Origin of the sequence: Pseudomonas sp. PDM17 (assembly GCF_014851985.1) — a bacterium.
Classification (GTDB): domain Bacteria; phylum Pseudomonadota; class Gammaproteobacteria; order Pseudomonadales; family Pseudomonadaceae; genus Pseudomonas.
The window spans coordinates 1-46,153 of sequence record NZ_JACVAT010000013.1; the positions used below are offsets into that span (position 1 = coordinate 1).

General features: G+C 65.8%; 47 protein-coding genes and 1 riboswitch. Of the genes, 25 read left to right on the forward strand and 22 right to left on the reverse strand.

Annotated features, from left to right (window positions below):
- The coding region (locus IB256_RS30735) for a hypothetical protein (protein ID WP_225602034.1) at positions 1 to 131 on the forward strand (131 nt) is incomplete at its 5' end.
- Between the two features lie 39 nt (positions 132 to 170).
- Here the strand turns inward: IB256_RS30735 and IB256_RS30005 are convergent.
- Genes IB256_RS30005 through IB256_RS30020 form a run of 4 tightly spaced genes read right to left on the reverse strand, consistent with a single transcriptional unit; the run spans position 171 to position 2,783 of the window.
- The gene (locus IB256_RS30005; protein WP_192296346.1) at positions 171 to 1,490 is read right to left on the reverse strand and encodes a sensor histidine kinase; all 1,320 of its coding nucleotides are present in this window, start codon (positions 1,488 to 1,490) and stop codon (positions 171 to 173) included.
- Positions 1,487 to 2,161, reverse strand: coding sequence for a response regulator transcription factor (locus IB256_RS30010; protein ID WP_081520498.1), 675 nt, complete (start codon positions 2,159 to 2,161; stop codon positions 1,487 to 1,489). The genes IB256_RS30005 and IB256_RS30010 overlap by 4 nt, the downstream gene beginning before the upstream one ends.
- On the reverse strand, positions 2,161 to 2,475 hold the full coding sequence (locus IB256_RS30015) for a PepSY domain-containing protein (RefSeq protein WP_192296345.1): 315 nt from the start codon (positions 2,473 to 2,475) through the stop codon (positions 2,161 to 2,163). Before IB256_RS30015 ends, IB256_RS30010 begins: the two co-directional genes overlap by 1 nt.
- Positions 2,475 to 2,783, reverse strand: coding sequence for a PepSY domain-containing protein (locus IB256_RS30020; RefSeq protein WP_138214296.1), 309 nt, complete (start codon positions 2,781 to 2,783; stop codon positions 2,475 to 2,477). The genes IB256_RS30015 and IB256_RS30020 overlap by 1 nt, the downstream gene beginning before the upstream one ends.
- A 147-nt stretch (positions 2,784 to 2,930) precedes the next feature.
- Here IB256_RS30020 and IB256_RS30025 point away from each other — a divergent pair, with 147 nt between their 5' ends.
- Together IB256_RS30025 and IB256_RS30030 are read left to right on the forward strand one after the other, a co-directional pair.
- A complete protein-coding gene (locus IB256_RS30025) occupies positions 2,931 to 4,013 on the forward strand; it encodes a patatin-like phospholipase family protein (RefSeq protein WP_192296344.1) in 1,083 nt (360 codons plus the stop codon).
- A gap of 33 nt (positions 4,014 to 4,046) precedes the next feature.
- Complete coding sequence (locus IB256_RS30030; protein WP_192404964.1) at positions 4,047 to 4,427, forward strand: DUF5329 domain-containing protein; 381 nt, start codon at positions 4,047 to 4,049, stop codon at positions 4,425 to 4,427.
- A gap of 129 nt (positions 4,428 to 4,556) precedes the next feature.
- Here IB256_RS30030 and IB256_RS30035 read toward each other — a convergent pair whose 3' ends face one another.
- The 3 genes from IB256_RS30035 to hmpA are packed head-to-tail and all read right to left on the reverse strand — an operon-like array spanning position 4,557 to position 7,223.
- Positions 4,557 to 5,747, reverse strand: coding sequence for an NnrS family protein (locus IB256_RS30035; protein WP_192404965.1), 1,191 nt, complete (start codon positions 5,745 to 5,747; stop codon positions 4,557 to 4,559).
- Positions 5,734 to 5,991, reverse strand: coding sequence for a transmembrane sensor/regulator PpyR (locus tag IB256_RS30040; RefSeq protein ID WP_081520504.1), 258 nt, complete (start codon positions 5,989 to 5,991; stop codon positions 5,734 to 5,736). The genes IB256_RS30035 and IB256_RS30040 overlap by 14 nt, the downstream gene beginning before the upstream one ends.
- 50 nt (positions 5,992 to 6,041) lie before the next feature.
- Positions 6,042 to 7,223: an NO-inducible flavohemoprotein gene (gene hmpA, locus IB256_RS30045; protein WP_192296341.1), complete on the reverse strand. Its 1,182-nt coding sequence runs from the start codon at positions 7,221 to 7,223 to the stop codon at positions 6,042 to 6,044.
- Positions 7,224 to 7,396: 173 nt separating this feature from the next.
- Between hmpA and norR the strand changes: the two genes are divergently transcribed.
- Both norR and queD read left to right on the forward strand, forming a co-directional pair.
- Positions 7,397 to 8,956 carry a nitric oxide reductase transcriptional regulator NorR gene (norR, locus tag IB256_RS30050; RefSeq protein WP_192296340.1) on the forward strand — a complete coding sequence of 520 codons (1,560 nt, stop codon included), beginning with the start codon at positions 7,397 to 7,399 and terminating at the stop codon, positions 8,954 to 8,956.
- 107 nt (positions 8,957 to 9,063) lie between these two features.
- Entirely contained in the window at positions 9,064 to 9,420 is a 357-nt protein-coding gene (gene queD, locus IB256_RS30055) for a 6-carboxytetrahydropterin synthase QueD (RefSeq protein ID WP_017516521.1), read from the forward strand.
- A 64-nt stretch (positions 9,421 to 9,484) separates the two neighbouring features.
- On the opposite strand, the gene IB256_RS30060 is transcribed toward queD, so the two are convergent.
- The gene (locus IB256_RS30060; protein WP_192404966.1) at positions 9,485 to 11,845 is read right to left on the reverse strand and encodes a DNA polymerase II; all 2,361 of its coding nucleotides are present in this window, start codon (positions 11,843 to 11,845) and stop codon (positions 9,485 to 9,487) included.
- A gap of 151 nt (positions 11,846 to 11,996) precedes the next feature.
- On the opposite strand from IB256_RS30060, the gene IB256_RS30065 reads away from it, so the two are divergent.
- Together IB256_RS30065 and IB256_RS30070 are read left to right on the forward strand one after the other, a co-directional pair.
- On the forward strand, positions 11,997 to 13,148 hold the full coding sequence (locus IB256_RS30065) for a murein transglycosylase A (protein WP_192404967.1): 1,152 nt from the start codon (positions 11,997 to 11,999) through the stop codon (positions 13,146 to 13,148).
- Positions 13,149 to 13,292: 144 nt separating this feature from the next.
- The gene (locus IB256_RS30070) at positions 13,293 to 13,532 is read left to right on the forward strand and encodes a hypothetical protein (protein ID WP_192404968.1); all 240 of its coding nucleotides are present in this window, start codon (positions 13,293 to 13,295) and stop codon (positions 13,530 to 13,532) included.
- A 5-nt stretch (positions 13,533 to 13,537) separates the two neighbouring features.
- Here IB256_RS30070 and IB256_RS30075 read toward each other — a convergent pair whose 3' ends face one another.
- Positions 13,538 to 14,494: an AraC family transcriptional regulator gene (locus tag IB256_RS30075; RefSeq protein ID WP_192296336.1), complete on the reverse strand. Its 957-nt coding sequence runs from the start codon at positions 14,492 to 14,494 to the stop codon at positions 13,538 to 13,540.
- A gap of 190 nt (positions 14,495 to 14,684) precedes the next feature.
- Here IB256_RS30075 and IB256_RS30080 point away from each other — a divergent pair, with 190 nt between their 5' ends.
- The 15 genes from IB256_RS30080 to IB256_RS30150 all read left to right on the forward strand — a co-directional run bounded on the left by IB256_RS30080 (position 14,685) and on the right by IB256_RS30150 (position 28,405).
- Positions 14,685 to 15,596: a bile acid:sodium symporter family protein gene (locus IB256_RS30080; protein ID WP_081520511.1), complete on the forward strand. Its 912-nt coding sequence runs from the start codon at positions 14,685 to 14,687 to the stop codon at positions 15,594 to 15,596.
- Positions 15,593 to 16,336 (forward strand): sulfite exporter TauE/SafE family protein, encoded by a 744-nt coding sequence (locus tag IB256_RS30085; protein ID WP_081520512.1) that lies wholly within the window; start codon positions 15,593 to 15,595, stop codon positions 16,334 to 16,336. The genes IB256_RS30080 and IB256_RS30085 overlap by 4 nt, the downstream gene beginning before the upstream one ends.
- Positions 16,333 to 18,126: an N-acyl-D-amino-acid deacylase family protein gene (locus IB256_RS30090; protein ID WP_192296335.1), complete on the forward strand. Its 1,794-nt coding sequence runs from the start codon at positions 16,333 to 16,335 to the stop codon at positions 18,124 to 18,126. The genes IB256_RS30085 and IB256_RS30090 overlap by 4 nt, the downstream gene beginning before the upstream one ends.
- Positions 18,127 to 18,284: 158 nt before the next feature.
- On the forward strand, positions 18,285 to 18,425 hold the full coding sequence (locus IB256_RS30095) for a hypothetical protein (protein WP_192296334.1): 141 nt from the start codon (positions 18,285 to 18,287) through the stop codon (positions 18,423 to 18,425).
- Between the two features lie 123 nt (positions 18,426 to 18,548).
- On the forward strand, positions 18,549 to 19,718 hold the full coding sequence (locus IB256_RS30100; protein WP_138214309.1) for an MFS transporter: 1,170 nt from the start codon (positions 18,549 to 18,551) through the stop codon (positions 19,716 to 19,718).
- 224 nt (positions 19,719 to 19,942) lie between these two features.
- Positions 19,943 to 20,047: riboswitch (guanidine-I (ykkC/yxkD leader) on the forward strand.
- Between the two features lie 44 nt (positions 20,048 to 20,091).
- The gene (locus tag IB256_RS30105) at positions 20,092 to 21,099 is read left to right on the forward strand and encodes an ABC transporter substrate-binding protein (protein WP_225602031.1); all 1,008 of its coding nucleotides are present in this window, start codon (positions 20,092 to 20,094) and stop codon (positions 21,097 to 21,099) included.
- A gap of 54 nt (positions 21,100 to 21,153) precedes the next feature.
- On the forward strand, positions 21,154 to 22,176 hold the full coding sequence (locus tag IB256_RS30110; protein WP_192296333.1) for a fatty acid desaturase family protein: 1,023 nt from the start codon (positions 21,154 to 21,156) through the stop codon (positions 22,174 to 22,176).
- Between the two features lie 2 nt (positions 22,177 to 22,178).
- Positions 22,179 to 22,952 (forward strand): SDR family NAD(P)-dependent oxidoreductase, encoded by a 774-nt coding sequence (locus IB256_RS30115; RefSeq protein WP_192404969.1) that lies wholly within the window; start codon positions 22,179 to 22,181, stop codon positions 22,950 to 22,952.
- Positions 22,952 to 23,701 carry an SDR family NAD(P)-dependent oxidoreductase gene (locus tag IB256_RS30120; RefSeq protein WP_192296331.1) on the forward strand — a complete coding sequence of 250 codons (750 nt, stop codon included), beginning with the start codon at positions 22,952 to 22,954 and terminating at the stop codon, positions 23,699 to 23,701. The genes IB256_RS30115 and IB256_RS30120 overlap by 1 nt, the downstream gene beginning before the upstream one ends.
- Positions 23,701 to 24,576, forward strand: a complete 876-nt coding sequence (locus IB256_RS30125) for a DMT family transporter (RefSeq protein ID WP_192404970.1) — start codon at positions 23,701 to 23,703, stop codon at positions 24,574 to 24,576. The genes IB256_RS30120 and IB256_RS30125 overlap by 1 nt, the downstream gene beginning before the upstream one ends.
- The gene (locus tag IB256_RS30130; protein ID WP_192296329.1) at positions 24,573 to 25,337 is read left to right on the forward strand and encodes a creatininase; all 765 of its coding nucleotides are present in this window, start codon (positions 24,573 to 24,575) and stop codon (positions 25,335 to 25,337) included. The genes IB256_RS30125 and IB256_RS30130 overlap by 4 nt, the downstream gene beginning before the upstream one ends.
- The gene (locus IB256_RS30135; RefSeq protein WP_285888810.1) at positions 25,334 to 25,972 is read left to right on the forward strand and encodes a cysteine hydrolase family protein; all 639 of its coding nucleotides are present in this window, start codon (positions 25,334 to 25,336) and stop codon (positions 25,970 to 25,972) included. Before IB256_RS30130 ends, IB256_RS30135 begins: the two co-directional genes overlap by 4 nt.
- Entirely contained in the window at positions 25,960 to 26,727 is a 768-nt protein-coding gene (locus IB256_RS30140) for a hypothetical protein (RefSeq protein ID WP_192404971.1), read from the forward strand. Before IB256_RS30135 ends, IB256_RS30140 begins: the two co-directional genes overlap by 13 nt.
- Positions 26,724 to 27,554 carry an ABC transporter permease gene (locus IB256_RS30145; RefSeq protein WP_192404972.1) on the forward strand — a complete coding sequence of 277 codons (831 nt, stop codon included), beginning with the start codon at positions 26,724 to 26,726 and terminating at the stop codon, positions 27,552 to 27,554. Before IB256_RS30140 ends, IB256_RS30145 begins: the two co-directional genes overlap by 4 nt.
- Positions 27,555 to 27,559: 5 nt before the next feature.
- The gene (locus IB256_RS30150; RefSeq protein ID WP_192296326.1) at positions 27,560 to 28,405 is read left to right on the forward strand and encodes an ABC transporter ATP-binding protein; all 846 of its coding nucleotides are present in this window, start codon (positions 27,560 to 27,562) and stop codon (positions 28,403 to 28,405) included.
- Positions 28,406 to 28,606: 201 nt separating this feature from the next.
- On the opposite strand, the gene putA is transcribed toward IB256_RS30150, so the two are convergent.
- Together putA and IB256_RS30160 are read right to left on the reverse strand one after the other, a co-directional pair.
- Positions 28,607 to 32,545 (reverse strand): trifunctional transcriptional regulator/proline dehydrogenase/L-glutamate gamma-semialdehyde dehydrogenase, encoded by a 3,939-nt coding sequence (putA, locus tag IB256_RS30155; protein WP_192404973.1) that lies wholly within the window; start codon positions 32,543 to 32,545, stop codon positions 28,607 to 28,609.
- A 399-nt stretch (positions 32,546 to 32,944) separates the two neighbouring features.
- Positions 32,945 to 33,268 carry a winged helix-turn-helix transcriptional regulator gene (locus IB256_RS30160; RefSeq protein ID WP_081520525.1) on the reverse strand — a complete coding sequence of 108 codons (324 nt, stop codon included), beginning with the start codon at positions 33,266 to 33,268 and terminating at the stop codon, positions 32,945 to 32,947.
- A gap of 109 nt (positions 33,269 to 33,377) precedes the next feature.
- On the opposite strand from IB256_RS30160, the gene gstA reads away from it, so the two are divergent.
- Both gstA and IB256_RS30170 read left to right on the forward strand, forming a co-directional pair.
- Entirely contained in the window at positions 33,378 to 33,986 is a 609-nt protein-coding gene (gstA, locus tag IB256_RS30165) for a glutathione transferase GstA (protein WP_192404974.1), read from the forward strand.
- Between the two features lie 251 nt (positions 33,987 to 34,237).
- On the forward strand, positions 34,238 to 34,642 hold the full coding sequence (locus tag IB256_RS30170; protein ID WP_192296322.1) for a hypothetical protein: 405 nt from the start codon (positions 34,238 to 34,240) through the stop codon (positions 34,640 to 34,642).
- 67 nt (positions 34,643 to 34,709) lie between these two features.
- Here IB256_RS30170 and IB256_RS30175 read toward each other — a convergent pair whose 3' ends face one another.
- From IB256_RS30175 to IB256_RS30185, 3 genes are all read right to left on the reverse strand, one after another.
- On the reverse strand, positions 34,710 to 35,126 hold the full coding sequence (locus IB256_RS30175; RefSeq protein WP_192296321.1) for an SRPBCC family protein: 417 nt from the start codon (positions 35,124 to 35,126) through the stop codon (positions 34,710 to 34,712).
- A gap of 81 nt (positions 35,127 to 35,207) precedes the next feature.
- Positions 35,208 to 36,218: an aldo/keto reductase gene (locus IB256_RS30180; protein WP_192404975.1), complete on the reverse strand. Its 1,011-nt coding sequence runs from the start codon at positions 36,216 to 36,218 to the stop codon at positions 35,208 to 35,210.
- A gap of 139 nt (positions 36,219 to 36,357) precedes the next feature.
- On the reverse strand, positions 36,358 to 37,254 hold the full coding sequence (locus IB256_RS30185) for a LysR family transcriptional regulator (RefSeq protein WP_192404976.1): 897 nt from the start codon (positions 37,252 to 37,254) through the stop codon (positions 36,358 to 36,360).
- Positions 37,255 to 37,379: 125 nt separating this feature from the next.
- Between IB256_RS30185 and IB256_RS30190 the strand changes: the two genes are divergently transcribed.
- The gene (locus tag IB256_RS30190) at positions 37,380 to 38,171 is read left to right on the forward strand and encodes an SDR family NAD(P)-dependent oxidoreductase (protein WP_192404977.1); all 792 of its coding nucleotides are present in this window, start codon (positions 37,380 to 37,382) and stop codon (positions 38,169 to 38,171) included.
- Positions 38,172 to 38,261: 90 nt separating this feature from the next.
- Here IB256_RS30190 and IB256_RS30740 read toward each other — a convergent pair whose 3' ends face one another.
- The 8 genes from IB256_RS30740 to IB256_RS30230 all read right to left on the reverse strand — a co-directional run.
- Positions 38,262 to 39,221, reverse strand: coding sequence for a hypothetical protein (locus IB256_RS30740; RefSeq protein ID WP_225602032.1), 960 nt, complete (start codon positions 39,219 to 39,221; stop codon positions 38,262 to 38,264).
- Entirely contained in the window at positions 39,212 to 39,619 is a 408-nt protein-coding gene (locus IB256_RS30200) for a hypothetical protein (protein ID WP_192296317.1), read from the reverse strand. The genes IB256_RS30740 and IB256_RS30200 overlap by 10 nt, the downstream gene beginning before the upstream one ends.
- Positions 39,620 to 39,621: 2 nt before the next feature.
- On the reverse strand, positions 39,622 to 40,572 hold the full coding sequence (locus IB256_RS30205; RefSeq protein WP_192404978.1) for a hypothetical protein: 951 nt from the start codon (positions 40,570 to 40,572) through the stop codon (positions 39,622 to 39,624).
- Positions 40,563 to 40,970: a hypothetical protein gene (locus tag IB256_RS30210; protein WP_192404979.1), complete on the reverse strand. Its 408-nt coding sequence runs from the start codon at positions 40,968 to 40,970 to the stop codon at positions 40,563 to 40,565. The genes IB256_RS30205 and IB256_RS30210 overlap by 10 nt, the downstream gene beginning before the upstream one ends.
- Positions 40,971 to 40,972: 2 nt before the next feature.
- The gene (locus IB256_RS30215; protein ID WP_225602033.1) at positions 40,973 to 41,668 is read right to left on the reverse strand and encodes a hypothetical protein; all 696 of its coding nucleotides are present in this window, start codon (positions 41,666 to 41,668) and stop codon (positions 40,973 to 40,975) included.
- Positions 41,661 to 42,947, reverse strand: a complete 1,287-nt coding sequence (locus tag IB256_RS30220) for a sel1 repeat family protein (protein ID WP_192296316.1) — start codon at positions 42,945 to 42,947, stop codon at positions 41,661 to 41,663. The genes IB256_RS30215 and IB256_RS30220 overlap by 8 nt, the downstream gene beginning before the upstream one ends.
- A complete protein-coding gene (locus IB256_RS30225) occupies positions 42,947 to 44,806 on the reverse strand; it encodes a phospholipase D-like domain-containing protein (protein ID WP_192404980.1) in 1,860 nt (619 codons plus the stop codon). Before IB256_RS30225 ends, IB256_RS30220 begins: the two co-directional genes overlap by 1 nt.
- A partial coding sequence (locus IB256_RS30230) for a DUF2345 domain-containing protein (RefSeq protein WP_192404981.1) occupies positions 44,803 to 46,153 on the reverse strand: 1,351 nt, incomplete at its 5' end. The genes IB256_RS30230 and IB256_RS30225, both read right to left, overlap by 4 nt.

The window sequence follows — 46,153 nt, forward strand, 5'->3', positions numbered from 1 at the left end:
GCAATGTGGCCGGCATCCGCGACGTCACCGAATCGCTGTCCAGCCAGGCGCAGGAATCGGCGCAGGTCAGCCAGTCACTGAACAAGCTGGCGAACCACCAGCAGGGGTTGATGGATCAGTTCCGCGTCTGAGCCGCAGCAGGATCGGTCGCCGGCAAGGCCGGCGCCAGATCAGGCCGTGCGGCGCGGCAGCTCCACCACCACCCGCAACCCGCCCAGCTCGCTGCTTTCCAGCGACAGGCCACCGCCACAGGCCGCCGCGATATCCCGTGCGATGCCCAGGCCCAGGCCGTGCCCAGCCACCTGCTCATCCAGCCGCGTGCCACGCTCCAGCACGCTGTCACGCTGGTCCTCGGCAATGCCGGGGCCATCGTCATCCACGCTCAACCGGTAGGCATCGGCGCCCTTCTCAACCGTCAGGCGCACCTGGGCATCGGCCCATTTGCAGGCGTTATCCAACAGGTTGCCGAGCATCTCCAGCAGGTCCTCCCGGTCGTACGGCAGGCGCGTCGCGGGCGGCGCCTGCCAGTCGATGGCGAGGTGGTCGCCATGGATGAGCTTGAGCATGTCGCACAGGCTCGGCAGCTCCGCATCGCAGTCGAAGTGGGCGCCGGGCAATGCTTCACCCACCAGCCGCGCACGTCCAAGCTCGCGGGCCAGACGCTGCTCGATCTGCTCCAGCTGTTCCTGCAGCACGCGCCGTAGCTCGGGGTGCTCGCGCAGCTCCTCGCGGTCGGCCAGGCTGATCAGTACGGCCAGCGGCGTCTTCAGCGCATGACCGAGATTGCCCAGCGCATTGCGCGAGCGGCGCAAGGTGTCCTCGGTGTGCTGCAACAGATGGTTGGTCTGCTCCACCAGCGGCTCCAGCTCGCGCGGCACCTGGCGGTCCAGCTGGCTGCGCTGACCCTCCTGCAACTGCGCGATCTGCTGGCGCACGCGCTCCAGCGGGCGCAGCGCGCGGCGCACCGCGAAGTTCTGGAACACCAGGATCAGCAGCAGCGCCAGCGCGCCGGCCCCCAGGCCGATATTGCGCAGGCGGTTGAAGCTCTTGAGGACGGGTGTGTAATCCTGCGCGACGACAATGTTGAGCTTCTTGCCGTAACGCTTGTAGTCACCGCGGAAGACCAGCAGGCGCTGACCCTCCGGGCCTTTTTCCAGCTTGCTGGCCAGGCCCTTGTGCGACGGCAGCTTCAGCTCGTTGTCCCACAACGAGCGTGAACGCCAGGTCTGGTCATCGAAGCGGATCACGAAATAGCGCCCGGAGAACAGCCGCTCATAGGTGGCGTCGACCCGCTGGCCGTCCAGCTGCAGCCCGGCCGGGCCACGGGTGATGCCCACCAGCAGGCTTTCCGCCTCGTCCTGCAGGCCGTTCACCAGGTAACGGCGCAAGCCCTGGTCGAACAGCCAGAGCCCCGCCTGGGCCAACGCCAGGCCGACCACCACCAGTACCACGCCAAGCCCGAGTCCGAGCCGGCGCTGGATCGACATCAACGGCCGACTCCGTTGCCGGTGAAGCGGTAGCCCTGGCCACGGCGGGTTTCGATGATCTCGCGGCCGAGCTTGCGGCGCAGGTGGTTGATATGCACCTCGATGACGTTGGAATCGCGCTCGGTCTCGCCGTCGTACAGGTGCTCGGCCAGGTGCGATTTCGACAGCAGCTGGCCGGGGTGCAGCATGAAATAGCGCAACAGACGGAACTCGGCGGACGTCAGGTCGACCTCCTTGCCACCCTGCTGCACGCACTGGCGCGACTCGTCGAGGCTCAGGCCGGCGACTTCCAGCTGGCTCTGGTTGGCCAACCCACGGGCACGGCGCAACAGCGCCTGGATACGCAGCAGCAGCTCCTCGGGATGGAACGGCTTGGTCAGGTAGTCGTCCGCACCGGCCTTCAGGCCATCGATGCGCTCAGCCCAGGAGCCGCGTGCGGTGAGGATCAGCACCGGTATCGAAAGCCCCATGCCGCGCCATTCCTGCAGCACTTCCAAGCCGGGACGGCCCGGCAGGCCGAGGTCGAGGATCACCAAGTCGTACGGTTCGCTGGCTCCCTGTACGGCGGCGTCGCGGCCGTCGGCCAGCCAGTCCACCGCGTAGCCCTGGCGGGTCAGGGTCGCCAGCAGCTCATCGGCCAGGGGTACGTGGTCTTCCACCAGCAGCAGGCGCATCAGTCGTCTTCCTTATCCTTGAGGATGCGGCCGTCGCGGGCATCCAGTTCCAGTTCGCGCACCACGCCTTCGGTGGTCAGCAGTTCCACCTCGTAGATGTAGGTGTCGTGCTCCTTCTCCAGCTCGGCTTCGAGCAAGCGCGAGCCGGGGTAGCGGCTCAGCGCGGCGGGGAGGATTGCCTCGAAGGGGCGGATCACCCCTTCCTTGCTCAGGCGCAGGGCTTCGTCCTGGCTCAGGTCATGGGCCTGCGCGACGCCAGCAATGGCGGCAAGCGCCAGGCCAAGCAGCGCCACGCGCGGCAGAACGGTCTTCATCAGTCATCCTGGTGATCGGTGAGGACTTCGCCGGTAACCGCATCCAGCTCGACATCCCACTTCACGCCCTGGGCGTCCTTGAGGTCGACCTTGTAGAGATAGCGGCCATGTTCCAGCTCGAGCTCGCTATCGTACACCGAACCGCCGGCATGCTTGGCCAGCGCGGTGCGGTTGAGCTCCTCGAAGTTGCGGATGGTGCCGGCATCGCGCAGGCGCAGTGCCTCGTCCGGGCCGATGTCGTGTGCCGTGGCAACGCCTGCGCCCAGCAGCAGGGCGGAGAGCGCGGTCAGGATCAGCAGCCATTTCATGAGCGTACCTCGTCAGAATCTTCTTACTTCCAGACTAAGGCGAAGGACTTAACTCAAGCTGAATCGGCAAGGAACATTCACCTGGTGAAGTATCCTTGCTCCGTGCGTACAGGCTCTATAATCGCGGCCTGCCAAAGCGAGGCCCGCATGACCGCCATCCAGATCAAGACCCCCGCCCTCACCCTCAAGGCCGGAAGCCGCGCGCTCCAGCGCATCCGCGAACAGGGGCTGGCCCCCGCCGATGTAGGCATCCTCCCCGGCGCCGCCGGTGGCCCGAAGGCGCTGGGCATTCAGGGCCTGGACCTCGCCCTGTTCGGTGAATGGCTGCCGCGCGCGCCGCGCGAGCGCTCGCTGATCGGCGCCTCCATCGGTTCCTGGCGCTTCGCCAGCGCCTGCCTGCCCGACCCGGCCGCGGGCATCCGCCGCCTCGGCGAGCTCTACACCCAGCAACGTTTCGCCCGCAACGCGAGCGTCAGCGACGTCTCGAAAAGCTGCGCGAAGATGCTCGACGATCTGCTCGATGGCCACGACGCCAGCGTGCTGGACAACCCCTGGTACCGTCTCAACGTGGTAGTGGTGAAGAGCCACGGTCGCCTCGCGCAGGACGGCAAGGCCAACCTCGGCCTGGGCCTGGGCGCGGTGATCCGCGACAACCTCGTCGGGCGCCGCCACCTGCACCGGCACTTCGAGCGTCTGATCATCCACGACGCCCGCCGCGCACCGCCGCTGGAGGCGCTGTCGGACTTCCCCTCGCGCTACCTGCACCTGGACCTGGCCAACCTGCGCCATGCCCTGCTCGCCTCCGGCTCCATTCCCATGGTCATGGAAGGCGTGCGCGACATCCCCGGCGCCGGCCCCGGCACCTACCGCGACGGCGGGCTGCTGGACTACCACCTGGACCTGCCCTACCAGCCCGAGGGCGTGGTGCTCTACCCGCACTTCACCGACAAGGTCATCCCAGGCTGGTTCGACAAGGGCCTGCCCTGGCGCCGTGGCGACGCCGGCCGCCTGCAGGACGTGCTGCTGCTGGCGCCGTCGAAGGAATACCTGGCACTCCTGCCGCACAACAAGCTGCCGGACCGCAAGGACTTCCACCGCTACCTGGGCGACGACGCGGGCCGCGAGCGCTACTGGCGCAAGGCAATGGATGAAAGCCGGCGGATGGGTGACGAGTTCCTTGAACTGGTAGACAGCGGGCGCCTCGGCGAACGGCTGCAGCCGCTGACATAATCAGCGGCTTCACGCCTACAGCAAGGAATCGCCATGCCGCACTCTCGAAAGCTTCGCTCGCTTCTGGGCGCTCTCCTGCTCATCAGCATGGGCGCGCAGGCCGCAGCCGATGCCAAGGCGCAGCAGGAAATCACCCAATTGCTGGACTTCGTCGAGCACAGCGGCTGCCAGTTCATCCGTAACGGCAGCGAGTACCCGGCCGCCGAGGCGCGCGCGCACCTGCAGAAGAAGTTGGACTACCTGGAAAACAAGGGCATGGTGAGCAACGCGGAAGACTTCATCGAGCGCGCCGCGACCAAGAGCAGCATGAGCGGCCAGCGCTATCAGGCGGATTGCCCGGCGGGCAAGCAGGACTCCAGCGCCTGGCTGAATGACGAGCTCAAGCGGCTGCGTCAGGCACCGCAAGGAAACTGAGCTCATCCGCGATGGTGCGGCGCACCGACAAGGTCGCGGGCATTGCCCGCTCCTACAGGTGGGCGATTCTGTAGGAGCGGGCCAAGCCCGCGAACCGCCGCCTAAGACGGCGTTACCACAACACTCCGATCAGCCCGGCTGCCCATCCAGCCGCGGCTTCCAGAACATCGGACCGTAGTGCCAGGCGAACATCAGGAACGCCACCACCCAGCACGCTGCCGCGATGCTCAGGCCCTCCAGCGGCCACCACATCACCAGCAGCACCCGCGCGACGACACCCAGGTTGAGCAGCGCGAAGGCCCAGGACATCACCTTCGGCGGTTGCAGCGGGCGACCGGTGTGGCCAAGGCTCACCCGCGCGACCATCGCCAGGATCAGCCCGCCAACGCCACCCACGGTGAGCGCGTGAATTGCCAGGCTCACGTTGAAGCTCGGCGAGAAGTTCCACAGCGCCATACCTGCCGGGGCCAGCAGCATCCACAGATAGGCCAGGTGCAGAGACCAGAGCAGCGGCACGCCCCAGTAGCCCTTGTCGTACCAGCGCCACAGGCGAACCAGGTGCCCCACCGCCAACGCGGCGAACAGCAGGCCTACCAGCGGGTGCGGCGTCAGGCCGATACCGACTGCGCTCAGCACCGCCACCAGCAGGGTGCCGCCCAGCAGCGAATTGTCCAGCCAGCTCCAGGCCGGCACCTGGGCGGTGCGGCCCAGCCCGCGCTGGGTGAAGAAGGGAATCACGCGGCCGCCGATCAGGCCCATCAGCGCCGCCACCAGCCATAGCGCACCCAGTGCGCCACCGCGCTGCCAGGCATCGTTGCCGGTCCAGACGCCGGCCATCACCAGCGCGTCGGCGAGTGTCAGCAGGCTCAGCACCGCGATGATCGGGTAGTTACGCTTCTGCCGGACCTGCCACAGGCTGCGGCCAATGAAGAAGGCCAGCGCCGGCATGAACGCCAGCTCGAGCACGGTGACCAGCCACAGCGGCGCACCCACGAGCCAGCCCACCCGCGCCGCGAGCCAGACCAGCGACAACACCATCAGCGGTTTGCCACTGACGCCGGGGCGGCCGGTCCAGGTCTGCACCGCGGTCAGCAGGAAGCCGGCGATGATCGCCGCCGCGAAGCCGAAGAGCATTTCATGACGGTGCCAGGCCAGCCAGCCGCCCAGCGGTTGCCAGGTCGGCAGCACACCGAGCAGCACCGCCGCCCAGGCCGCGATGGCGATCAGCGCGAACACCGCGCCACCGAGGAAGAACGGGCGGAAACCCAGGCGCCACAGGGGCGGTATGGTCAACAGCGTTTTTCGATCAACCAGTAACACAGCAAGCCTCCCAGCCTTCCTTGCGCATCTGATGTTGGGCTACCAGCCGCAGCACATAGCCCAGCTTCAATAGTGTCGGGCCGAGGATGGTGAAGGCATGCGCTGCGACAATGCTTTGCAGGTTCAGATGGCCATCGACGAAATAGGCTCCCACGATTCCCAACAGCAGTAATACGAGCCCGCCGGTCAGCAGTGACCAGGACATCGACAGATTGCGTTGCGGGCAGGCGAACAGACTTTCCATCACACACCTCCTCGGGATGCGCCGGCCCGCCATCGGGCCGGCGCTCAGGTTCAGGCCTCCAGCGCGCTGGCCGGGCCGAAGAACTCGTAGTGGGACTGTTGCTCGGGCACGCCGATATCACGCAGGTGACGCTTCACCTGAGCCATGAACGGCTTGGGACCGAGGAAGTAGGCGTCCAGGTTGCGGTCTTCCGGCAGCCAGTCCGCCAGCAGCTCGCGGCTGAGGAAGCCTTCGACGTGGGACGCATCCTGCGCGCGCGGCTCGCTGTAGCAGAAGTAATGCTTGAGCTGCGGATGCGCGTCGGATTGCGCCTCGACCCATTCGCGGAACGCATGCACGCCACCGTGGCGGGCGCAGTGGATGAAGTGCACTTCACGACCGGATTCCAGCGCCGGCTTGAGCATCGCCAGCGCCGGGGTGATGCCCACGCCGGCGGTGATCAGGGCCAGCGGCTTGTCTCCACCGCGCAGGACGAAATCGCCCGCCGGCGGGAACAGGTCCAGCTCGTCGCCCACGTTCAGGCGATCGTGCAGGTAGTTGGACGCCTTGCCTTCGGGTTCACGCTTCACGCTGATGCGGTACTCACGGCCGTTGGGCGCGTCGGACAGCGAGTAGGTGCGACGCACTTCCTCGCCATCGATCTCCAGGGAAAGGCCGATGTACTGGCCGGGCTGGAAGTCCAGCAGCGGCTCGCCATCCAGCGCCTGGAAGTAGAAGGAGGTGATTTCCTCGCTCTCGGCTTCCTTGCGGGCAATGCGGAAGCGCCGCGCGCCACGCCAGCCGCCATGTTGCTCGGCGTTCTGCTGGTACACCGACTCTTCGGCGCCGATCAGGATGTCGGCCAGCTGGCCGTAGGCGGCGGCCCAGGCGTCGATCACTGCCTGGGTGGCGATCTCCTCGCCCAGTACTTCGCGGATCGCCCGCAGCAGGCAGCTGCCAACGATCGGGTAATGTTCCGGCTGGATCTGCAGGGCAACGTGCTTGTTGACGATCTTCGCCACCAGCGGGCCGAGCTGCTCCAGCTCATCGATGTGGCGGGCGTACATCAGCACGCCGTTTGCCAGCGCACGGGGCTGGTCGCCGGAAGCCTGGTGCGCCTGGTTGAACAGCGGACGAACTTCCGGGTACTCGCTGAGCATCATCTTGTAGAAGTGCTGGGTCAGGGTCTCTCCGCCGGTCTCCAGCAGCGGGACGGTGGCCTTGACCAGGGTACGGTGTTCGTTGGACAGCATGTGGATCTCCTCGGGTTGGCCAGGCAATGAGTGGGGGGGCGCCTGAGCTTTCTGCCTGAGGTATTTCAGGAAGCGTGCCAATCCCGCAGGCCTCTGTTTCCGGGACTTTCGCCTGGAAATGAGTCATAATGACCACGCAAATACCAGGTCAAAACGACTCCAAAGAGGTCAATATGACTCGCAACCCTCTTCTGGCCACCCTCCTTCCGCTGGTAGCCGACCTGTCCCGCGAGCTGCCGGAAAGCGAACGCTATCGCCGCCTGCTGGAAGCCCTGCGCGGTCTGCTGCCGTGCGATGCCACCGCCCTGCTGCGCCTGGAAGGCGATCAACTGGTACCGCTGGCGGTCGATGGCCTTAGCCAGGACACCCTTGGTCGCCGCTTCAAGATCAGCGAGCATCCGCGCCTGCGCGCCCTCATCGAGCACCCCGGCCCGACCCATTTCGCCGCCGACTGCGGCCTGCCGGACCCCTACGACGGGCTGGTGGAGGGCCTGCACGGACACCTGGAAGTCCACGACTGTCTCGGCTGTCCGCTGCTGGTGGACGAGCAGCCCTGGGGCCTGCTGACCCTGGACGCGCTGGACCCCGAGCGCTTCTCCACTGGCGACCTGGACAACCTGGAAGCCTTCGCCAGCCTCGCCTCCGCCACGGTGAAGGCCAACCAGCGCATGACCGACCTGGCCCAGCGCGCCGAGCACGAGCAGCAGCGCGCCGACGCCTACCAGCGCGCCTCCGGCGACCAGCCCAGGGAGCTGATCGGCCAGAGCAAGTCGCACCAGGCGCTGATGAATGAAATCCAGGTGGTGGCCGGCAGCGACCTGAGCGTGCTGATCACCGGCGAAACCGGCGTCGGCAAGGAACTGGTCGCGCAATCGATCCATGCCAATTCGCTGCGCCGCACCCAGCCGCTGATCAGCCTGAACTGCGCGGCGCTGCCGGAAACCCTGGTGGAAAGCGAACTCTTCGGCCACGTCCGGGGCGCCTTTTCCGGCGCAGTGGGCGAGCGTCGCGGCAAATTCGAACTGGCCGACGGCGGCACCCTGTTCCTCGACGAAGTGGGCGAGCTGCCGCTGACGATCCAGGCCAAGCTGCTGCGCGTGTTGCAGAGCGGCCAGTTGCAGCGCCTGGGCTCGGACCGCGAGCATCATGTGGACGTGCGCCTGATCGCCGCCACCAACCGTGACCTCGCCGAGGAGGTCCGCGCCGGCCGTTTCCGCGCCGACCTCTACCACCGTCTGAGCGTCTATCCGCTACGCGTTCCGCCCCTGCGCGAGCGCGGCAACGACGTGTTGCTGCTGGCCGGCTACTTCCTCGAACAGAACCGCCCGCGCCTGGGCCTGCGCAGCCTGCGCCTGACCCGCGAAGCCCAGGCCGCGCTGGTCGATTACGCCTGGCCGGGCAACGTGCGCGAGCTGGAGCACCTGATCGGCCGCGCCTCGCTCAAGGCCCTGGCGAACCACTCGCAGCGCTCGCGCATCCTCAGCCTGGGTGTCGACGACCTCACTCTGAACGCCCTGCACAAAGGCGCGCCCGATGCCGGCGCGAGCAAAGGCGACAACGCCATCGGCGAGGAGCTGGCGGGCGAGCTTCGCCCGGCAGTGGACGCCCTCCAGCGCCGGATGATCAGCCAGAGCCTGGAGCGCCACGAAGGCAACTGGGCAGCCGTGGCCCGCGAGATGGGGCTGGACCGCGCCAACCTCAATCGCCTGGCGAAACGCCTGGCGATCAAGTGAGCCGCTGGCCGGATCGGCCGGTCCAGTGGGTACGATAGTGATAGACTGTGCGCCCATTTTCCGGCCGGCCCGTTCCAGGGCCGGCGATCGTCACAGAGCACGCTACTTTGGAATTGTTCAAGGAATTCACCTTCGAGTCCGCCCACCGCCTGCCCCATGTTCCCGCCGGGCACCAGTGCGGACGTCTGCATGGCCACTCCTTCCGGGCCGCCATCTACATCGAGGGCGAGGTCGATCCGCATACCGGCTGGATTCGCGATTTCGCCGAAATCAAACAGATCTTCAAGCCGATCTACGACCAACTCGACCACAACTACCTGAACGACATCCCCGGCCTGGAAAACCCCACCAGCGAGAACCTCTGCCGCTGGATCTGGCAACAGCTCAAGCCGCTGCTGCCGGAGCTGTCCAAGGTACGCGTGCACGAGACCTGCACCAGCGGTTGCGAATACCGCGGCGACTGATGCGCCCCATGCCATGAAAAAGGGCCGGCCATTGCCGGCCTTTTTCATTTCGGCGCGCCAGGCCTCAGAACAACCCCATCTGCCGGTCGACCAGTGCACTGAAGTCATCGTCCACGAAGGGCAGGATGGCGTCGGCGATGGGCTGCAGCTGCCGGCTGACGTAGTGGTCGTAATCGATCGGCGAGGCGAGCGTTTCCAGCGGTTCCGGACCGTTGACCGTGATCACGTAGCTGATCCAGCCACCGCGCTGGTACTGGCGCGGGCGGCCCTGGCGCTCGTTGTAGTCGTCGGCGATGCGCGCGGCGCGCACGTGCGGCGGCACGTTGCGTTCGTAATCGCCGAGCTGGCGGCGCAGGCGCTTGCGGAAGATCAACAGATCGTCCTGTTCGCCGGCCAGTGTGCGGTTCACGTAGTCGCGGACGTAGTCCCGGTATGGCTGGCGCTGGAAGATACGCAGGTACAGCTCCTGCTGGAACTGCTGGGCCAGTGGTGACCAATCGGTACGCACGGTTTCCAGGCCCTTGAAGACCATCTCGTCGCTGCCGTCATCACGTCGCACCAGGCCCGCGTAGCGCTTCTTGCTACCCTCTTCGGCGCCACGGATGGTCGGCATCAGGAAGCGCCGGAAGTGCCGTTCGAACTGGATTTCCAGTGCGCTCTCCAGCCCGTACTCTTCGCGCAGGTGTTCGCCCCACCACTGGTTGACGTGGCTCACCAGCGCGTGGCCGATCTCGGCGGCGGCTTCCTCGTCGTGGGCGCGACCCAGCCAGACGAAGGTGGAGTCGGTGTCGCCATAGATCACCCGGTGCCCCTGCCCTTCGATCAGCTCGCGGGTGCGCCGCATGATCTCGTGGCCGCGCAGGGTGATGGACGAGGCCAGGCGCGGGTCGAAGAAACGGCAGCCGCTGGAGCCAAGCACGCCGTAGAAGGCGTTCATGATGATTTTCAATGCCTGGGACAGCGGCGCATTGCCGTCGCGCTTGGCGGCGTCGCGACCCTGCCAGACGCGCTCGACAATGGCCGGCAGGCAGTGCTGCGTGCGCGAGAAACGCCCGCCACGGAAGCCGGGAATCGACGCCTCGTCCGAAGGGTCGCTCAGGCCCTCCACCAACCCCACAGGGTCGATCAGGAAGGTACGGATGATCGACGGGTACAGGCTCTTGTAGTCCAGCACCAGCACCGACTCGTAGAGCCCCGGGCGCGAATCCATGACGAAGCCGCCGGGGCTGGCTTCCGGTGCCTTGCCACCGAGGTTCGGCGCCACGTAGCCCAGTCGGTGCATCGGCGGCAGGTACAGGTGAGTGAAGGCCGCCACTGAGCCGCCGCTGCGGTCCGCCGGCAGCCCGGTGACGCTGGCGCGTTCGAGCAGGAAGTCGAGGATGCGGGTCTTATCGAAGATGCGCGTGACCAGTTCGCAGTCCTTGAGGTTGTATTTCGCCAGGGCCGGCTTGTCCTCGGCGAAGCGGCGGTCGATCTCGGCCATGCGGTCGTAGGGGTTGTCGATGGACTTGCCCTCGCCCAGCAACTGCTGCGAGACGCTCTCCAGGCTGAACGACGGGAAGCTCCAGAACGCTGAGCGCAGCGCCTCGATGCCGTCGATGATCAGCCGCCCCGCCGCCGCGGCGAAGTAGTGGTTGCTAGAGGCGTGCTGCCGCCAGCCCATCTCGTCGCCACCGCGCCCCAGGCGCAGGGGAATATCCAGGCGCTTGGCGTGTTCCTGCAGCACGCGCAGGTCGAACTGCACCAGGTTCCAGCCGATGATTGCATCGGGGTCGTGCTCCGCCAGCCACTGGTTCAGGCGCTCCAGCAACTGCGCGCGGCTGTCGCAGTACTCCAGCTCGAAATCGCGCTCGCCATCGACACCATTGGCGGGGCCAAGCATGTACACCTGGCGCTGACCACAGCCTTCCAAGGCGATGGAATAGAGGTCGCCACGGATGTTGGTTTCAATGTCCAGCGAGGCCAGTTTCAGCTTCGGTCGGTACTCCGGCGCCGGTCGCAGTTGCGCGGCGACGGTGCTGCCGCCCTCGCCCGGCTCGCCGCTGAAGGTGACCGGGGCGGTGATGAAGCGCTCCATCAGGTAGCGCTCGGGTGGGCGGATGTCCGCCTCGAATACCTCGACGCCAGCCTCGCGCAGGCGCTTTTCCAGGTTCATCAGCTGGCGATGCTGCTGGCAGTAGAGGCCCAGCACCGGGCGTTGCTGGAAGTCGCGCAAGCCCAACGGGCGCAGTTCGGCGCCGCGCTCGCCGGCCAGCAGCTTCTCGGCTCGGGCGCGCTGTTCGGCCGGCACGAAGGCTACCGATGTCTGCGGCGGCAGCAGCACATGCCGGGGCCCGTCATCGGTGGCCAGCCAGAAACCCACCTCGGTGCCTTCGGGTGTATCCCGCCAATGTCGGGTCAGGACGAAACCCTGCCTTGCCTCCACGCTCTAACCACCCGTCAGTCGATTCATGCCGACATTCTACCGGTCCGCCTGAGGATTCGTTGCAAGGCATGTAAATCCGACCGATGCGTTTGACGCACGCCCCGCGTCTGCCCAAGCTAGCGGGCTTTCGTTTGCCTGCCAGGACTCGCCCGTGACCGATTCTTCCCGCCACTGGACCCGCCCTCTCCTCGCCACCCTGTGTTTTGCCACCCTGCTCTCCGGCTGCGGCCTGTTCGGCAAAAAGCCCGAAGAAGCCCAGGCGCCCACCTATTCCAAGGCCGACTGGTCGGACCTGCCGCAGACCGCCGACACCGACGTGCTGCAAGGTTTCAGCGCTTGGCGCTCGGCCTGCGCGGTGCGCCTGAAGAAGGATGACATCTGGGCCGCGACCTGCGCCGACGCCGCCAGCGTACCGGCCTCCGCCCCGGCGATCCGCCAGTTCATGCAGACGCACCTGCAGCCCTACCAGCTTCGTTCCGGTGAAGGCAGCAAGAATGGCCTGATCACCGGCTACTACGAGCCCGTCTACCGCGGCAGCCAGCAGCGCGACGCCAAGCACACCGTACCGGTCTACGGCGTACCGAAGGACCTGATCACCGTGGCGCTGGACAGCGTCTACCCGGAACTCAAGGGCAAGCGCCTGCGCGGCAAACTCGAAGGCAACACCCTGGTGCCCTACGCCGACGCCGCCGGCATCCGCCGCGATGGCGTCAATGCTCCCGTGCTCGCCTGGCTACCCGACCCGATGGACCTGCAGTTCCTGCAGATCCAGGGCTCCGGCCGCGTGGAGCTCGCCTCCGGCCGCCAGCTGCGCCTGGGTTACGCCGAGCAGAATGGCCGGCCGTACAAGCCGGTGGGCCGCTGGCTGGTGGAACAGGGGGAGCTGAGCAAGGAAGAGGTCAGCATGGCGCGCATCCGCGACTGGGCGCGCGCGCACCCGCAGCGTGTCGACGAGCTGCTGGCGAGCAATCCCAGCTACGTGTTCTTCAGCCAGCGCCCGGACAGTAACGAAGGCCCGCGCGGCTCGCTGAACGTTCCGCTGACGCCCGGCTACAGCGTGGCCATCGACCGCAAGGTGATCCCGCTGGGCAGCCTGATGTGGCTTTCCACCACTCGCCCGGACGGCGCGCCAGTCGTGCGCCCGGTAGCTGCCCAGGACACCGGTGGCGCCATCGTCGGCGAAGTGCGCGCGGACCTGTTCTGGGGCACTGGCGACGCGGCCGGCGAGCTGGCCGGGCACATGAAACAGGACGGCCAGCTGTGGCTGCTGTGGCCGAAGGACAAGGCGCTGCCGGGCGTCTGACCTGCGCGTAGGAAAGTAGAGGTAATTCCTACTCGTACTACAGAGCTCCCTGAATCACCGGCATCACCGCCGTTCGGACAATGGTCAGCGAATCCAGGCCGGACCCTGGGTTCGCCGACCCTCAATCCGAACGCGGTGACCGCCATGAAGAACAACCAGCCTCCCTTCCGCTCGCAGCGCCAGCACCGTGGCTGGCCGCTGGACTACGACGTGCTCTGCTGGATCGGCGTCATCGCCCTGATCCTGCTGTTCTTCGGCGTCGATCAGTTCTTCGTGTCGAAGCTGCCGGGCACTGGCGTCATCGAGCACCAGCGCAGCGTTCCCCAGCGCCTGGACCTGCCCGCCGCCCAGGCGCTGGCAGCGGTGAACCATAACCGCCAGTAAGCGCTTCAGTTGCCCTGGCGGAACTGCCCCGGCGTCATCCCGCTCCAGCGACGGAAGGCCTTGGCGAATGCGCTCTCGTCTGAGAAGCCCAGGCGCTCGGCCACATCGCCCAACCTCGATGATTCGCGCAACAGCTGCTCGGCCATGGCGTGCAACACCTGCTCGCGCAGCAGCTTGAAGCTGGTGCCCTCGTCGGCCAGCTTGCGATTGAGATGACGGCCGCTGAGTTCCAGTTGGTCGGCCACCTTCTCCTTGCCCCAGCGCGGGTTCTGCCGCAGCAGTTGCTGCACGCGCGCGGCGAGGCTCTGCGCGCCCAGGCGTTCCAGCTGTGCATCGGCCAGCGCACGCAGGTGCTCGCGCATCAGGGCATTGGCCTGGATCAGCGGCACGTCGAGATCGGCCACGGCGAAGCTCAGCGCGTTCTCGGTGCAGGAAAAGTCCACCGGGCACTCCAGCAACTCGACGTAACGTGAAGGCTCGCCCCGCGCGGCATGGCTCAAAGTCAGGCGCTGCGGCCTGACGCGGTCGCCAGTGATCCAGCGGGTCAAGTGGACCAGGCTGGCCAATGCGGCCTCCACCCGCTCCTCGCGGCGTACGCTGTAGCTGGGGCGATAGACCAGCCGCACCTGCGTAGCCTCCTGCTCACTCTGGAACTCGCTGCCCTCGGCAATGATCGGGTAGTACTCGAGCAAGGCATCCAGTGCCTCGCCGTAATGCTCGCAGCTCATCAGCAGCGCGCCGACCATGTCCAGGTGCCCGACCTGCAGGGCGCTGCCCAGGTGCAAGCCCAGCAGCGGGTCGCCAGAGGCGGCGCAGAGGGCTTCCCAGAAGGCGTCCTGGCGCTGCAACGGGATGCGCGGTTCGAGGCTGGCGGCCTGCAGATCGGCAGGCACCGGCAGCCCCAGGCGCTGGGCGGCCTGCAGGATGCCCTGGGCGTAATGGACGGTAATGGTGTGCGACATGGTCCCGAATTAACCGGCGAAGGTCCCGATTGAGCCGTTACCGGGCGGTAACGCTGCCCTATGCTTGCCAATTACAACGATAAATACAAACAAGAGTCGCCTTGCATGCTGATTGAAACCGGAGCCGCGCCCGTGCCGCCGGCTACTGCCCGTTCGCCGTTCTCTGCCCTCCTGCTGCGGGAGAACGGCAATGCCTGAAGTCCATCTCGAATTCTCCGGCGGTTCGATGATCGCGCTGAATGCCATCATCGCGCTGATGATGTTCGGCGTTTCTCTGGAACTGCGCCGCGACGACTTCGCCCGCATCCTGCGCCAGCCCAAGGCGCCGGTGATCGGCATGCTCGTGCAGTTCCTGCTGCTGCCCGCCGCCACCTGCCTGCTGACCATCGCCCTGCCGATCGACCCGGAACTGGCGCTGGGGATGATCCTGGTCGCCACCTGCCCCAGCGGCACCTTCTCCAACATCATGACCTGGATGGCCCGCGGCAACGTCGCGGTGTCGGCCAGCGTCACTGCCGTATCGGGGCTGAGCGCGGGCATCTTCACGCCGCTGAACTTCGCCCTCTACGCGGGGCTGAACCCAGCGACCCGCGACCGCCTCACGCAGATCCACATCGACCCGCTGGAACTGGTGGGCGTCGTAGTGCTGGTGCTGATCCTGCCGATGCTGCTGGGCATGGCCCTGGGCCGGCACAAACCGCAGCTCGCACAGCGCCTGGAAAAGCCGCTGCGGCAGTTGTCGCTGCTGGTGATGCTCGGCTTCGTCGGCATGGCTTTCGCCAAGAACTTCCAGCAGTTCATGGGCTACTTCCACCTGTTCTTCTGGCTGGTCCTGCTGCTCAACGGCACGGCGCTGCTGCTGGGCTACACCTGCGCGCGACTGTGGAAGCTGCCGGACGCCGACGTGCGTGCGGTGACCCTGGAAAGCGGGATTCACAACTCGGCGCTGGGCATGGCGCTGATCCTCACCTTCTTCCCGCAGGCCGGCGGCATGCTGCTGATCGCGGCGTTCTGGGGTTGCTGGCAGCTGTTCTCCGGGCTGGTGCTGGCGCAACTCTGGGCGCGCCGCGAACCCCGCGCCGCCGCGGTGACGGCGTCATGAATGCGCCCGCCCTCGCCCTCGGCGGTTTCATCCTGCTGGCCTACACCCTGGAAGCCATCACCGGCTTCGGCAGCGTGGTGATTGCCCTGTCCCTCGGCGCGCTGCTGATGCCCATCGAGACGCTGCTGCCGATACTGGTGCCGCTGAACATCGGCATGACCGGCTACCTGTGCTGGCGCCACCGCCGACTGATCGACACCCGCCTGCTGTTGCGCACCGTGCTGCCGGGGATGCTCATCGGCATGCTGATCGGCTACCTGCTGCTGCCGCACCTGGACCCGCAACCGCTCAAGCGCGGGCTTGGCGTCCTGATCCTCTGGTTCGCCGGCCGTGAGTTGTGGCGGCTGCGCGCCAGTGCCCCGGAGCGCGGACGCACGCCGAACTGGGTGGTGCGCCTGGCCACCGGCGCCGCCGGGGTCTGCCATGGCCTGTTCGCTTCCGGCGGGCCGCTGCTGGTCTACGCGCTCTCGACCCGCCCGCTGGACAAGACCCGCCTGCGCGCCACCCTGGTCTGCGTCTGGTTCACTCTCAACGGCCTGCTGACCCTTGCCTTCCTCCTCGACGGCCGCCTGCGCCCGGCGCTGCCCCAGGTTCTCGCCTACGCGCCCCTGCTACTGCTCGGCGTATGGCTGGGCGAACGCCTGCACCACCGCTTCGAGGAACACCACTTCCGCCTCGCCATCCACTGCCTGCTGCTGGTCAGCGGCGTCCTGCTGCTGTCGCCCTGGAGCCTCCTGTGAGCTACGACATCATCATCAAGAACGGCCTGTACTTCGACGGCAGCGATGCCCCCGGCAGCCTGCGCCACGTCGGCATCAAGGACGGCCGTATCGACACCCTGAGCGTCAGCCCGCTGGAGGAAAACGGTTGCGAGCAGGTCATCGATGCGGCCGGCAAGTGGGTCGCCCCCGGCTTCCTGGAAATCCACTCGCACTACGATGCCGAAGCCATTGCCGCGCCTGCGCTGAAGGAGTCGGTGCGTCACGGCGTGACCACCGTGTCGGTCGGTTCCTGCTCCATCAGCATGGTGCTGGGCGAGGCCGAGGACTGTTCGGACCTGTTCACCCGCGTCGAAGCCGTACCACGCGAGCAGGTGCTGCCGATCCTGCGTGACAAGCGCACCTGGAAAGACGCCAGGGGCTACCGCGCCTTCTACGACCAGCAGCCTCTGGGACCCAACCTCTGCTCCTTCCTCGGCCACTCGGAGCTGCGCGTCACGGTGATGGGCCTGGAGCGCGCCATCAGCGGCGCCAAGCCTACCGAAGCGGAGCTTTCGCGCATGGAGGAACTGCTGGAACAGGCGCTGGACGCCGGCTGCTTCGGTCTCTCGGTGATGACCACGCGGCTGGACAAGATGGACGGCGACCGCGCCTGGTCCAGCCCGCTACCCTCCACCTTTGCCAGCTGGAGGGAGTTCTCCCGTCTGTTCGCGGTGTTACGCCGGCGCAACGCGCTGATGCAGGGCGCACCCAACGCGGTCACCAAGATCAACGTGTTCGCTTTCCTCTACCAGGCCCACGGCTGGTTCCGCCGCCCGCTCAAGTGCTCGATGCTCACCGCGCTGGACCTCAAGTCCCAGCCCTTCATGCACCGCATCACCCGCGCCTCCGGCTGGGTCGCCAACTGCCTGCTGCGCGGCCGCTACCGCTGGCAGACCCTGCCCGCGCCCTTCGTGGTGCGCATCGAGGGGCTGAACATGAACGGCTTCGAGGAGTTCGGCGCCGGCGAGGTGCTGCGTGACATCAAGGACCCGGAAGAGCTCTACACGCGCATCCAGGACCCGGCGTTCCGCGAGCGCTTCAAGAAGGACATCAAGGCCACTCTCAGCCTCGGCCTGTGGCACCGCAACCTGTCCGACTGCTGGGTGCGCGAATGTCCGGATGCCTCAATGGTCGGGCGCAACTTCGAGGACATCGGCCGCGAGCGCGGTCTGGACCCGGTGGACGCCTTCTTCGAGCTGGCCGGCCAGTACCGCAACGAGCTCAAGTGGACCACCTGCTACGGCAACCACCGCCCGGAAATCATGGGCAAGCTGCTGGCCAGCCCCTGGACCCAGCCAGGCTTCGCCGACTCCGGCGCGCACCTGGCTTCCCACGCGCAGTACAACTTCCCGCTGCGCATGCTCAAGTACGTGCGCGATGCCGAACTGGCCGGGCAGAGCTTCATGGACACCGGCCGCGCCATCCACCGCCTGACCGGTGAGCTGGCGGACTTCGCCGGGATCGACGCCGGCTACATCCGCGTCGGCGACCGCGCCGATCTGGTGGTGGTCAACCCGGCCGGCCTGACCGATGAGCTGGATGAGGTCTGCGAAGCGCCCATGGAGATCATCGGCCTGACGCGGCTGGTGAAGCGCAACGATGATGCGGTGGAGGCCACGCTGATCAACGGGCGCGTGGCTTATCGGCGCGAAAGCGGCTTCCCGGAGGCTCTGGGCAAGGAGCGTGGGTTCGGGCGGTTCCTGCCGGGACGGGACGTGCTGAGCCGCCCGCAGGAAGTGCCGGCCGGGGAACCGGCATTCGGCCGGTAGTTGCGGCGCGCTCGATTGGCGCCGGTCATGCCGGCGATCCGTAAGCAGGGCTTACGGTGCCGACGCTTGCCGCGATACCGCGCGGCTGGCCGAGATTGACGCCCTGCCGCGCACTCACTAGAGTGCGCGGTTTCCGACATCCCCGTAATACCTGCACCATGACCCCGTTCTACCGCTTCGCCGACGCAAGCCTCGCCCTGCTGCGAGAGCCTCCGCGCGTACGCAAGATTGATACGGTGCTGCGCCGTCGCCGCAGCGTGCTGTTCGCCTTCACCTTCTCCCCTCCCGCCGGCTGCTGAGCCGGACGCCGCGCGCTCGCGCCGGCATTTCCGCATTCCGATTCCGCCCTCCGGTAAGCGCCGGCGGGCTCGTTCGCATGTGTTCGCCCTACGGCCTGAGCGCCGGGGCAAGAGAAGGTCTCCATGAATACCCCAAGCCCCCTCAACAAACCGCTTCTCGCGGTGCTGCTGTTCGCCGTCTCCATCGTCGGCCTGAGCCTGGGCGCGACTCTACCGCTGGTAGCGCTGCGCCTGCTGGACAACGGCGCCAGCGCGCTGCAGATCGGCGTCCTCTCGGCGGTGCCGGCGGCCGGCATGATCCTCGCCGCCACGCTGGTGGACCGCGCCTGCCAGCTGATGAGCCGGCGCCGCCTGTACCTGCTGTGCTTCGTGCTGTGTACCGTGAGCACCGCAGCCATCGAATTCAGCAGCCACTCCCTCTGGCTGCTGGCGGCGGCACGCCTGGCGCTGGGCGTCGGCATGGGCATCGCGATCATCCTCGGCGAAGCCTGGGTCAACGAACTGTGCGGCGAGAAGAACCGCGGCACCATCGTGGCCCTCTATGCCACCAGCTTCACCGCCTTCCAGTTGCTCGGCCCGACACTGGTGGCGCTGCTCGGCGCGCAGACGCCCTGGGTGGTGCTGCTGGTCAGCGCAGGGCACCTGATCGCCCTGGCCACCGTGGCCTTTGCCATGCCCGAGGAAGGCATTCACGAACACGTCGAGGAGCCGCGCAGCTTCTCCCTGGCCGGTTTCCTGCGGGTGGCGCCAGCGCTGTGCATGGGCGTGCTGTTCTTCTCCTTCTTCGACAGCGTGGTGCTCTCGCTTTTCCCCGTTTACGCCTCCAGCCACGGCTACGCGGTGGGCATCGCTGCGTTCATGGCGACGGTGATCCTGCTCGGCGACATGATCTGCCAGCTGCCTCTGGGCTGGCTGTCCGATCGCCTCGACCGGCCCACCCTGCACCTCGCCTGCGGTGTCGCGGCGATGCTGATCGGCCTCGCCCTGCCCTGGCTGATCAGCCAGCCGTCGCTGCTGTGGCCGGCGCTGATGCTGCTGGGCGCGGTGGCCGGTGGCGTCTACACCCTGGCGCTGGTGCTGATCGGCCAGCGCTTCCGTGGCCGCGACCTGGTCACCGCCAACGCCGCCGCCGGCATGCTCTGGGGCGTCGGAAGCCTGCTCGGGCCGCTGCTCAGCGGCAGCCTGATGGACCTCGGCCCGCAAGGCGTGCCGGTGGCACTGGCGCTCGCCGCCGGGCTGTTCGTGGCCACGGCGGCCGCCTCGCTGCGCCGCACGGCCCTGCGCGCCGCCTGATGCCTCAATAGAAGGCAAGGCGCATCGACTTGGTGCCGGCCATGGCCCGGCTGGCATCCGCCCTGCACCGGGGATTTCCGCTAAGCGATTGAAATCCCCGGCGGTTTTTGGGGTTTCAGAAAAGCTGGCATTTCAATTGCTCTGTCCCCTGCAACGGGATGCATCACCCACGGCAAGGTAGCCACCGGGTGGGCGAACGCTGCAAGGCACACACTGGAGTTGCACCACAGGCGAACTAGGGTTCCGGTCTTTCGCGAGAAGGGCGTCTGGTCCGAGAGTTTTCCGGCCCTAGGGACAGGGCTACACGGCGGGAGAAAAGCCCGGGAGACGTGATGTCATCCCGTGCCGATTTCCAACCGTTAGGAGCAATGCCATGACCATGCCGCTTTCCCTGCGTTCCCTGCGCAAGACCCTGCTCGGTGCCTGTCTGCTTGCTGCCGCCGGGGTCGTGCCGCTGACGCTCCAGGCCGCCGAGAAGCTCAAGATCGGCACCGTCGTCTGGGCCGGCTACGCGCCCTTCTACGTCGCCGACAAGCTCGACCTCTACAAGCCTCACGGGCTGAAGGTGGAGCTGCAGTTCTTCAACGACCCGGCGCTGATCCCCACGGCCATGACCGGCGGCGCCCTCGACGGTGGCATGCTCACCTACGACCAGGTGGTCGGCGGTGTCGCCAAGGGCCAGCCGTACCGCGTGGTGATGCCCATTGATTTCTCCAACGGCGGCGACGCCATCGTCGCCGACAAATCGATCAAGTCGGTCGCCGATTTCAAGGGCAAGAAGATCGGCTTCAACCCGCTCTCGCCGTCCGATTTCCTGCTCGCCTATGCGCTCAAGAGCCACGGCCTGAGCGACAAGGACATCAACCCGGTGAACATGACGCCCGAGGGCATCCCCGGCGCCATGGCATCCGGCAGCCTGCCGGTAGGCGTGACCTACGAACCCAACGTCTCGCAGATCCTCGGCATGCCCGGCGACAAGTTCCACGTCGTGTATTCGTCGAAGGACGCCCCGGGGCTGATCACCGACGTGCTGGTGTTCAACCAGGAGGTCATCGGCAAACGCCAGAAGGCGATCACCGCGATGATCCAGGGCTACGCCGACGGCCTGGCCTACATGAAGGCGCACCCGGACGAGTCCGCCGAGATCATCGGCAAGGTGCTGGGCGTCAGCGCCGCCGAGGCCAAGGAGCAGATGGCCGGGGTCTACAACATCCCGCTGGCGGAGATGAACAGGAACTTCGAAAAGTCAGACGCTACCAGCTCGTTCTTCGGCAGCGGCGCGGTGATCGCCCAGTTGCTCAAGGACAACAGCCAGATCCAGGCGATCCCCGACTTCGCCCAGACCTTCGACGCGCAGTTCGTCCAGGCCCTCGCCCAGTAAGGCGCCCACCCACCGTTCCCGCCGGGAGGGCGGGAACGCCTACGGAGGTTCTTCATGCCCGCGTCCCTGTACCGCTACGCCGATGGCCGGCTGCCCAACAGCCTGGCCCTGGCCTATGCCTTCGGTGGCTACGCCGCCGGCTTCGCCCTGCTGTTCGCCGAGAGCTGGCTGCTCAATGCCGCCGGCACCCTGCTGCTGGGCCACGCGATGATCGTCGCGGCCTACCTGATCCACGAGTTCGCCCACGGCACCATCTTCGCCAAGCCCGCGCACAACACCTGGGCCGGCGAGGCCTGCAGCTGGTTGTGCGGCAGCTGCTACGCCGGTTTCCAGGACCTGCGCCGCAAGCACATGCGCCACCACGTCGACCGCGCCGACGTGATCACCTTCGACACCAAGGCCCTCCTCGCGCGCAGCCCTCGCTGGGTACGCGCCTTGGTGCTGGCCGCCGAGTGGGCCTACGTACCGGCGGTGGAGCTGATCATGCATTACTACGTGATCCTCCTGCCCTTCATCACCGATAACCCGCGCCACCGCGCCAACCGCCGCCGTGTGGCGCTGACCCTGCTGGTGCGCGGCGCGTTGTTCGGCGTAGTCGCCGCCGTGTCGTTCAAGGCGCTGCTGCTCTACTTCGTCGCCTGGACGCTGATGATCATCGTGCTGCGCTTCACTGACGCCTACCAGCACACCTACGACGCCTTCGCAGTGCTGGAGGACGGCGGCAAGATCCCCGACGACAAGGCCCGCGACCGCACCTACGAGCAGATGAACACCTTCTCCAACGTGGTCTCGGTGCGCTGGCCGGTGCTCGACCTGCTGCTGCTCAACTTCGCCTACCACAACGCCCACCACGAGAAACCCGTGGCGCCCTGGTACCGCCTGCGCAAGCTGCACCACCAACTGTACGGCGACGGCTACGCCCAGGTGCTACCGATGCACCTGCTGTTCAAGGGCTTCCACCGGCACCGCCTGCGCCGCGTGGTGGACGACAACTACGGTGAGGTCGCGCCCGCAGGCAACGACCGTGCCGACGGCTTCTACGGCGCCGTGGGCGTCTCCTTCCTGACGGCGGTCTGAGCATGATCGACTACCGGGGCAAACGCGTCCTCATCACCGGTGCCGCCAGCGGCATCGGCAAGGGCCTGGCGCGGGCGTTCGCCGAACAGGGCGCGACGCTGGAACTGCTCGACCGCAACGCCGAGGCACTACAAGGCGTGGCGGACGAGCTCACAGCACTGTGCGACCTGCGCACTGCCAGCCTCGACCTGGGCGGCAGCGAAGCCATCGGCGCCTTCGCCGACAGCCGCCAGGGCGCTGCGCTCGATGTGCTGATCAACAACGCTGGCGTCGAGTACGCCACGCCGCTGGAAGGCGGCAACGCCGAGACCGACCAGCGCTGGCAGGCATTGCTGGACAACAACGTCGCCTCGATGCTGCGCCTGACCCGCGCCCTGCTGCCGCAACTGCGCGCCGGCAGCAGCGTCATCAACCAGGCGTCGATCTGGGGCCTGAAAGGCGTGCCGGGCTTCTCCGCCTATGTCGCCAGCAAGCACGCGGTGATCGGCCTGACCCGCTCGCTGGCGTGGGAACTGGGGCCAAGGCGCATTCGTGTCAACGCCGTGTGCCCCGGCTGGATCGCCACCGAAGCTGCAATGCGTTCGCTGCGGGTGATGGCGCAAGCCAACGGCCGCAGCGAGGAAGACGAACTGGCGCAGATCCTCACCGCCCAGGCGGTGCCGGAACTGCTCACGCCGGCCGATCTCGCCGGCACTTTCCTGTTCCTCGGCAGCACACTGGCCAGCGCCATTACCGGTCAGGCGCTGTCGGTCAGCCATGGTGAGGTGATGCACTGATGAAACCGCTCGCAGGACAGACCGCCCTGATCACCGGCGCCACCCAGGGCATCGGCCGGGCCATCGCCCTGGCGCTGGCGGGAGCCGGCGCGCAGGTGTGGATCAACCACCTCGACCAGCCAGAAGCTGCCACCGCGCTGGTAGCGCGCATCGCCTCCAGCGGGGGGCGCGCCTATGCCGTACAGGCCGACGTCGCGGAGCCGGAACAGGTCGCCGAGATGTTCGCCCGCGTGCTCGCCGAAGGCGAGTTGGACATCCTGGTGAACAACGCCGGGATCATCCTGGAAAAGCCCTTCCTCGATACCAGCGAAGACGACTGGGCGAACCTGCTCGGCGTCGACCTGCACGCTGTCTACCGCTGCTGCCGCCATGCCCTGACGCACATGCAGGCGCGCGGCAGCGGCAGCATCGTCAATATTGCCTCGGAGCTGGGCCAGCTCGGCCGCGAACGCTACGCCGCGTACTGCGCCGCCAAGGCCGGAGTGATCGGGCTGACCAAGGCGCTGGCGCGGGAGTTCGCCCCACACATCCGCATCAACGGCGTGGCGCCGGGCCCGGTGGAGACACCGATGGTCTCGGTCGAGCACATGAGCGCGGCGATGATCGCCCGCGAAACCGCCATCCCCGCCGGCCGCCTCGGCCAGCCGGAGGAGATCGCCACGGCGGTGCTGTTCCTCGTCTCGCCCGGCGCGAGCTTCTTCCACGGACAGATACTCGGCGCCAATGGCGGCGCCTGGATGGGCGCCTGATGCGCGCGGAAATCGTCCTGCTGCTGGGCGCCGCCATCTGGGGCCTGGGCTGGATGCCCCTGGCGCACTTCGCCGGCCAGGGCCTGGCCGGCATGCCGCTGGTGCTCTGTACCTACGGGCTGCTCTGCGCGCTGGCCGTGCCGCTGGTACTGAACCAGTGCCAGCAGTGGTGGCCGCAACGCGTCGCCCTGCTCGCCATCGGCGTGTTTGGCGGCTGGGCCACGGCCGGGCTGGTGGCGGCGCTGTCCGAGGGCGACGTGGTGCGCGCCATGCTGCTGTTCTATCTCGCGCCGGTCTGGGGCCTGCTCGGTGGCCGCCTGCTGTTTGGCGAACGCCTGACGCCCTCGCGACTCGGCGCTCTGGCGCTGGCGATGCTTGGCATTGCCCTGACCCTGGGCGTCAGCCGTGACACCTTCCGCCCGCTGGCTGCCAGCGACTGGCTGGCGCTGTCCGCCGGCTTCGCCTTCGCCCTCAACAACCTGGCCACCCGCGCCGCCGAGCAGGTGCCGCTGGCCAGCAAGGCGGTGGTCGGCTTCATCGGCAGCGCCGCGCTGGGCGGGTTGTTCTGTCTGCTGCAAGGCACGCCGCTGCCCACCGTCGACGCCCACCAATGGCTGCAACTGGCTGGTTTCGGCCTGTTCTGGCTGGCTGCCATGGGTGCCGCGCAATACGGTTTCAGCCATGTCGAGGCGAGCCGCGCTGCGGTGCTGGTGGTGATCGAACTGCTGGTTGCCGTACTCACCGCCGCCTGGTTCGGCGACCGCGAGCTGGGCCTGCGCGAGTGGCTCGGCGGCTCTCTGGTTCTGGCGGCGGCGCTGATCGCCGCGCGCCCTTCTCCTGACCTTTCCCCCACTCTCTGCGAGGCCGAAACATGACTGTCCGCATGGACCAGCTCAGCTGGGTCGAATACGCGCGCCGGGTGCGCGAGCAATCCCCCGTCGTCTTCCTGCCCTGTGGCGCCACCGAGCAGCACGGCCCGCACCTGCCGCTGGGCACCGATGCACTGCTGGCCAGTGCGCTGTGCGAAGACGTCGCCCGCCAGGTCGACGGTCTGGTCGCGCCCGCCCTGTCCTACGGCTACAAGTCCCAGCCCAAGTGCGGCGGCGGCCAGCACTTCTGCGGCACCACCAGCCTCGACGGGCAGACCCTGATCGCCCTGGTGCGCGACGCCGTGCGCGAGTTCGCCCGCCACGGCGTCACCCGCCTGGTGCTGGTGGACGGGCACTACGAGAACCAATGGTTCGTCACCGAGGGCATCCAGCTCGCGCTGCGTGAGCTGGGGCCTTCCAGCCCGCTGGAAGTGATGCGCCTGGAGCACTGGGACTTCTGCAGCGAAGCCACGCTGAACGACGTATTCCCCGACGGCTTCCCCGGCTTCGCCCTGGAGCACGCGGCGGTGATCGAGACCTCGCTGATGCTGCACTACCTGCCCAGCCTGGTGCGCCTGGACTTGATCCCCGACGACGGCCCGGCCGACTTCCCGCCCTACGACATGTACCCCAGCCGCACCGAGTGGGTGCCGCCCTCGGGCGTGCTGTCCTCGGCGCGCGGTTCCAGCGCCGACAAGGGCCTGCGCATGGCCAAGGACATCGTAAAAGGCATCGCCGCTGCGGTACGCAAGGAGTTCGGGCTGTGAGCGTCGCCCTGATCGTCATCGACATGCAGCGCGACTTCTGTGCCCCCGGCGGCTACGCCGACCAGGCCGGGCTGGAGATCGGCCGCCTGCGCGCGCCGATCCCGGCCATCTCGCGCCTGCTGGACAGCGCCCGCGCCCTGGGCCTGCTGGTAGTACATACCCGCGAAGGGCACCGCCCCGACCTGACCGACCTGCACGAGAGCAAGCGTCGCCGTGCCGAACAGGCCGGCGCGCCCATCGGCGCACGCGGCCCGCTGGGGCGATTGCTGGTGCGCGGCGAGTATGGCCACGACCTGATCGACGAACTGCGCCCGCTGGCCGACGAGCCGGTCATCGACAAACCGGGCTACAGCGCCTTCGCTTACACCGACCTGGACCTGCTGCTGCGTCGGCGCGGTATCGGCCACCTGGTGCTCTGCGGCGTGACCACCGAAGTATGCGTTTCTTCCACCCAGCGCGCGGCGGTGGAGCTGGGCTACGCCTGTACGCTGGTGAGCGATGCCTGCGGCTCGCCGAGTGCGGAGCTGCACGCCGCCGCCCTGGCCATGGTCGAGGTGGAAGGCGGGCTGTTCGGTCGGGTACTGGACAGCCGTTCCGTGCTCGCCGAATGGGAGGAAAGCGCATGCCTGGCCTGAACATTTCCGCAGTACCGCCCGCCTATCTCGGCGTCTGGCAGCGCACCCTGCTGACCACTACCGGCGGGACGCATGACACCAGCACCCGCGTCTACTGGCTGCAGACCGAGCACCTGTTCGCCGACCTGCGCATTCCGCTGCCGGCCCCCGAAACGCCCGAAGCACTGGCGAACCAGGCCGGTTTCGCCGGTCTCACCGAGATCACTGGCGATATCTGCCAATGGCACCGCGCAATCGACTTCCAGCCGCCCAATGGCGGCGAGGACATCGGCCGCATGCACTTCGTGGACAGCGAAAAGGTGCTGGAGGACGGCCTGGACGGCAGCTACCACGAAGTCTGGGAGCGCCTGCCCGAATCCCTCGGGCGCAACCGTGGCACCTGGCTGCTCGGAGCGGACGGCCGTCAGGGCTGCCTGCTGCTGGCCGGCGACTGCTTCCTGTTCGCCGCCGGACGGCGCCTGCCGCTGCCCCACGCACCATCGCTGGCCGCACTGCTCGACAGCGGCAACACCGAGCTGCTGGATTTCGAGCTGAGCTTTGGCCGCCATCAGGGCGGCGTTGCCCCCTGGCGCATCGAACTGAGCACCCTGCCGGTGCGCATTGGCGCCCGGCTGTTGCCCAGCGACGCCAATCCCGACCACCCCGAACTGCTGCGCGATACCCACTGGCTCAACAGCCTGGGCGCCACCCCGCCTGCCGGTGGCTGGCAAGCCTGCGAACGGCCCCTGTACCCCGATAAGGAGGTGACGCCATGACCGCCCACCAGCCCCTGCCCCGCCCCGTCGCGCAGCCCGCCCGCCAGCGCTGGTGGGTGATCCGCGGCGAACTGCCACGCAGCGCCGTCTGGACCCTGGCAGCAGCCGGCCTGCTGCTGCCGTTGCTGCTCTGGTGGGCCTACAGCGCCGCAGGATTGGCCAACCCGATGTTCTTCCCCGGCCCGGACGCCGTGCTCAAGCGCATTGGCCACTGGTGGAGCGACGAAGGCCTGCTGGGCGATATCGCCATCAGCGTCTGGCGGGTCATGGCCGGTTTCCTCGCCTCGGCGGTGATCGCCCTGCCGTTGGGCCTGTACCTCGGTACCTACCGCCCGGTGCAGGCCTTCCTCGAACCGCTCACCGACTTCATCCGCTACATGCCGGCGGTGGCCTTCATCCCGCTGGTGATGCTCTGGGTCGGCATCGACGAAGGCTCCAAGGTGCTGATCATCTTCATCGGCACCTTCTTCCAGATGGTGCTGATGGTCGCCGAAGATGTGCGCCGCGTGCCCATGGCGCAGATCGAGGCGGCGCAGACCATGGGCGCCAGCCGCGCCGAGACCATCCGCCTGGTGGTGCTGCCCTCAGCGCGCCCTGCGCTGCTCGACACCCTGCGCATCACCTGCGGCTGGGCCTGGACTTACTTGGTGGTGGCCGAGCTGGTCGCCGCCAACTCCGGTCTGGGCTACGCCATCCTGCGCGCCCAGCGCTATATGCAGACCGACAAGATCTTCGCCGGCATCCTGCTGATCGGCGTCATCGGCCTGCTCACCGACCAGGCGTTCCGCTGGCTCGGCCGGGTGGCCTTCCCCTGGATGAAGAGGTAAGCCTGATGAGCCAGAACAAGATCGCCATCCGCCACGTCGACAAGGTCTTCAGCAGCCAGGGCCGGCACGTACAGGCGCTGCAGGATGTGAACCTGGAGATTCGCGCCAACGAGTTCGTCACCTTCGTCGGCGCCTCGGGCTGCGGCAAGTCCACCCTGTTGCGCAGCATCGGCGGGCTGGAGCGCCACAGCGGCGGCGAAATCCTCGTCGATGGCCGTAACGTGGACGGCCCCGGCATCGACCGCGCCATGGTCTTCCAGCACTACAGCCTGTACCCCTGGCTGCGGGTGATGGAGAACATCAAGTTCTGCCGCCGGCTCAAGGTGGTGTCCGACACCGTGCGCGGCGACGCCGACGTGGAAGTCGCCAGCGGGCGCGCCGATGCGCTGCTCAACCTGATGGGGCTGTCGGCCTTCGCCCAGGCTTACCCCAGCCAGCTGTCCGGCGGCATGCAGCAACGGGTGGCGATCGCCCGCGCGCTGATGCCCAAACCGCAGATCCTGCTGATGGACGAGCCCTTCGGCGCGCTGGACGCGCAGACCCGCGAGGTGATGCACGACCTGATCCGCCACGTGCACCGCCTGGAAAACAGTACCATCCTGTTCGTCACCCACGACGTCGACGAGGCGATCTACCTGGGTGGCCGCGTGGTGCTGATGGCGCCGCGCCCCGGCCGCATCGACAGCGTCTACGAGGTGCCGCTGCCGGCCGAGCGCAACCAGGACATGAAGATGGCCCCGGAATTCATCGCCCTGAAAAAGGAAATCCTCGCGCGTATCCGCGAGACCTCGGGCATGAGCACTGACCTGGAATTGCTGGAGCAGCTGACTCGCACCGCGGCGCCGGTCTGAGTCGGAAGGAAAGGAGTCGGCGGAGCGGATAGCCCCGCCGTTGTGCCGGGCGCTGGGCCCGAGACGGATTGCGCAGGAAGCGCGAGGGGAACGGCCTGCCGGGAGCGGGTAGCTCCGCCCGAGGGCTGGCGGGCCGCGTGGCCGCAGATGCAGCCGTAAAACTGGCCGGAAGCGCCCGGTAAGGCACTTCCGGCACCGTCGTCAGCCGATGGTCATCAGGCTGGCGTTGCCGCCGGCAGCGGCGGTGTTGACACTCAGGGCACGCTCGATCAGCAGGCGTTCCAGCGGGATGTCGGTTTCCCCACGGTTCAGCCCGGTGACGCCGACGATGGCGCCCTTGCGCTTGCTCGCCTGTTCGCAGACTGCGCGCAGCTGGTCGGAATCGCCGTGGTGCAGGATGGCGTCGAACACCTTGTCGGTCGCGCTCCAGTCGGCGACCAGCTCGATGCGCTGGGCAACTTCCTTGGGCAGTTCCTTGACCACGGCAGCGTTGGACTCGGCCACCAGCGGGCGGCTGCCGACGCTGAGCACCGCAGCCAACTGGGCCAGCAGGTCGGCGCGGTCTTCCGCCAGGCACAGCACGTGCTCGCGCGGCAGCAGGGTGTAGGTGTTGCGCTCGCCGGTCGGGCCGGTGAGAACCTGCTGGGTGAAGCTCTGCGCCAGTTCGCCGTAGCCGCCGAGCAGGGTCGCCAGGGCGGCGTCCTTCTGCCCTGCCCACTTGGTCAGCGCGTCCACGGCCTGCTGGGCATCCTTCGGACGCGGCAGCGCCTGGGCGCCGTCGCCCTTGAGCTGGTTGGCCACGGCATCCTGCGGACGGGTCGACAGCAGACGGTACAGGTACAGCGGGCCGCCGGCCTTCGGACCGGTGCCGGACAGGCCTTCACCACCGAAGGGCTGCACGCCGACCACCGCGCCAACCACGTTGCGGTTCACGTAGAGGTTGCCGACATGGGCGGTGCCGACGACCTGGGCGATGGTCTCGTCGATGCGGGTGTGTACGCCCAGGGTCAGGCCGTAGCCGGATTCGTTGATCTGCGCGAGCAGCTGGTCCAGGTCGGCGCGCTGGTAGCGCACCACGTGCAGCACCGGGCCGAAGATTTCACGCTTGAGCTCGCTGAAGCTGTCCAGCTCGATCAGGGTGGGCACGACGAAGGTGCCTCGCTTGATTTCCTCGGCATCCACGCGAGCACTCTGGAAGACCTTGCGGCCTTTGTCGCGCATCGTCTGGATGTGCTTGTCGATGTTGCCCTTGGCTTCCTCGTCGATCACCGGACCGATGTCGGTGTGCAGGCGCTCCGGCGCTCCGACGCGGTATTCGGCCATGGCGCCCTTGAGCATCTGCACCACGCGGTCGGCGGCGTCTTCCTGCACGCACAGCACGCGCAGCGCGGAGCAGCGCTGGCCGGCGCTGTCGAAGGCGGAGTTGACCACGTCGACCACCACCTGCTCGGCCAGCGCCGAGGAGTCGACGATCATCGCGTTGAGGCCACCGGTTTCGGCGATCAGCGGGATGGTGCGGCCCTGGGCGTCGAGGCGGCCGGCGATGTTGCGCTGGAGGATGCCGGCCACTTCGGTGGAACCGGTGAACATCACACCACGCACGCGCTCGTCGCCGACAAGGCGCGCACCCACGGTTTCACCACGGCCCGGCAGCAGTTGCACGGCGCCGGCGGGCACGCCGGCTTCCAGCAGGATGCGCACGGCTTGCGCGGCGATCAGCGGAGTCTGCTCGGCGGGCTTGGCCAGCACGGTGTTACCGGCGGCCAGGGCGGCGGCCACCTGGCCGCTGAAGATCGCCAGCGGGAAGTTCCACGGGCTGATGCAGACCACCGGGCCCAGCGGGCGGTGGCTGTCGTTGGCGAAGTGGGTGCTGGCCTGGGCGCCGTAGTAGCGCAGGAAGTCCACTGCCTCGCGCACTTCAGCGATGGCGTTGGCGAAGGTCTTGCCCGATTCGCGCACCAGTACGCCCATCAGCGACTGGATCTCGGCTTCCATCAGGTCGGCGGCGCGCTGCAGGATGGCGCCGCGCTCTGCCGGCTGGGTGGACTGCCAGATCTGCGCGCTGGACAGCGCGCCGAGGATGGCGTTGTTGACGTCGGCTTCGCTGGCCTCACGCACATGACCGACCACGTCGCGCAGGTCGGCCGGGTTGCGTACCGGCTGCGGCTCGCCCGGCGCGGCATCGGCCAGGCCCAGCATCGGCTCGGCGACGTAGGCGTGGTTGGTGCTCGACAGCAGCGCCGAGGACAGCGAACCCAGGCGGTGCTCGTTGGCCAGGTCGATGCCAGCGGAGTTCAGGCGACTGTCGCCATAGAGGTCGCGGGGCAGCGGAATGCGCGGATGCGGCAGGCCCAGGGTGCCTTCCTGCGCGGCCATCTGCTCGACCTGCAGCACCGGGTCGAGCACCAGGTCCTGCAGCGAAATGCTGTGGTCGGCGATGCGGTTGACGAAGGAGGTGTTGGCGCCGTTTTCCAGCAGGCGGCGAACCAGGTACGCCAGCAGGGTTTCATGGCTGCCCACCGGCGCGTAGATGCGGCACGGACGGTTGAACTTGCCGTCGGCGACCTTGCCCACCACCTGCTCATACAGCGGCTCGCCCATGCCGTGCAGGCACTGGAACTCGTACTGGCCCGGGTAGTAGTTCTGCCCGGCCAGCTGGTAGATGGCCGACAGCGAGTGGGCGTTGTGGGTGGCGAACTGCGGGTAGATGGATTCCGGCACGGCCAGCAGCTTGCGCGCGCAGGCCAGGTAGGACACGTCGGTGTAAGGCTTGCGGGTGTAGACCGGGTAGCCTTCCAGGCCGTTGACCTGGGCCAGCTTGATCTCGCTGTCCCAGTAGGCGCCCTTCACCAGGCGGATCATCAGGCGGTGGCGGCTGCGCTTGGCCAGGTCGATGACGTAGTCGATCACGTACGGGCAGCGCTTCTGGTAGGCCTGGATGACGAAGCCGATGCCGTTCCAGCCGGCCAGCGACGGCTCGAAGCACAGGCGCTCGAGCAGGTCGAGGGAGATTTCCAGGCGGTCGGCTTCCTCGGCGTCGATGTTGATGCCGATGTCGTAGTCGCGGGCCATCTTCACCAGGCCGAGCACGGTCGGGTACAGCTCGTCCATCACGCGGTCGTACTGCGCGCGGCTGTAGCGCGGGTGCAGCGCGGAGAGCTTGATCGAGATGCCCGGGCCTTCGTAGATGCCGCGGCCGTGGGAGGCCTTGCCGATGGCATGGATCGCCTGCTCGTAGGAAGCCAGGTAGCGCTTGGCGTCCTCATCGGTCAGCGCGGCTTCGCCGAGCATGTCATAGGAGTAGCGGAAGCCACGGGACTCCATGTTGGCCGCATTGGCCAGGGCTTCGGCGATGGTTTCGCCGGTGACGAACTGCTCGCCCATCAGGCGCATGGCCATGTCCACGCCCTTGCGGATCAGCGGCTCGCCGGACTTGCCGATGATGCGGTTGAGCGACGAGGACATGCCGGCTTCGGTGTGGGTCGCCACCAGCTTGCCGGTGATCAGCAGGCCCCAGGAGGCGGCGTTGACGAACATCGACGGGCTCTGGCCCAGGTGCTGGCTCCAGTTGCCGTTGCTGATCTTGTCGCGGATCAGCGCGTCACGGGTGGCCTTGTCCGGGATGCGCAGCAGCGCTTCGGCCAGGCACATCAGCGCCACGCCTTCCTGCGACGACAGGGAGAACTCCTGCAGCAGGCCCTGCACCAGCCCCTGACGGCCGCCGGCGTTCTTCTGGTTACGCAGCTTCTCGGCGATGCCCAGTGCCATCTTGCTGGCGGCGCCGGCCTGCTCTTTCGGCAGGCGGGCCAGGTCCAGCAGCATCGGCAGCGCTTCGGTTTCCGGGCGGCGGTAGGCGGCGGTGATGGCCGCACGCAGCACGGACTGCGGCAGGATGCTTTCGGCGAAATCGAGGAAGACCTGCAACCCTTGTTCGTTCAGCGAATCCAGCGACTCCTCGCCCGCCGCCGCTGCCAGGCCGGATTGTTCGGCCGGGGTCAGCCCGCCTTCCACCTGCTCCAGGTAGGAGAAGATGGCCTGCTTGATCAGCCAGTGCGGGGTACGGTCGAGTTGCTGGGCAGCCAGCTTGAGGCGCTCGCGGGTGGCGTCGTCGAGCTTCACGCCAAGGGTGGTGGTGGCCATGGGGCTTCCTGTTGTTAGAAGGTTTGCCTGAAAACGGCGCAAGGTTATACCGCCGATTCTCAAGGTGCAACCAGGTGCAACCCAATAAAAACAAGCCTTTGGTCGTACGCGCAGATCCGGTGCAACCGGTGACATTTCCCACACACGGCGCTACCAAACGGAGCACGGCCACGGGCTCGCCCGGCTGCAACCCGCAGGGGCTGGCTGGACGGCAGGAAGAAAGCAGTGTTCGTGCCAGGGCTGGAAAAGGTGCAACCCGAAATTCGCAGGGAAACACCCTGTAGGAGCGAGCCATGCTTGCGATCGGCCGGCAGGGCCTGCGCTGGCAGCGGCACAACCGCCAGCGGTAGCGGCGAAACGCGCCTTCAGGGGCGCTCCGTGGGGCCTGGAGCCCCCGACCTACAGCTCCGGACGGGCCTTGAGCCAGAGTCCGAAGGTCTTGATCACCTCGACCACCGGCCGCAGCCGGTCACCGTCATCGCTCAGGCAGTATTCCACGCGCGGCGGAACCTCGGGATACACGGTGCGAGTCACCAGCCCCGCCTCTTCCAGCGCACGCAGCTCGGCGGTCAGCACTCGCTGGGAAATCTCCGGCATGTCACGGCGCAACTCGTTGAAGCGCTTGCTGCCGTCGAGCAGGTACGACACCAGCAGCAGCCGCCAGCGACCACCGATCACCCGCATGGCTTCCTCGACCGAGCAGCCCGAAACGTTCTTCTTCATCTTTGCTTCCCGGTAACCTTTTTGTGCCCAGCGCACAAAAAAGTGCGTTCTTACGCGCCGCATCGGGGTCGGGAATACTGGCCGCCCATTTCCGACCAGAGTCCGCCCGATGAAGCTCTACTTCGCCCCTAACGCCTGCTCCCTCGCCCCGCACATCGTCCTGCGCGAGCTGGGCCTGCCATTCTCGCTGGTGCGCGTGAACAATCAGACCAAGCGCACCGCCGATGGAACCGACTTCTACCGGATCAACCCGAAAGGCTATGTCGCGGCGCTGGAACTGGAAGACGGCACGGTGCTGACCGAGGGCGCGGCGATTCTACAGTACCTCGCCGACCTGCAGCCCGAGGCTGGCCTGGCACCGGCCAACGGCAGCCTGGCGCGCACACAGTTGCAGGCCCAGCTGAACTTCATCGGCAGCGAATTGCATGCCGGAATGAGCCCGCTGTTCAGCAGCGAGATTCCGCGCGACGTGAAGGCTGTGCTGCGCGGCAAGCTGGCGAAACGGCTGGACTACATGGAGCGCGTGCTGGACGAAACCGGTCATGCGTTTGGCGACCGGTTCACTGTCGCCGATGCCTATCTGTTCACTGTGCTGGGCTGGTCGGATCACCTGAAAGTCGATCTCTCCCCCTTCCCTGCGACCCGCCGTTTCCTCGAAGTGATCGGCGCACGGAAAACCGTCATCGAGGCGCTTCGGGCGGAGGCTGAATCCGCCTGACCACGCAATGAACCGAAGGCGCAGACCCCTTGCCATATTCGGCCCTTGCAGCCGCCCGGAAGTGGGCTCAGTTCCGCGCCGGTGCGCTTTCGTGCCTCTTCCGTCAGTCACTGCCGGCAGGGCTGGAGCGACACCAACCGCTCGGCGGAAATTCTCCCGATACTTCGTGAAAGCCGCGTGTTCCGTGGTCCATCACTCAACCCCGGCCGCCCGCAGGCCGGGCATCGTGCAATCAGCACAGGAGACCCTGGATGAGCGATGACCCCGAGAGTTTCGCCAATGCCTACCAGAGCGCCCTGGTGGAGGTGGCCCTGCCCGCCTTCGCCCGCGCCAGCGAGTTCGCCCGCCAGCATGGCCTGGAGTGCAGCGTGGAGTTGCTCGATGGCCGCCGTGACTTGCCGGAGTTGAGCCTGAAGGTCCGCCACTCCTGCTACGACGCCGAGTGCATCTGCCGTATCAGCGCCGACCCGCAGACCCAGCGCCTGTGCCACGAGAACCGCTGCGGCGAGACCGAAGCCGACGTACAGCAGGTGATCGGCTCGCTCGCCTCGCTCAACGAACTGGTGCTGGACACCCGGTTGCTGGAGTTCTTCCAGAGCTCCTTCGCCCTGCACCTGGAGTACGCCTCCAGCCGGCACGCCGGCGGCTTCTGGTAATCCGTCGAGCAAGAACGACGAAGCCCCTTGCCCGGATAACGGGCAAGGGGCTTTTTGCTGGACGCGATCAGCCTTCGAGCTTCTGCTTCAGCGCCGCCAGGCCATCGACATAGATGCCGGTGAACAGTGCGCTGGCGTCAGCGTCAGTGATGCCTTCGGGAGTGAAGCAGCCGAACCACTCAACGCGCACGCCTTCACCCTCAGCACCCTGCAGCACGCGCAGGGTCGACTGATAGTCGCGCACCGGCGCCGGGCCCTGGAGGATGGTGTAGCTGTAGCTGCGCTCGGCTTCGTTGAAGTCAAGCAAGCGCTCGATGATGGTTTCGCCAGCGACGCTCTTCAGGGTGCGCACACGGCCACCTTCGCTGAGCGCACTTTGCGGAATGAACGGCAGCCAGTCGGGCAGCGAGTCGAAGCCGCCGATGAGTTGCCAGACCTGGTCGATGTCGGCATTGAGGTCGATGAAAGCATTGGCCTTGGCCATGGTATTTCTCCCGGGACGCGTGCCCCATGATTCGATGACGGGTGGTGCTACGCCGGGCCATGGGGCCCGACGGCAAAAGGCTCAGACGGCCGGGACGGGCGCCACGGCGCTGATCAGGCCCTGGGCGCGCAGGTCGCTCCAGAACGCAGCCGGGATGACGGCGCTGAGCGCGGCGTGGTCCTGGTTGGCGTGCAGCGGACGGGTCGAGCCGGGGATCGCCGCGACCACCGCCGGATGGGCCAGGGCGAACTGCAGCGCGGCAGCTTTCACGTCCACCCCATGATCGCGGGCCACGGCACGAATGCGCTCCAGCTTGGCGAGCACGGCCGGGCTGGCCTTCTGGTACTCGAAGTGCTCACCACCGGCGGTCACGCCGGAGCTGTACGGGCCGCCGACGACGATGCCCACGCCCTGCTCCACCGCCTGCGGCATGACGCGTTGCAGCGCGCGCTCATGGTCCAGCAGCGAGTAGCGGCCGGCGAGCAGGAAGCCGTCTGGGCGCGGCTCGTCCAGGTCCAGGGTCAGCTCGATGGGCTCGACTCGGTTCACGCCCAGGCCCCAGGCCTTGATCACGCCTTCTTCACGCAGACGGGTGAGCACGCGGAAGGCGCCGGTGCGGGCGATCTCGAACTGGGTCAGCCACTCATCGCCGTAGAAGTCCTGGGCGATGTCGTGGATCCAGACGATGTCCAGACGGTCGGTGTCCAGGCGCTTCAGGCTGTCCTCGATGGAACGCAGGGTGGCGTCGGCGCTGTAGTCGTTGACGATGCGGTTGCGGTTGCCGTGCTCGAACAGCCCGCTCTTCTCGCCCAACTCGCGGGAGGCCGGGTCTTCCAGCTCATCGAGGATGATGCGACCGACCTTGCTGCTGAGCACGTATTCGTCACGCGGGCGCTTGGCCAGGGCGGCGCCCAGACGGGATTCGGACAGGCCGGCGCCGTAGAACGGAGCGGTGTCGAAATAGCGCACGCCATTGTTCCAGGCGGCATCGACGGTAGCCTGCACTTCCTCGGCGGGCACGTCGCGGAACATGTTGCCCAGCGGCGCGGTGCCGAAACCAAGGCGGGTGGGGATCAGGGACTTGAGACTCATGTGGGGGTTCTCCGGGTTGGGGGGAGTCGCTTGTGAACTCCAGTGGCGGCAATCCTATGCCTGCCCAACCAAGACCGTCCAAGTCATAATTCGACAGACTTGAGACCTTAAAATGCATCAAGTCTCGTCCACCTGATCGTCAGACACTGGCGCCCGCCAGCACCATTTCACGGAAGTCCGCCACGATCGGCCGCAGGTCGACGCGGTGCCAGGCCGCCCACAGGCCGGTGCTTTGCCCGAGCCAGGGCAGCTCCCGCAGCACCACGTTGGGGTTGCGCTCGCCACCGATGCTCTGCTGGATCAGCGCCAGCCCCAGGCCCGCCGACACCAGGCCGATGGCACTCAGCGGCTCGGCGGCCTCCAGGCGGATCTGCGGGGTGAAACCGGCGGCTACACAACTGGCCAGGAAGCGCTCGCGGCGGTTCGGCTGCAGTTGGCCCTCCACCATGATCCAGTCCTGTTCGTGGAGGTCGGCCGGCTCGATCAGCGGCTTGTCCGCCAGCGGGTGATCCGGCGGCAAGGCAAGGTGCAGCGGATCATCGAACACCGGCGCGGCAAGCAGGTCCGGGTCGTCATCCGCCGGCGGCTCGCAGACCAGGGCGACATCCAGGCTGCGCTGGCGCAGGCCCTCGAACTGCTCCTGGGCCGAGAGGTTATAGAGCGCGATGTGGATACCCGGACGCTCCTCGCGCACATGGCGCAACGCCTCGGGCAGCACGCCGGCATGGATGGCATGGCTGACGTAGCCGATGCACAGCCCGCCGGTCTCACCCCGGCCCAGGCGACGGCCGAGGGACTCCAGGCGCTCGGCGTGCTTGAGCAGTGCCTTGGCCTCGTGCAGGAAGGTGCGCCCATCGGAGGTCAGGCGCAGGCGTTGCTGGCTGCGCTCGAACAGCTGCAGCCCGAGGCGCTCCTCCAGTTGGGCGATCTGCCGACTGAGCGGCGACTGGGAAATGTGCAGTGTTTCCGCCGCCTTGCCGACGTGCTCGACTTCGGCCACGGCGACGAAATATCGGAGTTGTCTGAGATCGAGCATAGACCCTCAAGGACTCAAGTATGTCGAATTAAGTTATGTACGATCTTACAGGCCGTTTCTAGCATGGCGCCATATCCAGACGATCACCGGCGCATTCCGCGCCCCCCTGGATGAGGATTGAACACATGCAGATCGATCTCGGCGGCAACACCGCCATCATCAGCGGCTCCACCGGGGGCATCGGCCTGGGCATCGCCCGCCAGTTGGCCGCGTCGGGCGCCGACGTCGTCATAGTCGGGCGCAATGCCGCCTCCGTGGACGATGCCGTAGCCGGCATCCGTGCCAGCAACGGCAAGGCCCGCGGCGTGGTTGCCGACCTGGGCAATGCCGCCGGTGCAGACGTGCTGTTCGCCGCCGAACCCCGCGCCGATATCCTGGTGAACAACCTGGGCATCTACAACGACGTCGATTTCTACGAAACCCAGGACCAGGAATGGCTGGACTTCTACGAGATCAACGTGCTCTCCGGCATACGCCTGGCCCGTCACTACACCCCCGGCATGGTGGAGCGCGGTTGGGGCCGGGTAATCTTCCTGTCCTCGGAATCGGGCGTGGCCATTCCCGCGCAGATGATCAACTACGGCGTCACCAAGGCCGCCAACCTCGCCGTCTCCCACGGCCTGGCCAAGCGCCTGGCGGGCACCGGCGTCACCGTCAACGCCATCCTCCCCGGCCCGACCTTCACCGAAGGCGTGGCCAACCTGGTGTCCGACGCCGTGCGCCACTCCGGTCGCAGCGCCCGCGAGGAAGCCGACGCCTTCGTCCGCCGAGAACGTCCCAGCTCGATCATCCAGCGCGTCGCCGAAGTCGATGAAGTAGCCGCCCTGGCGACCTATGTCGCTTCGCCCTACTCCTCCGCCACCACCGGCGCCGCGCTGCGGGTGGATGGAGGCGTGGTGGATAGCCTGGCGATCTGACTCGGCCTGCTCTTATCGACTTGAGGCTAAAAGGAAAAATCATTCGCCATTGCCGTTTACATGAAGGCGACAATGGCGAGATGGAAATGGCTAGACCTTCAGCCCCTGCGCTCGCTCAAGGTCTACCAGCCGCGTGGTCGGCCCGTCAGGGTGCAGGCGCTCTTTCACCCATTGAGGCCACTGACCGCGAGAGCGGCGTTTGGCGATGTCATAGGTGAAATCCTGCAGCCAATGCATGGGATAGAAAATGATCTCGCCTGTCAAAGTCGCGATATCCATCCACTCGAAATAGCGATGATCCCGCCGGGCTTTCTGCTTTTCAGCGATGTTACGCAAGGTATTTTTATGCCAATCACGCGGACGTAACTGGCCGGCTCTGACCATTTCCTTAACGTAGACATCCGATTCGCTATGTTGGCCGTTTTCATCGAACCAGGGGCCATTGTCCATGTAGGCCTGCAGCCAAGCCCAGAAGCCGCACTGCATTTCCAAACTCTTGCCCATGGGCGGGGACAGGGAAATGAACAGCGCCTGTTCGGCATCGCCGAAGCGGCGCACCACGGTTTCCAGGGTGGCGTTGTTCATGCCACCGCTGTGCGGCCCCACGGTCATGAACTGGCAGGCCACGGCCTGCGCTTCGTCCCAGGGCATGTGGTACAGCTCGCCCTCATGGTCGTAATAGATTTCGCGGGTACGGCGGTTGAAGAGGATGGCTAAAGGAAGGGGTTGGCTGATTTCCCAGAGGAATGGAGGGAACAAGCAGATCGGAATAAGCGGCAAGGTATAGAACAATCCCTCCGGCTTACCTGCCAATAGCATCCAGGGAATCATCACCAGATTCAGCACAATGGCGATCCCGCCAAGCACACCTGTTGGCATTCCCCGATAAGTTTCTCCTCCCGCCTTGAGCGCCAGGTACTGTTCGGTATGTTCCTCAGTGACGAACATTTCCCAGGGCTGCTGCCCGGTCGGCTCGTTGGCCTTGAGGATCACACCCGGTGCATTGCCGTGGCGGGCCAAGGCCTGTTGCATCAGCGCATTCAGATCCATAGCCGCTCCTCCACATTGACTGGCGGCAGGACGAGGCCTGGTTGGGGGCTGTAGTGCAAAACGCCCTTGAGAGCAGCCAGGGTGCGGTCACCCTCCTTGTGGTAGACACGGCGATAGAGCGGCTTGTGGTGCTGCCAGTTGATGCCGCTGTTGATGACGGCATTGAAGTCGCTCAGGGTCCAGATAACAGGCCGCTCCAAGGTGAGTACGCCGGGCAGGTATTCCCAGCCTTCTACCCCGGAAAACTCCACTTGGGCATCGTCGGGCAGGAACTTGCCGCCGCCGTAAAGCAGCAGATAGACGGAGGAAATCGTTTCACCGCTGTAGGGGTGGATTTCGTTGAGGCTGGTGGCGGCGAATAACGCGTACCGCGTTATTCGCCCTACGGTGGATGGCATGGTCAGACGTCCAGCCCCTGCGCACGCTCCAGGTCTACCAGCCGTGTGGTGGGGCCGTCGGGGTGCAGGCGCTCTTTCACCAATTGAGGCCACTGACCGCGAGAGCGGCGTTTGGCGATGTCATAGGTGACATCTTCAATCTTGCGCATGGGATAAAAAATCACATGCCCACAGAACATCAAGAAATCGCTCCATTTTTCCTGAGTAGGACTCGCCTCCGTTCCGTTGAGAATGCGCCAGTAATAGCCCAGATAGTCCGAGCCGCGCATGCTGCCCGCTTTGATCATTGTTTTGACGTAGGCATCCAACTCGCTGCGTTGGCCGTTCTCATCGAACCAGGGGCCGTTGTCCATATAGGCCTGCAGCCAAGCCCAGAAGCCGCACTGCATTTCCAAACTCTTTCCCATGGGCGGAGATAAGGAGATGAACAAGGCCTGCTCCGCATCACCATAACGGCGCACCACGGTTTCCAGGGTGGCGTTGTCCATGCCGCCGCTGTGCGGTCCCACCGCCATGAATTGGCAAGCCACCGCCTGAGCCTCGTCCCAGGGCATGTGGTACAGCTCGCCCTCATGGTCGTAATAGATTTCGCGGGTGCGGCGGTTGAAGAGGATGGGTAAAGGAAGGGGTTGGCTGATTTCCCAGAGGAATGGCGCCATCAGGGCAAACGCAATTATTCCTAATGAAATCCAGATCCCGTCCCAGTCCCCTTTGAGCGCAAATAAAATGGCAAAGACACTGAATCCACAAAGTGTCATTCCGCCTAGCATCCCTGTGAGCATCCCTCGATAGTTCTCTCCCCTCCTCTTGAGCGCTAAGTAGTACTCAGTATGTTCCTCAGTGACGAACATTTCCCAGGGCTGCTGCCCGGTCGGTTCATTGGCCTTGAGAATCACCCCCGGAGTGTTGCCGTGGCGGGCCAGGGCCTGTTGCATCAGCGCATTCAGATCCATAGCCGTTCCTCCACATCGACTGGCGGCAGGACGAGGCCTGGTTGGGGGTTGTAGTGCAAAACGCCCTTGATAGCGGCGAGCGTGCGGTCCCCTTCCTTGTGGTAGACACGTCGATAGAGTGGTTTGTGATGCTGCCAGTTGATGCCGCTGTTGATGACCGCACTGAAGTCGCTCAGGGTCCAGATAACAGGCCGCTCCAAGGTGCGTACGCCGGGCAGGTATTCCCAGCCTTCTACCCCGGAAAACTCCACTTGGGCATCGTCGGGCAGGAACTTGCCGCCGCTGTAGAGCAGCAGGTAGACGGAGGAAATCGTGTCGCCGCTGTAGGGGTGGATTTCGTTGAGGCTGGTGGCGGCGAATAACGCGTACCGCGTTATTCGCCCTACGGTGGATGGCATGGTCAGACGTCCAGCTCCTGCGCACGCTCAAGGTCTACCAGCCGTGTGATGGGGCCGTCGGGGTGCAGGCGCTCTTTCACCAATTGAGGCCACTGACCGCGAGAGTGGCGTTTGGCGATGGCATAGGTGAAGTCCTGCAGCTTGAACATGGGGAAAAAGATTAGGGAGAAGCCGAGCATTACAAAGTCAGTCACTCGTGGTTTCTCGCTGATGCCGTTGGATTCCCTGCCTCGAATGATCCGCCAATAACGCGCAACGTTATCGGAAAAACGGAATTTCCCTATTTCCACTGTTTGCTTGACGTAGGCATCCGATTCGCTGCGTTGGCCGTCCTCATCAAACCAGGGGCCGTTATTCATATAGGCCTGCAGCCAGGCCCAGAAACCGCATTGCATCTCCAGGTTCTTGCCCATGGGCGGGGACAGGGAAATGAACAGCGCCTGTTCGGCATCGCCGAAGCGGCGCACCACGGTTTCCAGGGTGGCGTTGCTCATGCCACCGCTGTGCGGCCTCACGGTCATGAACTGGCAGGCCACGGCCTGCGGTGAGGGCTTAGGGAACTGCTCCTTGGCGCAGGTAAAGGCGAGGTTGACCCTGGTCTGGGAAAGCGAATCCAACGGCGCCGGACGCGCGGCGGGGTACCCACCGCAACCAGTCAGCGCCAGGCAAAACGCCCAGACCACAACCCCCTTATGCATCGCCGTAGAAACTCCATGCCACGGTTTCGTTAGTCAGGGTGGTTTTGTCCTTCAGCGGCCAGGGGCGGATGATGAAGCGCTTGACGTCCCAGGTGGGGAAGATGTCGCCCTGCTTGAACAGGCGGACGGTATCGGTCTTGACGATGCTGCGCTCCGCGGACCAGAGCACGCGCCAGTAGCCGGCGCGTGGGCACGGCTGGCCGCTGTGGCAGATATGGAAATCGGTGGCGCGGATAAACGCCTGGGAACCGGGTAGCGGCTTGCCAGTAGCGGGGTCCAGGCCCTTGGCCTTGGCCAACTGCTCAATCAGCGCTTCGCTGGGTTTGGGCGGCGGGATATTGGCTTCGCGTTCCTCCAGCCATTTGAGCTTCCCATCCCATGGCGGAAGCTTGGCCGGCGGCAGAGGAACAATCTCGTTGATCTCGGGGATCTTGGGAAAAGCGTAGGAGTAACTGCCAAGAACCTCACCAATTTTCTTATAACGGCCTGCGCGCTCCAAATCCTTATTCTGTCCCAAATAATAAAACTGATCATCTGAATTCTGACGACGAAATCCTTCATCTAGAAATGAAGCTGCGCCCTCATCACCAGCAGCCACACCCATCTGAAATGCGGCAAGAGCCTCCGAATATTTTCCCTCCTCTTGAAAATACACACCAAGTAAAGCAGCAGCCTCTCCGTTACCCTGCTTAGCCGCACAGCTACGCATCTGAAAAGCAATGTCGGGAGCCATACGCTTTGGCGCTAACTTATTAGCAATGTAAACCTGAGCCTCTGCGCTACCTTCGTCAGCAGCTTTACGGTAATACCGCAACGCCATCTCTGGGTCCTTTTTTAATCCTGCCGCACCGCGCTGCAGGAATAATCCGACAAAGAAATACCCACTAGCCACCTGCGCATCAATTAATTGCTGGCTCATACGCAGATGCTCATCGCCGTTTAACTGGTAATGACTGCGCAGCGCACCGTTCTGCAAGTTGACATTCGCCTTGCTGTGACCGTTTTCCGAGGCAATGCGGTAGATCCGTTCAATCTGTGTATTGACGGTTCTGCTCTGTTTTAGCTGGTTGCTCTTTTCCAGCCAACGGGCATATTGGTAGAGAACATCGCTATCCGCTGATGGCTCAGGAAACTGTTCATATTTGCAACTGAAAGCCAGATTGGCCTTGATGTTCGATAGCGAGTCCATAGCGCTCCCTTTATTCGTCGGGGCCACAGCATTGATAGTTCCGCTACACGCGGCCAGCAGCAGGCTGGTTAGCAGCAGTATCCGACGCATCAGTCTTTATTACTCAAAATAGGTTCGTCGTAACGAAATTCGATCAGAGAGGCCCAAGGCTCCCCTTCATCCTCCTGACGCTTTCTATTTTTTCGGATAACGTTCTGCCAAGTCTTGAATGCTTCCGCAGCAATATCCTGCGCCGCTCTTTTATCTGTATGTAGATTCCATAACTCCCGTCGCATCCGTTTACTCACCTCATACCGCTCATGGGCAATATTCAATTCACTGTCCACCTGCATGCTGCGGGTATTGATATTGGCCGAGCCGTGGGTGGTGAAGACGTCGTTGACGATCATCAGCTTGGAGTGGATGTACACCGGCATCCAGGGTTTGCCCGGCGGAGAGTCCGGGGCCACCAGGGAGCAGACATGGATTTTCAGGCCGGGGCGTTCTTCGAAACCGTAAGGTCTGGCGGCATCCTCGCCGGGTAACGGATCGTCGTCGGTGATGGTGGGTTCAAGCGGCGTCTGTGCGTCCGAATCAGCCTTTCGCGGTTTGGCTCGCTCATCCACTACGGGCTCACCCCGCATCAGCTTGGTGACCTTGGGAATGGTGTCGGCCCGGCCCAGGGCGTCGAGCATGCGCTGGGTATTGACGGTGCCAGGGCCGATGCCCTCTTCGTTGGCGTTGGTGACGACGAACAGGTGCAGGGCGCCATGCTTGCCGGGGTCGCGTCCATCGGCTGTCTGCCGCGCGGCCGTCTGGAGGATGGCGTCGGCCAATGGCGGGCAGCGGAAGTACTGGTTTTCGATGTAGATGTACTCGGTGGCGTTGTTGATCGCCCGCAGGTAGAGGCGCTCTATGTCACGCTTGTTTTCCTGGGCCTGGGTTCGCAGAAGCTGCGCCATGACCAGATCGCTGCCTTCTTCGCAGCGGTCGAAGGAAAGCTGCTCTGCAACCTGCATTGCCTGCCGCGCTTCGATCAGGTCCTCGCCGGTTTCCTTTTCCCAGGCGGTGGCGAAGTTGTGATGCAGGTGTTCCAGTATCGGGCCGCGCACCTTGCTGGAAATATCCTGGCGGGGCCATTTGCCGCGCGGCCCCTCGTTTGGCCCGTAGGGCTTGCCGTCGGGGTCCTTGGGGTCGACAGGGCTCTTGAGGTCGCCACTGGGGCGCCGCTTGGAGGAGTGCGCACTGGTGTCCCAGTAGGCATCGAGCATGTTGTGGCCCATGACGAAGCCGACGGCCTTATCGGGCAGTTCGTAGTCGACCAGTACGGTTTTCTGGTGGTGAGTGGGCGCCGCGAAGTAAGAGAAAAGTGTCGAGGTGCTGATGCCGGGGTCTAGCGCCTGATTGGCCGCGCGCCAGGCAATCTCCACCCGGTCGGCGAAGCCGAAGCCACGGCTGACGAAGACCGGGAGCCCTTTACCTACCCGGTCCTTGGCGGTCCAGCCGGAGGCCGAACATTCGGCGAACCATTCACGGTCCTTGGCATACTGAACTTCCGTTGCTGTCTGTCCTTCACGATCCCAGAGGTGCGGCCCCTTGCCCGGCAGGTTGGCTTCTCCCGCGAAGCCGGCCGCGTTGAAAGGTGCCTCCCAGCCCAGCACGCGCACCTGCATGTCCTTCTCCGCCGCCTTTTGCTTGAGCAGGTCGCCAATCGACGGGCTCTTGCCGTCGCGGATGAAGTACATGGACGGCTGGAAACCCCAGCAGATGATGTCGATGGACCTCTCGGCCTTGGCGATAGCCTCGTGGACAGCCCTGAAGGCTTCTTCGCCATTGATCAGGTATTGATAGAGCGCGGGTACCGGATGGTATTCGGTGCGGCGCATGAACCAAGGTGAAATGCAGGTGGCTTCGTTGCTGTGTTGGAGAGCCACCGGGACAGTGATTTCAAGTTTTTCGCATTGACTCATGGCTGTTCTCCTTCGCGGCCGGCCAACAGGTTCAGCAACCGTGCATACAGTCCTCTATCGTCCACATGCTTGATGGGCTGCTTCACGCGCGGGTCAGTTTCGGAGGGGTGGTTCTGCAGGCCACGGTTGGCAAGTTCGCCGCTCGCGGCATTGCGGTAGTCGGTGGGGACAGGAATCTGATAGCTCACGCCACTGCTGGTCTCGAGCCGATAGTTCCGGGTGACGACCTGATGATCGAGCGCTATATGGCCTGTCTCATCCAGAACGCCTTCCTGCAGCAACGCACCATCGGCATAGAGCTTGTAGGGCATGCCGGCCCACGCCAGCTGGGGCGCATTGGGCGTTTGGGGAATGTTGATGCGCAGGCGCTCCACGGACTGGAGCTTCGGATACTCAGGATGGGTCGCCGACATGCTGGCGGGACCGCGCAGGGAAAAGTGCGCGGCCTTGATGTTGAAGTCGCCGCGGGAGCCCAATTCGATGCGGTAAGGGTCGAGGGTGATGTAGCTGCCGCCTGCGTTGAGGGTGATTTTCTTCTTCGCGACGATGTGCACCTCATCCTCGGTGCTGGTGATTTCCAGGCCGTGGCGGGCGAGCAGTTCCATCCGATCGTTCTGCGCCTGGATCGTGACGGGCCCCTGATTGGCGAAGAGCTTCATGCCCATCTTCCTGGCGAACAGGCCGATGCCTTCGCCGACTGCTGCGGTGAAGCGCTTGGCGACGCTGATATCCATGTTGGCGCCAGCGGTGGCGATCAGGTTTTTCCCTGCCGCCAGTTGCAGGTGCCCGCCGCTGGTAGCAGCGATGCCGTCGGGTGCCGAGGCGAGGATGCCCGGTTCCCGGAGCAGCTCCAGAGCGGCCTTGAGTTGTTCCGGAGCGTATTGGTCGGGCTCGTGTGTCACGGCCAGCGCGGCGTCGCGGGCCATGGCGCGGATCTGCTCCAGGGCTTGTTCCAGCTCACGAACGGCGGCCTGCATATCCAGCGTTTGGCCCTGTGCGCCGGGCTGGGCGTCGGCGCTGATGAACACACCCTTGCCGGCCCGTACTGCGCCCCAGCCATCGGTGCGTAGCTCGAAGCCTTCGCCGCGCTGCTGCCGTTGTGCATCTACCAGATGGCCAAGATTCAACTGGCTCTTGCCGCTGTACTCCGTGGACAGCTTGATGTGCTCTTTCCCACGTGAGTCGTCCAAGCGCAGCTTGTTGTTGGCCGGTGTGCGCAGGACGTTGCGCTTGTAGTTTTTCAGGGTGACGTGGTCGGGATGCCGCGAGTCGTGCATGGCGTAGGCGATGTAGGGCCGGTCCGGGTCGCCGTTTTCGAAGGCGATCCGTACTTCGGTGCCTTGTATC

Excerpts from the sequence above, each read along its gene's own strand:
- IB256_RS30010 (WP_081520498.1), bottom strand. The coding sequence starts at position 2,161 with ATGCGCCTGCTGCTGGTGGAAGACCACGTACCCCTGGCCGATGAGCTG.
- IB256_RS30015 (WP_192296345.1), bottom strand. The coding sequence starts at position 2,475 with ATGAAGACCGTTCTGCCGCGCGTGGCGCTGCTTGGCCTGGCGCTTGCC.
- IB256_RS30020 (WP_138214296.1), bottom strand. The coding sequence starts at position 2,783 with ATGAAATGGCTGCTGATCCTGACCGCGCTCTCCGCCCTGCTGCTGGGC.
- IB256_RS30025 (WP_192296344.1), top strand. The coding sequence starts at position 2,931 with ATGACCGCCATCCAGATCAAGACCCCCGCCCTCACCCTCAAGGCCGGA.
- IB256_RS30030 (WP_192404964.1), top strand. The coding sequence starts at position 4,047 with ATGCCGCACTCTCGAAAGCTTCGCTCGCTTCTGGGCGCTCTCCTGCTC.
- IB256_RS30040 (WP_081520504.1), bottom strand. The coding sequence starts at position 5,991 with ATGGAAAGTCTGTTCGCCTGCCCGCAACGCAATCTGTCGATGTCCTGG.
- hmpA (WP_192296341.1), bottom strand. The coding sequence starts at position 7,223 with ATGCTGTCCAACGAACACCGTACCCTGGTCAAGGCCACCGTCCCGCTG.
- norR (WP_192296340.1), top strand. The coding sequence starts at position 7,397 with ATGACTCGCAACCCTCTTCTGGCCACCCTCCTTCCGCTGGTAGCCGAC.
- IB256_RS30070 (WP_192404968.1), top strand. The coding sequence starts at position 13,293 with ATGAAGAACAACCAGCCTCCCTTCCGCTCGCAGCGCCAGCACCGTGGC.
- IB256_RS30075 (WP_192296336.1), bottom strand. The coding sequence starts at position 14,494 with ATGTCGCACACCATTACCGTCCATTACGCCCAGGGCATCCTGCAGGCC.
- IB256_RS30080 (WP_081520511.1), top strand. The coding sequence starts at position 14,685 with ATGCCTGAAGTCCATCTCGAATTCTCCGGCGGTTCGATGATCGCGCTG.
- IB256_RS30085 (WP_081520512.1), top strand. The coding sequence starts at position 15,593 with ATGAATGCGCCCGCCCTCGCCCTCGGCGGTTTCATCCTGCTGGCCTAC.
- IB256_RS30095 (WP_192296334.1), top strand. The coding sequence starts at position 18,285 with ATGACCCCGTTCTACCGCTTCGCCGACGCAAGCCTCGCCCTGCTGCGA.
- IB256_RS30100 (WP_138214309.1), top strand. The coding sequence starts at position 18,549 with ATGAATACCCCAAGCCCCCTCAACAAACCGCTTCTCGCGGTGCTGCTG.
- IB256_RS30105 (WP_225602031.1), top strand. The coding sequence starts at position 20,092 with ATGACCATGCCGCTTTCCCTGCGTTCCCTGCGCAAGACCCTGCTCGGT.
- IB256_RS30110 (WP_192296333.1), top strand. The coding sequence starts at position 21,154 with ATGCCCGCGTCCCTGTACCGCTACGCCGATGGCCGGCTGCCCAACAGC.
- IB256_RS30115 (WP_192404969.1), top strand. The coding sequence starts at position 22,179 with ATGATCGACTACCGGGGCAAACGCGTCCTCATCACCGGTGCCGCCAGC.
- IB256_RS30120 (WP_192296331.1), top strand. The coding sequence starts at position 22,952 with ATGAAACCGCTCGCAGGACAGACCGCCCTGATCACCGGCGCCACCCAG.
- IB256_RS30125 (WP_192404970.1), top strand. The coding sequence starts at position 23,701 with ATGCGCGCGGAAATCGTCCTGCTGCTGGGCGCCGCCATCTGGGGCCTG.
- IB256_RS30130 (WP_192296329.1), top strand. The coding sequence starts at position 24,573 with ATGACTGTCCGCATGGACCAGCTCAGCTGGGTCGAATACGCGCGCCGG.
- IB256_RS30140 (WP_192404971.1), top strand. The coding sequence starts at position 25,960 with ATGCCTGGCCTGAACATTTCCGCAGTACCGCCCGCCTATCTCGGCGTC.
- IB256_RS30145 (WP_192404972.1), top strand. The coding sequence starts at position 26,724 with ATGACCGCCCACCAGCCCCTGCCCCGCCCCGTCGCGCAGCCCGCCCGC.
- IB256_RS30150 (WP_192296326.1), top strand. The coding sequence starts at position 27,560 with ATGAGCCAGAACAAGATCGCCATCCGCCACGTCGACAAGGTCTTCAGC.
- putA (WP_192404973.1), bottom strand. The coding sequence starts at position 32,545 with ATGGCCACCACCACCCTTGGCGTGAAGCTCGACGACGCCACCCGCGAG.
- IB256_RS30160 (WP_081520525.1), bottom strand. The coding sequence starts at position 33,268 with ATGAAGAAGAACGTTTCGGGCTGCTCGGTCGAGGAAGCCATGCGGGTG.
- gstA (WP_192404974.1), top strand. The coding sequence starts at position 33,378 with ATGAAGCTCTACTTCGCCCCTAACGCCTGCTCCCTCGCCCCGCACATC.
- IB256_RS30170 (WP_192296322.1), top strand. The coding sequence starts at position 34,238 with ATGAGCGATGACCCCGAGAGTTTCGCCAATGCCTACCAGAGCGCCCTG.
- IB256_RS30175 (WP_192296321.1), bottom strand. The coding sequence starts at position 35,126 with ATGGCCAAGGCCAATGCTTTCATCGACCTCAATGCCGACATCGACCAG.
- IB256_RS30180 (WP_192404975.1), bottom strand. The coding sequence starts at position 36,218 with ATGAGTCTCAAGTCCCTGATCCCCACCCGCCTTGGTTTCGGCACCGCG.
- IB256_RS30185 (WP_192404976.1), bottom strand. The coding sequence starts at position 37,254 with ATGCTCGATCTCAGACAACTCCGATATTTCGTCGCCGTGGCCGAAGTC.
- IB256_RS30190 (WP_192404977.1), top strand. The coding sequence starts at position 37,380 with ATGCAGATCGATCTCGGCGGCAACACCGCCATCATCAGCGGCTCCACC.
- IB256_RS30740 (WP_225602032.1), bottom strand. The coding sequence starts at position 39,221 with ATGGATCTGAATGCGCTGATGCAACAGGCCTTGGCCCGCCACGGCAAT.
- IB256_RS30200 (WP_192296317.1), bottom strand. The coding sequence starts at position 39,619 with ATGCCATCCACCGTAGGGCGAATAACGCGGTACGCGTTATTCGCCGCC.
- IB256_RS30205 (WP_192404978.1), bottom strand. The coding sequence starts at position 40,572 with ATGGATCTGAATGCGCTGATGCAACAGGCCCTGGCCCGCCACGGCAAC.
- IB256_RS30210 (WP_192404979.1), bottom strand. The coding sequence starts at position 40,970 with ATGCCATCCACCGTAGGGCGAATAACGCGGTACGCGTTATTCGCCGCC.
- IB256_RS30215 (WP_225602033.1), bottom strand. The coding sequence starts at position 41,668 with ATGCATAAGGGGGTTGTGGTCTGGGCGTTTTGCCTGGCGCTGACTGGT.
- IB256_RS30220 (WP_192296316.1), bottom strand. The coding sequence starts at position 42,947 with ATGCGTCGGATACTGCTGCTAACCAGCCTGCTGCTGGCCGCGTGTAGC.
- IB256_RS30225 (WP_192404980.1), bottom strand. The coding sequence starts at position 44,806 with ATGAGTCAATGCGAAAAACTTGAAATCACTGTCCCGGTGGCTCTCCAA.